The organism is Alcanivorax sp. REN37 (assembly GCF_041102775.1).
In the GTDB taxonomy this organism is placed as follows: Bacteria; Pseudomonadota; Gammaproteobacteria; order Pseudomonadales; family Alcanivoracaceae; genus Isoalcanivorax; species Isoalcanivorax beigongshangi.
In genome coordinates this window covers 1-56411 of the sequence record NZ_JBGCUO010000001.1, presented here as the reverse complement: position 1 = coordinate 56411, position 56411 = coordinate 1, and the positions used below count along the sequence as shown (strand labels likewise).

General features: G+C 62.7%; 51 protein-coding genes (1 of these 51 running past the window's edge). 37 read left to right on the top strand and 14 right to left on the bottom strand.

The window, feature by feature from the left end; all coding sequences use genetic code 11:
• The 17 genes from radC to AB5I84_RS00175 form a co-directional block, all read left to right on the top strand.
• Positions 1–365: the 3' portion of a RadC family protein gene (gene radC / locus AB5I84_RS00255; protein WP_369453821.1), read on the top strand. It extends 325 nt beyond the left edge of the window; the window shows 365 of its 690 coding nt (coding positions 326–690); its start codon lies off the left edge, out of view; it ends in the stop codon at positions 363–365.
• Positions 366–493: 128 nt separating this feature from the next.
• Positions 494–730: a 50S ribosomal protein L28 gene (gene rpmB, locus AB5I84_RS00250; protein ID WP_369453820.1), complete on the top strand. Its 237-nt coding sequence runs from the start codon at positions 494–496 to the stop codon at positions 728–730.
• A gap of 15 nt (positions 731–745) precedes the next feature.
• Positions 746–916, top strand: coding sequence for a 50S ribosomal protein L33 (gene rpmG / locus AB5I84_RS00245; RefSeq protein WP_369453819.1), 171 nt, complete (start codon positions 746–748; stop codon positions 914–916).
• Positions 917–1531: 615 nt separating this feature from the next.
• The gene (locus AB5I84_RS00240) at positions 1532–1774 is read left to right on the top strand and encodes a hypothetical protein (protein WP_369453818.1); all 243 of its coding nucleotides are present in this window, start codon (positions 1532–1534) and stop codon (positions 1772–1774) included.
• 57 nt (positions 1775–1831) lie between these two features.
• Positions 1832–2347 carry a TadE/TadG family type IV pilus assembly protein gene (locus tag AB5I84_RS00235; protein ID WP_369453817.1) on the top strand — a complete coding sequence of 172 codons (516 nt, stop codon included), beginning with the start codon at positions 1832–1834 and terminating at the stop codon, positions 2345–2347.
• A 101-nt stretch (positions 2348–2448) separates the two neighbouring features.
• The gene (gene cpaB, locus AB5I84_RS00230; RefSeq protein ID WP_369453816.1) at positions 2449–3357 is read left to right on the top strand and encodes a Flp pilus assembly protein CpaB; all 909 of its coding nucleotides are present in this window, start codon (positions 2449–2451) and stop codon (positions 3355–3357) included.
• Complete coding sequence (locus AB5I84_RS00225) at positions 3347–4522, top strand: type II and III secretion system protein family protein (protein WP_369453815.1); 1176 nt, start codon at positions 3347–3349, stop codon at positions 4520–4522. The genes cpaB and AB5I84_RS00225 overlap by 11 nt, the downstream gene beginning before the upstream one ends.
• Before the next feature lie 14 nt (positions 4523–4536).
• Complete coding sequence (locus tag AB5I84_RS00220) at positions 4537–5709, top strand: CpaE/TadZ family protein (RefSeq protein WP_369453814.1); 1173 nt, start codon at positions 4537–4539, stop codon at positions 5707–5709.
• A gap of 41 nt (positions 5710–5750) precedes the next feature.
• Positions 5751–6917 (top strand): TadA family conjugal transfer-associated ATPase, encoded by a 1167-nt coding sequence (locus tag AB5I84_RS00215; protein ID WP_369453813.1) that lies wholly within the window; start codon positions 5751–5753, stop codon positions 6915–6917.
• Complete coding sequence (locus AB5I84_RS00210; RefSeq protein ID WP_369453812.1) at positions 6907–7830, top strand: type II secretion system F family protein; 924 nt, start codon at positions 6907–6909, stop codon at positions 7828–7830. Before AB5I84_RS00215 ends, AB5I84_RS00210 begins: the two co-directional genes overlap by 11 nt.
• A 7-nt stretch (positions 7831–7837) precedes the next feature.
• Entirely contained in the window at positions 7838–8686 is an 849-nt protein-coding gene (locus AB5I84_RS00205) for a type II secretion system F family protein (protein WP_369453811.1), read from the top strand.
• Between the two features lie 22 nt (positions 8687–8708).
• A complete protein-coding gene (locus AB5I84_RS00200; RefSeq protein WP_369453810.1) occupies positions 8709–9386 on the top strand; it encodes a tetratricopeptide repeat protein in 678 nt (225 codons plus the stop codon).
• A gap of 2 nt (positions 9387–9388) precedes the next feature.
• Positions 9389–9667, top strand: a complete 279-nt coding sequence (locus AB5I84_RS00195) for a hypothetical protein (protein ID WP_369453809.1) — start codon at positions 9389–9391, stop codon at positions 9665–9667.
• A 27-nt stretch (positions 9668–9694) separates the two neighbouring features.
• The gene (locus AB5I84_RS00190) at positions 9695–11512 is read left to right on the top strand and encodes a pilus assembly protein TadG-related protein (RefSeq protein WP_369453808.1); all 1818 of its coding nucleotides are present in this window, start codon (positions 9695–9697) and stop codon (positions 11510–11512) included.
• 145 nt (positions 11513–11657) lie between these two features.
• Positions 11658–13628, top strand: coding sequence for a pilus assembly protein TadG-related protein (locus AB5I84_RS00185; RefSeq protein ID WP_369453807.1), 1971 nt, complete (start codon positions 11658–11660; stop codon positions 13626–13628).
• Between the two features lie 96 nt (positions 13629–13724).
• The gene (locus AB5I84_RS00180) at positions 13725–14342 is read left to right on the top strand and encodes an outer membrane beta-barrel protein (protein ID WP_369453806.1); all 618 of its coding nucleotides are present in this window, start codon (positions 13725–13727) and stop codon (positions 14340–14342) included.
• Between the two features lie 32 nt (positions 14343–14374).
• Positions 14375–15490 carry a hypothetical protein gene (locus tag AB5I84_RS00175; protein ID WP_369453805.1) on the top strand — a complete coding sequence of 372 codons (1116 nt, stop codon included), beginning with the start codon at positions 14375–14377 and terminating at the stop codon, positions 15488–15490.
• Positions 15491–15528: 38 nt separating this feature from the next.
• Here the strand turns inward: AB5I84_RS00175 and AB5I84_RS00170 are convergent, their stop codons facing one another.
• Positions 15529–17514 (bottom strand): hydantoinase/oxoprolinase family protein, encoded by a 1986-nt coding sequence (locus AB5I84_RS00170; RefSeq protein ID WP_369453804.1) that lies wholly within the window; start codon positions 17512–17514, stop codon positions 15529–15531.
• 96 nt (positions 17515–17610) lie between these two features.
• Here AB5I84_RS00170 and mutM point away from each other — a divergent pair, with 96 nt between their 5' ends.
• The 4 genes from mutM to AB5I84_RS00150 all read left to right on the top strand — a co-directional run bounded on the left by mutM (position 17611) and on the right by AB5I84_RS00150 (position 21864).
• Positions 17611–18420, top strand: coding sequence for a bifunctional DNA-formamidopyrimidine glycosylase/DNA-(apurinic or apyrimidinic site) lyase (gene mutM / locus AB5I84_RS00165; protein ID WP_369453803.1), 810 nt, complete (start codon positions 17611–17613; stop codon positions 18418–18420).
• Positions 18421–18585: 165 nt separating this feature from the next.
• Entirely contained in the window at positions 18586–18936 is a 351-nt protein-coding gene (locus AB5I84_RS00160; RefSeq protein ID WP_369453802.1) for a hypothetical protein, read from the top strand.
• Positions 18937–18963: 27 nt separating this feature from the next.
• Positions 18964–19494, top strand: coding sequence for an outer membrane beta-barrel protein (locus tag AB5I84_RS00155; protein WP_369453801.1), 531 nt, complete (start codon positions 18964–18966; stop codon positions 19492–19494).
• A 33-nt stretch (positions 19495–19527) separates the two neighbouring features.
• Positions 19528–21864, top strand: coding sequence for an Ig-like domain-containing protein (locus AB5I84_RS00150; protein ID WP_369453800.1), 2337 nt, complete (start codon positions 19528–19530; stop codon positions 21862–21864).
• A gap of 55 nt (positions 21865–21919) precedes the next feature.
• Here AB5I84_RS00150 and ggt read toward each other — a convergent pair whose 3' ends face one another.
• Complete coding sequence (gene ggt, locus AB5I84_RS00145; RefSeq protein ID WP_369453799.1) at positions 21920–23620, bottom strand: gamma-glutamyltransferase; 1701 nt, start codon at positions 23618–23620, stop codon at positions 21920–21922.
• A gap of 1284 nt (positions 23621–24904) precedes the next feature.
• Positions 24905–25696: an AraC family transcriptional regulator gene (locus AB5I84_RS00140; protein WP_369453798.1), complete on the bottom strand. Its 792-nt coding sequence runs from the start codon at positions 25694–25696 to the stop codon at positions 24905–24907.
• 82 nt (positions 25697–25778) lie between these two features.
• On the opposite strand from AB5I84_RS00140, the gene AB5I84_RS00135 reads away from it, so the two are divergent.
• A complete protein-coding gene (locus AB5I84_RS00135) occupies positions 25779–26948 on the top strand; it encodes an MFS transporter (RefSeq protein WP_369453797.1) in 1170 nt (389 codons plus the stop codon).
• Positions 26949–26993: 45 nt separating this feature from the next.
• Here AB5I84_RS00135 and coaD read toward each other — a convergent pair whose 3' ends face one another.
• From coaD to AB5I84_RS00115, 4 genes are all read right to left on the bottom strand, one after another.
• A complete protein-coding gene (gene coaD, locus AB5I84_RS00130) occupies positions 26994–27482 on the bottom strand; it encodes a pantetheine-phosphate adenylyltransferase (protein ID WP_369453796.1) in 489 nt (162 codons plus the stop codon).
• 117 nt (positions 27483–27599) lie between these two features.
• The gene (locus AB5I84_RS00125; protein ID WP_369453795.1) at positions 27600–29225 is read right to left on the bottom strand and encodes a GMC family oxidoreductase; all 1626 of its coding nucleotides are present in this window, start codon (positions 29223–29225) and stop codon (positions 27600–27602) included.
• Positions 29222–29773 carry a Tat pathway signal protein gene (locus AB5I84_RS00120; protein WP_369453794.1) on the bottom strand — a complete coding sequence of 184 codons (552 nt, stop codon included), beginning with the start codon at positions 29771–29773 and terminating at the stop codon, positions 29222–29224. Before AB5I84_RS00120 ends, AB5I84_RS00125 begins: the two co-directional genes overlap by 4 nt.
• Positions 29774–29803: 30 nt before the next feature.
• Positions 29804–31246, bottom strand: coding sequence for a coniferyl aldehyde dehydrogenase (locus AB5I84_RS00115; protein ID WP_369453793.1), 1443 nt, complete (start codon positions 31244–31246; stop codon positions 29804–29806).
• A 137-nt stretch (positions 31247–31383) separates the two neighbouring features.
• Between AB5I84_RS00115 and AB5I84_RS00110 the strand changes: the two genes are divergently transcribed.
• On the top strand, positions 31384–32070 hold the full coding sequence (locus AB5I84_RS00110) for a TetR/AcrR family transcriptional regulator (RefSeq protein WP_369453792.1): 687 nt from the start codon (positions 31384–31386) through the stop codon (positions 32068–32070).
• Between the two features lie 12 nt (positions 32071–32082).
• Here AB5I84_RS00110 and AB5I84_RS00105 read toward each other — a convergent pair whose 3' ends face one another.
• A complete protein-coding gene (locus AB5I84_RS00105) occupies positions 32083–32748 on the bottom strand; it encodes a CoA transferase subunit B (RefSeq protein WP_369453791.1) in 666 nt (221 codons plus the stop codon).
• 31 nt (positions 32749–32779) lie between these two features.
• A complete protein-coding gene (locus AB5I84_RS00100) occupies positions 32780–33475 on the bottom strand; it encodes a CoA transferase subunit A (protein ID WP_369453790.1) in 696 nt (231 codons plus the stop codon).
• A gap of 129 nt (positions 33476–33604) precedes the next feature.
• Here AB5I84_RS00100 and AB5I84_RS00095 point away from each other — a divergent pair, with 129 nt between their 5' ends.
• Positions 33605–34498 carry a LysR family transcriptional regulator gene (locus AB5I84_RS00095; protein WP_369453789.1) on the top strand — a complete coding sequence of 298 codons (894 nt, stop codon included), beginning with the start codon at positions 33605–33607 and terminating at the stop codon, positions 34496–34498.
• Here AB5I84_RS00095 and AB5I84_RS00090 read toward each other — a convergent pair.
• Positions 34486–35877, bottom strand: a complete 1392-nt coding sequence (locus tag AB5I84_RS00090) for an aminotransferase-like domain-containing protein (protein WP_369453788.1) — start codon at positions 35875–35877, stop codon at positions 34486–34488. The genes AB5I84_RS00095 and AB5I84_RS00090 overlap by 13 nt on opposite strands.
• Positions 35878–36413: 536 nt before the next feature.
• Between AB5I84_RS00090 and AB5I84_RS00085 the strand changes: the two genes are divergently transcribed.
• From AB5I84_RS00085 to AB5I84_RS00045, 9 genes are all read left to right on the top strand, one after another.
• Positions 36414–37706: a hydroxymethylglutaryl-CoA reductase, degradative gene (locus tag AB5I84_RS00085; protein WP_369453787.1), complete on the top strand. Its 1293-nt coding sequence runs from the start codon at positions 36414–36416 to the stop codon at positions 37704–37706.
• A gap of 17 nt (positions 37707–37723) precedes the next feature.
• Positions 37724–38956 carry a CaiB/BaiF CoA transferase family protein gene (locus tag AB5I84_RS00080; RefSeq protein WP_369453786.1) on the top strand — a complete coding sequence of 411 codons (1233 nt, stop codon included), beginning with the start codon at positions 37724–37726 and terminating at the stop codon, positions 38954–38956.
• The gene (locus AB5I84_RS00075; RefSeq protein WP_369453785.1) at positions 38953–39723 is read left to right on the top strand and encodes an enoyl-CoA hydratase/isomerase family protein; all 771 of its coding nucleotides are present in this window, start codon (positions 38953–38955) and stop codon (positions 39721–39723) included. The genes AB5I84_RS00080 and AB5I84_RS00075 overlap by 4 nt, the downstream gene beginning before the upstream one ends.
• A gap of 40 nt (positions 39724–39763) precedes the next feature.
• The gene (locus AB5I84_RS00070) at positions 39764–40777 is read left to right on the top strand and encodes an ABC transporter permease (protein ID WP_369453784.1); all 1014 of its coding nucleotides are present in this window, start codon (positions 39764–39766) and stop codon (positions 40775–40777) included.
• 41 nt (positions 40778–40818) lie between these two features.
• On the top strand, positions 40819–41805 hold the full coding sequence (locus AB5I84_RS00065; protein ID WP_369453783.1) for a sugar ABC transporter substrate-binding protein: 987 nt from the start codon (positions 40819–40821) through the stop codon (positions 41803–41805).
• Between the two features lie 61 nt (positions 41806–41866).
• Positions 41867–43990 (top strand): ABC transporter permease, encoded by a 2124-nt coding sequence (locus AB5I84_RS00060; RefSeq protein ID WP_369453782.1) that lies wholly within the window; start codon positions 41867–41869, stop codon positions 43988–43990.
• A complete protein-coding gene (locus AB5I84_RS00055; RefSeq protein ID WP_369453781.1) occupies positions 43987–45102 on the top strand; it encodes an SMP-30/gluconolactonase/LRE family protein in 1116 nt (371 codons plus the stop codon). Before AB5I84_RS00060 ends, AB5I84_RS00055 begins: the two co-directional genes overlap by 4 nt.
• Complete coding sequence (locus AB5I84_RS00050) at positions 45099–46598, top strand: sugar ABC transporter ATP-binding protein (RefSeq protein ID WP_369453780.1); 1500 nt, start codon at positions 45099–45101, stop codon at positions 46596–46598. The genes AB5I84_RS00055 and AB5I84_RS00050 overlap by 4 nt, the downstream gene beginning before the upstream one ends.
• Positions 46599–46730: 132 nt before the next feature.
• On the top strand, positions 46731–47519 hold the full coding sequence (locus AB5I84_RS00045; RefSeq protein WP_369453779.1) for a hypothetical protein: 789 nt from the start codon (positions 46731–46733) through the stop codon (positions 47517–47519).
• Positions 47520–47565: 46 nt separating this feature from the next.
• Here the strand turns inward: AB5I84_RS00045 and rsmD are convergent, their stop codons facing one another.
• Genes rsmD through AB5I84_RS00030 form a run of 3 tightly spaced genes read right to left on the bottom strand, consistent with a single transcriptional unit; the run spans position 47566 to position 50899 of the window.
• The gene (gene rsmD, locus AB5I84_RS00040) at positions 47566–48132 is read right to left on the bottom strand and encodes a 16S rRNA (guanine(966)-N(2))-methyltransferase RsmD (protein ID WP_369453778.1); all 567 of its coding nucleotides are present in this window, start codon (positions 48130–48132) and stop codon (positions 47566–47568) included.
• Positions 48129–49565: a M16 family metallopeptidase gene (locus AB5I84_RS00035; protein ID WP_369453777.1), complete on the bottom strand. Its 1437-nt coding sequence runs from the start codon at positions 49563–49565 to the stop codon at positions 48129–48131. The genes rsmD and AB5I84_RS00035 overlap by 4 nt, the downstream gene beginning before the upstream one ends.
• The gene (locus tag AB5I84_RS00030) at positions 49562–50899 is read right to left on the bottom strand and encodes a M16 family metallopeptidase (RefSeq protein ID WP_369453776.1); all 1338 of its coding nucleotides are present in this window, start codon (positions 50897–50899) and stop codon (positions 49562–49564) included. The genes AB5I84_RS00035 and AB5I84_RS00030 overlap by 4 nt, the downstream gene beginning before the upstream one ends.
• 129 nt (positions 50900–51028) lie before the next feature.
• Here AB5I84_RS00030 and ftsY point away from each other — a divergent pair, with 129 nt between their 5' ends.
• From ftsY to ftsX, 3 genes are read left to right on the top strand one after another with little or no spacing between them, the layout of a single operon-like run.
• Positions 51029–52279 (top strand): signal recognition particle-docking protein FtsY, encoded by a 1251-nt coding sequence (gene ftsY, locus AB5I84_RS00025; RefSeq protein WP_369453775.1) that lies wholly within the window; start codon positions 51029–51031, stop codon positions 52277–52279.
• A 9-nt stretch (positions 52280–52288) separates the two neighbouring features.
• A complete protein-coding gene (ftsE, locus tag AB5I84_RS00020) occupies positions 52289–52981 on the top strand; it encodes a cell division ATP-binding protein FtsE (RefSeq protein ID WP_369453774.1) in 693 nt (230 codons plus the stop codon).
• On the top strand, positions 52971–53966 hold the full coding sequence (ftsX, locus tag AB5I84_RS00015) for a permease-like cell division protein FtsX (protein ID WP_369453773.1): 996 nt from the start codon (positions 52971–52973) through the stop codon (positions 53964–53966). Before ftsE ends, ftsX begins: the two co-directional genes overlap by 11 nt.
• Positions 53967–54170: 204 nt before the next feature.
• Here the strand turns inward: ftsX and AB5I84_RS00010 are convergent, their stop codons facing one another.
• A complete protein-coding gene (locus AB5I84_RS00010) occupies positions 54171–55736 on the bottom strand; it encodes a fatty acyl-CoA synthetase (protein ID WP_369453772.1) in 1566 nt (521 codons plus the stop codon).
• Between the two features lie 122 nt (positions 55737–55858).
• Between AB5I84_RS00010 and AB5I84_RS00005 the strand changes: the two genes are divergently transcribed.
• A partial coding sequence (locus AB5I84_RS00005) for an AraC family transcriptional regulator ligand-binding domain-containing protein (protein ID WP_369453771.1) occupies positions 55859–56411 on the top strand: 553 nt, incomplete at its 3' end.

Sequence of the window (56411 nt, the reverse complement as noted above, 5' to 3'; positions counted from 1 at the left end):
CGGCGATGATGTTCAGCATCCATCTGGCGCGCAGTGGCAAGGAAACCCTGGCTGTGCTGTTCCTCGACAGCCACCATGCGGCGTTGGCCCTGGAAGATATTGCCGTCGGCACGCTCGACCGGGTGACGGTGTATCCGCGTGAGCTGCTGCGCCGGGCGTTGATGCTCAACGCCGGCGCGGTGATCTTCGGTCATAACCACCCTTCCGGTGACCCGCAGCCGAGCGCGGCGGATGTGCGGGTGACATTTGTACTGGAGGAAGCGCTGGCGGTGGCGGGCATCAAGCTGGTGGACCATCTGGTGGTCGGCGGCGGCCAGTGGGTGTCGATTGCCGCCACCGGCCAGTGGCGACCGCTGACGGAATGAGCCTTTGCGCGCGATTTACGCTTGCCTCGTTCCCGGCGCTCTGGTATAAATCGCCGCCTTAATCCGGGGTTCCGGCTGTTGCCTCATGCCTCTGGAGCACCCCGAGCCACGATTCTGGAGCAAGAGTAATGTCCAAGGTTTGCCAGGTTACCGGTAAGCGTCCTATTACGGGTAACAACGTATCGCACGCGAACAACAAGACGAAGCGCCGCTTCGAGCCGAACCTGCACTTCCACCGTTTCTGGGTGGCGAGTGAAAACCGTTTCGTGCGTCTGCGTGTGTCCTCCAAAGGTATGCGCGTGATTGACAAGGTTGGCATCGACAAGGTGCTCGCTGATCTCCGCGCCAGCGGTCAGAAAGTTTAACGGGAGGCCTTACCCATGGCAGGTAAAGCAGCACGCGAAAAGATCAAGTTGGTGTCCAGCGCCGGTACCGGCCACTTCTACACCACCACCAAAAACAAGCGCACCACCCCGGAAAAGATCGAAATGAGCAAGTTCGATCCGGTGGTCCGCAAGCACGTGATGTACAAGGAAGGCAAGATCAAGTAATCCTGCCTCCGGTACATACCGCAAAAAGCCCGGCCTTGTTGCCGGGCTTTTTTGTGGCCGCAATTCAGGCTCTGGTTGATTAGTGATCGGCCTTGGGGCTTTTTCCACAATCTTTTACAATCGTTTCGTGATCCCTATCACAGCTCCTTGCCTCTGCTGTGAGATTGCAAAAAAGTGCTGATTAGACTGTGACTTACGTGCGCCCTTCCCTCCCATAAGTTGCACTGCTGCGCCTTGATCCAGATCAGTGTTGAGACATAAAGCTGTCATCTGGTCGCGTAAGGATAGGCCGGCCCGCTTGCCGCTATTAGGTAAATAGGATTAGTTTGCGCTGAATTGATGCGTGAAACGCATTAGCCGTGTGAGCTGGGTCACAGGTCGGGGTGTGGCGGAGGAGCGCGATGCAGAAGTCGGGCGGCGATTGGCACGCCCGGGCAGGGTTCTGACAGGACTGTTGCCAAGCGCTACTTACGCTTACGGATTGCGCACAAACCTCACATTGTTGTGAGCACTGCCGCACGCCTAGGATGGCCACAACTGTCCCCTCCGGATCGGGGGCGTGACAACAAAAATGGTTTGAACACCACTTAAAAAGTCGCTTAGGGAGACTGGATCATGAAAAACAAACTGACTGAAATGATGGCGCGTCGTTTTTCCTCCGCGGCGAACACCGCAGCCGGCCGTCAGCGTGGTGCTACCGCGCTGGAGTACCTGGTATTGGCCGCTGTGATCGTTATCGGGCTGTTCATTGCTGGGGCGGTGTTCTGGGGGGGCGGTGAAGGCGGGAAAGGTGTTATCGGTGATGTGTTCTCTGAAATTGGTGACAACCTGACCGGCAAAGTCGGTCCTGGCGAATAAGAACAGACTGTCATGGCGCCGGCGCAGACCGGCGCCATGTATTTCGGGGGAGTCATCATGGCGATCAAACACCAACACAAAGCAGTGCCGCCCAATGCTGGGCAGCAGCGTGGCGTGGTTGTGCTCGAATTCCTCATTTTGTTTCCCCTGATCATCGGTCTGGTCTACGCCGCGGCGGTCTACGGTGTGCTGTTTTCCTGGCAAGTCAGGATGCAGATCGCCGTAGACCGTGCTTCTGCGGCGGCGCTGTGGGTGGAGCGGTCGACCGATCACTCCACGCCAGTGGATGGCGCCGTGGCGCTGGCCAACTTGGCCATGACCGGCGCTGCGGGTCCCGGCGGTGCGCCGGCAGTGGGGCATCTGCCGGAGTTCCTCGGCGGCATCGCCACTCCAGCTTGCGCGCCACACGGTGAATTGATCCGCTGTGCCCTGAAAGTGGAATTGGAAACCGGCGGTTGCGAGGGGGTGCCCGGGGCCATGGCGGTGCAGGAAGGCCCGCGGCAGCTGGGATTCTTTGGCGGTTTTCCGCCCATGCCGGGGTGCTTGAGCGCTGCGGCAACGGTATCGATCTGACCCCTGCCCGTTTTTACCTGACGCATTGTTAACGCACCGCAGAGCCTCCCCAGGGGGCGGCAGGTGCACAGTACTTTGACTGCCACACCCAAGGAGAAGTCATGGGGGCTCGTTGGCTTTACATGCTTCCGGCGCTGCTGCTCAGCGCCATCGCTGTTGTGCTGGCCATCATGGGCCTGGCACGGGAGCCTGCGCCGGCACCGAACCAAGCCGCGCCGGGCATCGTCATGCAAGTGACCGAACAGCAGATCGAGGACGCCCTCAAGCACTCCTACTGGGTGGCCACCCGCGAGCTGGGTATTGGTGCCCAGATCAGTGAGAACGATTTCCGCAAGGTCGGTGTATCGGTACCGCTGGTAGAAGCGCTGCCGTCCGATCAAAGCGTGGTGGGCACTGTGCTGCGCCGCAACGTCCGCGAAGGCGAGATTCTGGCGCGCTCTCACCTGCAACCGGCTAACAAGCTGGCGCAGGTGGTGCCGGCCGGCTACCGCGCGGTGGCGATCGCCATCGACAACGTCAGTGCCGTCGGCGGCTTCCTGAAAGCCGGCGATCTGGTCGACATCCTTGCCCACTTCCGCAATGGCGGTGACGACGACCGTCAGCCGACCGCCATGGTGGTGCTGTCCAGCATTGAAGTGCTGGCCGTGCACGGCCGCATGGAAGAGCCCTCCACCGAAGATGAGCGCCAGCAGGAGCAGCAGCGTGGCCGTAACGCCACGGCAGTGCTGGCGGTACCCCGTGAAGACCTGTCGCGGTTGATGCTGGCCGAGGCCAACGGCGCACTGCGCTTGGCGCTGGCCGGTCAGGGCCGTGAACACCGCGACGGCGATGAAACGGAAACGGCCACCGCCGATGGCAAGCCGTCGTCCGCTGATGCCGCCGCCGCACTGGCACGATTTGAAGATCTGTTCCCGAAAAAGCAGCGCGCTCCGGCCCGTCCGGCGGCACCGCGCGGTGATCGGGTCGAAGTGTTTGAGGGATCCAGCTCGAGGAGCACGTATGTACATTGATCAACGCATGACGCACGCATGTCGTCATACCGCTGCACCGGCGCGTCGTTGGATGTTGACGATGCTGTTCGCCCTGCTGGCATGGCTGATGCCGTCCGCAGCGCTGGCCCAGAACCCGATGGACAGTGTCACCCGCATGTCGCCCGGCGAGCAGCAGGTGCTGATGTTCCCTGGCAAGATCACTCGAGTCGCCACGTCGGAACCGGGCGTGACCGGGGTGTCGGTGTCCACCAGCTCCGAGCTGCTGCTGACCGCTAAAGCGGAAGGCACCTCGATCCTGTCGGTGTGGATCAACGGCATCAGTGAACCGCAGCGCACCACCGTGGTAGTGGCGGCCACCGCCGGCGAGCGGCTGCCGTTCGGCACTCAGGTGCAGACCGATATCCGCATTTTGGAAGTGTCGCGTACCGAGCTGAACGCACTCGGCTTCGAGTACTCGCACATGTTTAACGGCACCGAAGTTGGCATCAAAGCACCGTCCGGCGGCGCCGAAGGCTTCAACCTGTTCCGCGTTGGCAAGAATTCCAACTTGGTCATCAACGCACTGGAAAGCGGTGGTTTTGCGTACACCCTGGCTGAGCCGTCGCTGACCGCGTTGAGCGGCCAGACTGCGACCTTCCTGTCCGGTGGTGAATTCCCGGTCCCGTCCCGTGGTGGCTCAGGCAGTGATTCCATTCAGATCGAATACAAGAGCTTTGGTATTGGCTTGGCGCTGACCCCGACTGTGGTCAGTGGCGACCAGATCATTCTGCGGGTGGCGCCGGAAGTGTCCGAGCTGGATTACTCCGCCGCCGTCAGCACCGGTGGCGTGTCGGTACCGGGCCTGCGAGTGCGTCGCACCGAAACCACAGTGGCGTTGGCGCCGGGTGAGACCTTCATCATTAGTGGCTTGGTCAGCCGCAATACCGTCAATAACAGCGATCGCCTGCCGGGCCTCGGCAACCTGCCGATTTTGGGCGCGTTCTTCCGCTCCACCCGCATTGAGCGGCAGGACAAAGAGCTGGTGATGGTGGTTACGCCGCACATCGTATCGCCGAAGGCCTCCAGCATGCCCCCGGGCACGCTGCCGGGCGCGGGATACCACGAGACCAGCACCGGCTGGCTGGACATGATGACCGAGACCCGGCGCGGATCGCAGCCGGTGCGCCACGGCCTGAGCTGGTAAGTAGGAGACGCTGCATGGTGGACGAAAACATGCTCGCCGTGATCGACGACGCTGGCACCGAAGCCTGGCTCGACGCGGCGCTGCAAGGGACGGCGCGCTACGAAAAGGTCAGCAGCCAAGATTTGGGGCGGGTGATTCGCCTGCTCGAAGCCACCGGCGCCAAGGTGGCGCTGGTGGAGTTGTCCGATCGCAGTGCCAGCCAAGCGCTGGCAGTGATCACCGCGCTCAGCAATGCACGCCCGTGGGTGACCATCGTGGCGTTGTGCCGAGTGTCCGATCAGGAGCTGACGCTGGCGTGCATGCGCGCCGGTGCCCGCGATTGCGTAGTGGTCGGTGCTGATGGCCAAGAGCTGCGCGATCGTCTGCGCCAGCACCAATTGCTGCGTTCCAGCGCGTGGCGCGACCAGATGGAATCACGGCTGCGCAACCTGACGCTGGTGGCGTCGGTGGGTGCGCGCATGGACACCCAGTTCTTTGCCCAGAACCTGGCGGTGGCGATGGCGGCGCAGAACGCGTCCGCCAAAGTGCTGGCGGTGGATGTGTACAGCACCGGTGACCAAGTGTTCCACCTAGAGACCCACAACAGTTTCGATCTCAGCCAGCTGCTGACCAGCCCGGACACGCTGGATGAAAACCTGATCCAGACCGCGCTCGATGAATACCGTCCGGGCCTGCGGGTGCTGGCCGGCGGCGGCGACCAAGAATTCCTCGGTGACCGGGGTGCGGATCTGTTCATCGCCTTGACCCGCTTGATGTCGATGTTTGATCGCATCGTGCTGAACGTGGGCAACGTGCGCCAAGCGGACTGGATTCAGTCCATCGGCGTGCATGTGGCGGAACTGATCGTGGTAGCCAACCAGGAAGTCGGCCAGCTGCGCGCGGTGCGTGAGGAAGTGGCCAACTGGCGCGCGTTCCTGCCTAGTCAGTGCCAAATCTTGGTGGCGCTGGATGGCTACGAAGCGTCGCTGCCGCCAAGCGTTTCGGAAGTGGCGGAGAACGTCGGGGCCGGGGTCGCCGCCACGCTGCCGCTGGAATGGAAGGGGCGCCTGGAGGCCATCAACATGGGTGTGCCGTTCGCCGAAACCATGCCGCGCAGTGGTTACAACAAAGCCATGAACCAGCTTGCCCAACGGCTGCTGGGGCAGGGGCACAACCTGGAAAAGAAAAAGCGCGCGCTGTTCGGCTGAACAGCGGCGTGGGGACGCGTACAGCGCGATAAGGAGAGGGTGTGGCGGGGCGTATCGACGACGAGTACCAGCTGCTGAAGGCGCAGACGCACCGGCGGGTGGTCGACAAGCTTGATGAAGACGGCATCGAAGTGGCACGCAGCAACCGCCAGCGGGTGGAAGAAGCGGTCAGCCGCGCGGTGCACCAGTACCTGAGCGAGCACCGTATTCCGCTGTCCAGCCAAGACATCACCCAGCTGGTGCGCGACATGGTGGACGAAGTGATGGGCTTCGGACCGCTGGAAGTGCTGCTACGCGATGGCCGCATCAACGACATCCTGGTCAACGGCCCGGACAACGTGTTCGTGGAAGTCAGTGGTGTGCTGCAGAAATCCTCGGTGCGCTTCATCGACAACGATCACGTGCTGCGCATCATCCGCCGCATCTTGGCGCCGCTGGGTCGCCGGCTCGATGAAGCTTCGCCGATGGTGGATGCGCGCTTGCCGGATGGCTCGCGGGTGAACGCTATCATCCCGCCGCTGGCGCTGGACGGCCCGTCCATTTCGATCCGGAAGTTCAACCGCCACCACTTGATGGCGGAAGACCTGATTCGCTCCGGCGCCATGACTGAGGAATGCCTCAGTGTGCTGATCAGCGCGGTGCAATCGCGCAAGAACATGATCGTCAGTGGCGGTACCGGTACCGGTAAAACCACCATGCTGAACCTGATCAGCCAGTACATTCCGAAAACCGACCGCATCCTCACCATTGAGGACTCTGCGGAACTGGTGCTGAACCACCCGCACGTGGTGCGGCTGGAAACGCGGCCGGCCAACACCGAAGGCAAGGGCCGCATCAGCGCCCGCGAGCTGGTGGTGAACGCGCTGCGGATGCGGCCGGACCGCATCATCGTTGGTGAGGTGCGCTCTTCCGAAATCATCGAGCTGCTGCAGGCCATGAACACCGGCCACGAAGGCTCCATGAGTACGCTGCACGCCAACGGCACCCGTGATGCGCTGGTGCGGATTGAGACGCTGCTGGCGGTGAGTGGTTACGAGGCCAGTGAGCAAGCCATCGCGCGCCTGATTACCTCGGCCCTGGACGTGATTATCCAATTGGTGCGGTTGCCCAATGGCAAGCGGATTGTCAGCGAAGTGGTGCAGTTGCAACCCACTGAAGACGATCCGTACCACATGATCTACCTGTACCGGAGCCAGCATGAACGCTGAATTCATGCTCGCCGCGGCCCGCAACCTGGCGATTGCGGCGGTCATCCTGTTGCTGCTGCAGCTGACGTGGTCGGTGTTACGCCGCCGGGCGCAGATGAAGGATGTGGTGAACAACCGGTTGACGGCGAGCCATGAGCAGACCGGGCTGGTGGACAACGGCCAAGGCATTGCCATGGGCCGCTTCGACCGGTTGCTCTACAAAGCCGGTATGAACCTCACCTACACGCGCCTGGCGACGCTGATGATGGTGGTAGCCACCTCAACGCTGTTTGTTGGCGCGCTGTTCGGCTGGGTGATGGCGGTGTTGGTGCCGGTGCTGGCACTGGCACTTGGCGCTCTGCTGTGGAAAGTGCGTTACGAAAAACGTCGCCGCACCATTTTTGAATCTTTGCCGACCATCATCGACGAAACCATCCGCGGTATCGATGCGGGGCGGTCGCTGGAAAATTCGCTGGTGGATGCGTTTCGTGAAGCGCCGCCGGTGTTTGAGCGGGTCACGTTCCGGTTGCGCAGCGCAGTGGATTCTGGCCGCGATTACACCCATTTGATGGACGAATTTGCCGAAATTTATGACGTGCCGCCGCTGGTTTTTGTGGCGGTGGCGCTGCGCACCTCGTCGCGCTTCGGTAGCTCGGTGCGGGCAGTGCTGAAGGAAGTATCGCGCTCGCTGCGCGCCCAGCAGGAGCTGCGCCGCGAGTTTATGGCGGCGACCGCCGAGACGCGTTTCACCGCCGCGGCGTTTGCGATTATGCCGCCGGGTCTGGGGGTAGCGATGGTGGCGCTGAACAAATCGTTTCGTGACGTGCTGCTGCACACCTCCACTGGCCACATGCTGCTGGGTATTTCCCTGGCGCTGATTGCGTTGGCGGTGGTGGTGATCTTCCGCATGGTGCAGGGGGTGGGACGTGGCTAGTGCATGGATGGCAGTACTGTTGGCGCTGGCAGCGGTGTGGCTGGCGCTGGTGCAGAGCCGCCGCTGGGGTAACCGGCGCCAGGTGCTGCGCCGTCTGTCCGGTCTGCAAGCTGGCGATGATCCGCAGCGCAGTCTGGCGCTGGCGGGCGTGTCATCACGGCTGACGTCGCTTGGATTTGTGCAGGACGACTATCGTGAGATGAGCACTGCGCTGAGCGCCACCGGGCGCAGCTCGGAACAGATCCAGAACACCTACTTTATTGTTTGCTGGCTGGTGCCGGTGTTCGCGGTGCTGGCGGCAGCGCTGATCTGGGGCGGCTTGGCGGCGCTGATGGCGGGGGCGCTGTTCTTCATTGGCAGCCGTCGCTATGTCCGCGGGGTCGCCAAACAGTCCTGTTTCCAGCAGAACCTGGAAGCCATCGAGCTGGCGCAGGTGATGAAGATGTTGCTGGAAGCGGGCCTGTCGATTGAGCGTGCGTTTCGCATCGCGGCGCTGCAGGCACGGCCGTTGATTCCGACGCTGGTATTTCGGCTGGAGCGGTTCAACCGTCTGATGGATTCCGGGGCTGACCGAGGGGCGGCGCTGGAGGACATCAACCAGGGGCGTGACATCCCCATGTTGCACAACCTCACCCGACTGCTGAAACAAGCCGGGGCATTGGGCGGCGGCATTACCGAAAGCATCGAGCAAATGATCCAGGAAGCGCACGACATGGAGCGCAGCCGGGTGAAGGAACAAGTGAACAAACTGGGGGCCAAGATGACGGTGGTGATGATGGCGCTGATGATGCCGGCGCTATTCCTGATCATCGGCGGGCCGGCGGGTATCAACATTGTCCAGGCGTTGTCGCGTTAACGTTCGGCGGGAGATCACACACATGAACTGGAAAACCACGGCAGTCCTTGCCCTGACCCTGATGGCGGTGAGCGGTTGCGCACAGCGCCCGGCCGATGACAACAGCTCCCTTGGTCAGCGCGTGCTCGACTCTGTGAACTGTGCAGCCAAGCCAGCACCGGAAGAGCGGGTCGACCTGGAAATGGTCGATACCCTGACCGCCAGCGACCGCTACTACGCTGCTCTGGCACAGCTGCAGCGCACGCCGCAGCGCAACCCAGAATATTGGCATCGCTACGGCCAGTTGCTGGCGCAGACCCGCGATTACAGCGACGCGGTGGACATCTTCGGCGCCTTGATCACCAAGTGCGACAGCCCGGAGGCCTACCACGGTCTTGGCGTGTTGGCGCTCAAGCAAGGCAACGTACGCAGCGCCTTGGCGAATCTGGAAAATGCCAGCAAGCGGCTGCCGGCGTCTGCCAACGTGCGTAACGACTACGGTTACGCGCTGCTGCTGGTGGGTGATTACGGCAATGCCCAGCGCCACCTGCGCACCGCACTGGAACTGCAGAACGGCCGTGGTCCGGCGCGCCAGAACTTGGCAGTGGCCTACATCTTGGCTCATGACGGTGCTGGTCTGACCGACTTCCAGGCCCGCTTTGCGTTCTCTGAGAGTGAGCTGGTCCACGCCCGCGAACTCGCGGCACAAATGAGGAAATGACCATGTTGAAGCTGACCCCGGCCGTTGTCCTGCTCGGCTTTTCCGCCGCCGCCCTCGGCCAGCAATTTGAGTCCGGTCTGTCCGGCAGTGTGATCGCGCCGAAGCGCGAGACCGTCACCGATTGGCTGCTGGAGCAACAGCGCAGCATGCCGGCTCCCACCGAAAGCGAACTGCCGGCCTCGCTGTATGTGGACAGCCAGCGCCGCATCGCCAATACCTTCTCGACGGCGGTACCGGATAGCCTGCAGGAAAAAGCCAACTCCACCCGAAACACCAAATAAGGCGACGCCAGCGGGAGGATCACCGCCATGCCAACACTGCATACACGTACACACCAGCAGGGGTCGGCAGTGGTATGGACGATCATGCTGCTGGTCATCGTCATGTTTGCGGCGTTGGTGGTGGACGGCAGCGGCCTCTACCGCCAGCAACGCATGATGCAATCGATGGCCAACGCCTTGGCCACTGAGCTGGCCAATGACGCCAAGGCCTGCGGTGGCTCGCTCGCCGACGACACCCCGCTGGCGTTGAGCGCCAGTGCTCAGCAGCTGCTGGCGAGCCGCTTCGGTGATCAGGATCTGGCTGGCATGCAAACCACCGCCATGCGCACCTTGGTGAGCTCCACCGGTGGCCAACATCACATCGAGCCGGTGGGCCATTTCGCCCAGAGCAATGCTGTCACCGTCACCCTTAAGCAGCCCTATACCGGGCTGTTGATGTTTGTGTTTCCGGAGCTGTCGGCGGCCGCCACCGCCCGCAAGGAAGTGCTGGCGTCGTTCTCCTCTGATGCACGCACGCTGACGCTGGACACCAGCCAATCACAGCTGTTGTCGCTGGTATGGAGCGACATCCTCGGTGTACCGACGCCGCTGCGGCTGGAGCTGTTGGATCTGGATGCCTTGCAGCGGGTGATCGTTGATGTGGACGCGCTGCTCACCTCGCTGCCCTTGGCGGGTGAGGCACTGGACACCATCCTCGGTTCGGAGATGCTGGCCAGCACGGTGTTGCAGGCGCTGCGGTCGGTGGAGTCGGTGGCGAATTCCGGTCTGGCGCCGCTGATCGATGAAGTGCTCCGTGGCGCGAATATCGATACCAACATCCGTTTGCGCGACCTGATCGATGTGGTGGGCGCCGGCAACCGAGTGCCCGGTGCGCGCATTCCGGCGTTGCAGTTGGTGAGCGGCATCATCATGGATGTCGGTAAATCCCTGAATAAGAAAGTGCACTTGAGCTTGGACGGCCTGAATGCCGTCACCGGTCCGCTCAATAGCCTGCTGGGCGGGCTGGGATTGGTGGAGATCGACCTCAAGGCACTGGAAGTGGAGTTGGACCTCGACCGCCCGTCGACCCAGGTCACCGCACCGGCGCGGCAGGACGCCAACGGCAGCTGGCTAGGGCAGACGCGCGGCGGCGACATCGCCCTCAAAGTCACCACTAACCTGTCGGCCAAGGTGCTCAACTTGGGATTGATCCAAGGGGTGCGGCTGGATATCGCGTTGCCGCTGATGGTGGAAGTGGCCAACGCCAGCGCCAGCTTCACCAGTGCTGAGTGTGCGCGCGGCAATAGCAACGAAGTACGGCTCGGTTTCCAGTCGTCGCGCCGTCTGTTGGATTTGACCGCGATGGTGGATGTCGGGGTGGCGGTGCTGGGCCCACTGCTGGGCGTCGATGTGGACGTCAAGCTGGGCCCGGTGCCGCAGCAACAGGGCAGTGGCCGTGAAATGTGGATCAACGGCTATGACCTGGAAACCGGGCAGGTGAACCACATGCTGCCGCCCGGTTGCAGCACCACCAATGCTGGCATCGTGTGCGATCTGCCTGACCAGCTGGAGCTGGGGGTGGCGGCGTTGCTGGGCAGTCTGGATCTCGACGTGAAAGTGAAAGTGCTTGGGCTCGATCCGCTCGGGCTGCTGTCGGCGTTGCTCTCGCCGGTGAAGCTGCTGCTGGTGCCGCTGCTGAGCAATGTGGTCGGCGGTCTGGTGGAAGGAATTGTGAACAGCGTGGTGCAGCCGTTGCTGCAGGCGTTGGGAGTGAACCTGGTGGCGGCTGGCTTGACCATTGCCGGCGTGTCCCAGCCCCAGGTGGTGTTGTTGGAAGGTTGTGGCGTGGGGATCTGCGCGCTGTAACCGCAGGAATCGGTGGCGTCGGGAGACGTCACCCGCAGGATGCAGGGTGGGTCGGTGAGTACCGCAGTGGGAGCGGTGCCGCCGATGGGGAGGCGTCGCCAGTGTGGCGGCAGGGTTTGATTGATAGCAGTCGGGGCACTGTTCCATGCGCCAGTTTCTAGCCATACGCCAGCAGCGTGGGTCCGCCATTGTGTGGACCATCATGCTGACGACCATGTTTTTGTTCGCCGCGCTGATCATCGATGGCGCCCGTGTGTACCAACTCCAACGCCAATTGCAGTCGATGGCCAATGCGCTGGCCACCGACCTCAGCAATGACTCACAGACCTGCTACGGCATCCACCAAGAGCTGTCCGACAGCGCCGCGTCACTGCCCACTGGGCTGGTGCGCCAGCGCTTGAAGCAGCTGTATCTGGGCAAGCCGGAGCTAGCGTCCATCAATGATGTGGTGGTACGCAGTGCCGACCGAGTGCTGGTGGAAGCGCAGGACAACCGGTACCAGGTGCTGTCTGCCGTCGGTCGCGCGCGCAGCAGCAACGGTACTTCGGTAGTGCTAGAGCGGCCAATCACCGGGCTGTTGGCATTTGCCATGGACTCGGTTACTGCCAGTGCCACAGTGCGCAAGGAAATGTATGCCACGTTCTACCCAGCCGGCTCCACGCTGTCGCTGCCGGGCGGCAAGGACAACCTGCTGGGGCTGATCTTCAACGGCATCCTCGGCACCGATGTGCGGCTGGACTCGGTGTCGTTTGACGACCTGCAGAACACGCTGGTGGATCTTGACGACCTGCTGCGCAGCATCCTGCACTTGGGCGGCCTTGACTTGCCGGGCGGTCTGCTCGGCCTCGGTGCGCTGCTGGAAACCGATATTCCGGCCCACGTGCTGCTCGGTGCCCTCAAGGGCGTGTCGTCTTTGGTGGATGGGCTGCATGTGCTGGATTCGGTGGACAAGGCGCTGCCGTATCTGGGCATCGACACCAGCCTGAAGCTGGGCGATGTGATCAATATTGTGGGGGAGGGGGCGATCCAGTCAGGGGCCAAGTTGCCGGTACTGTCGGTGCTCAGCTCGGTGATCCTCAACCTGGGGGCCAAGCAACTGCAGGACATCAACCTCGGCGTTGATGTGGCCAAGCTGCTGGGTATTCCCAGCGAGTACAACATTCTGTCACTGGGGCTGCAGGTGGCCATCGATGAGGCCCCGGCGGTAGTGGTCGCTCCGGCGCGGATGGCGCTGGACGATGACAGCTGGATCGGTACTGCCACGGCGTCTGACATCAAGGTGAAGGTCAGCCTGAAGCTCGATCTGGTGCCCAATACACCCGTAAAAATTATCTTGGAAGTTCCGCTGGAGCTGTCTACCGGCTATGCCCGCGCGCGCTTCATCGGTGCCTCCTGTGCGCAGGGCAATGACAACTTGGTCGACCTGCAATACGAGGTGCAGCGCGGGGTGCTGGCGCTCAGCACTTTCAACGACGGCATTCTTGCTCGGGTCGGCCTCGACGTACCGGATTTCCGCAAACCCTATTCGCTGTGCGGCATCCGTACCTGCTGGTTTGACTACACCTATAACCACCGCTCCGGCGGCAATAAACCTTGGGGCTGCCTGCTCAACAACTGGGGCTGGTGCGTACCGGACCAGTCTGAAAGCGGCAAGATCGAGCTGAACCTCGTGAAAGTGCAGATCGCCAGTAATCCGGTGGAAACCGAGCAGATGTTCAGCACCAAGCTGACCATCGAAGGGGTTGGCTTAGACGGCGACCTGAGCCAGATGGTCGGCAGCGGCGGCAGCTGTACGGTGCAGGGCAACCAGACCATTGAGTGCCACCTGACGGGCGACTCCGGAAAGATATTGGCCGGTACTTTGAAAGCGCTGTTGGACGGTCTTGATGTGCGCTCGGCTCAGTTGGTGGGGATCGAGCTGAAGGCACTGCTCAATATCCTGGTCGACGGCCTCAACGCGGTGCTGTCACCGATTCTTGAAGTGCTGTCGGTGTATGTGCTCGGACCGGTGCTGGAGTCGCTGGGCATTCAGTTGGGCAATGCCAAGATCAATGTGATTGCCGCCTCGCAGCCGGCCATGCTGCTGATGGAAGGATGCAGTCTGGAAAGTTGCTGAAGTCTTGCCGGCGCCTGTTGGGGGGCCGGCATTTTTTTGCCACGGACGCCGGGAAGGCGGACTGGATGATTTGGAAATAAAAAACAGGAGCGTCCTATGATCAACAAACTGCCGCTGTGTCTTGGCACCGCCGTCCTTGCGGTATCCCTAGCCGGCACTGCCCACGCCCGTGAAGGTGCCTACCTCGGTGCCCAGGTCGGTTGGGCCGACACCGGCATCAAAATTACCGATCGCCAATACGGCAACACCTTTGATGGCCTTCACGGTGAAGGTGTCAACGGCACCTTGTTTGCCGGGATTGGTCGCCGTGGTGCCAATGGTTTCTTGGCATTGGAAATCAATGGCGGCATGGGCAATGCGGAAGCCGAGCTGCGCGGTGTCGGCACCACCGCATACCGTATTCAGGAAAGTTACGGTGTTGGTTTCCTCGCCGGCATGAACTCGGTGGGCGATTCCGCTTTGTTCGTACGCGCCGGCTGGCAACGAGCCAGCTTCAAGGCAGAAGATAAAGGCCCCGGGTACAGCTGGAACGAAGAGCGCGACCACGATGGTCTGCGCGCCGGAGTTGGTGTGCTGCTGCCGATCTCCCACAACGTGGATTTCCGCGCCGAATGGAACAAGACCTTCTATGGCAAGAAGGATTACGACCACGGCGCGATCTCCATCAAGCCCACCGAAACCCAATTTGCTCTGGGCGTCAGCTACCGCTTTTGATTAGGACCGCGTCACGTAAAAGGATGAACGCCATGAAAATCTCTGTTGTGGCCGGCTTGCTGGCTGTGCCGTTGTTGCTGTCGGGTTGCGGCGGCTCCTCCTCGTCCAGTGGCGAGCGCCAGCCGACCGTGGCGCCGCGTATCAGCGTGCAGGGCCTGGATGGCCAGACGTTGATGTTTGCCGACATCGAGGTCGACAGCCAAGTCGACACCTTGTCCATCACCAGCAATGGCACCTATGCATTTCCTGACCCGCTGCGCCACGGCCAGCCGTTCTCGGTAGCGCTGCGGGTCGCCGCGCCGTTCCGCTGCGTGTTTGAAGATGTGGACGCCAGTCAGCGCGGCAGCACCGACCCGTCAGAACTGATGCAGGTGCGCTGCAGCGACCGCGCAGCAGAAGTGCAGCAGGATGGACTGACGGTCTCGCTGGCACCGTTGCAGGATAGCGCGGGCAACCTGATCGGGGTTGCTGGCAGTCCGATATCACCGCTGGTGGACGTCACCGGTCAGGTGAGCTTCCTCGAGAACGGCCAGCCCTGGGCCCATCAATCGGTATCACTGACCGCTAAAAAGGGCGGTCTGCAGCTGGCGGAGTGCACTGTTGACCAGCCGATTGGTGCCGACGGCAGCACCCGCACCGATGCTAATGGCGAAGTATGCTTCCGGGTGCTGACGCGCGAGGATGCCGGCGAGGATGTGCTGCAATTTGCCGCGGCCGGTGTCACGCTCAGCCACCCGGTGCTGTACTGGCATGACCGCGTTGAGCTGGCGTTGGAACTGCGGGACGCCAATGACAACCCCGGTTATGGCAACGCCGACAACGGCATTCCGGTGGGGCAAGATGCGCAGGTTTGGGCACGTCTGACGGTGGGCGGCCAGCCAGTGGTGGATCGCATGGTGCGTTATGCGGTGCTGTTTGATATCGCCGCCCTATCGCCGCCGGTGCCCACCGGCAAAGACAAGGCTGATGAAGACGATCGCACCGAAACCATTGGTGAGAACCGCGCTGCGGGTCGGCTCAGCAGTGATCTCACCGATAACCTTGGCGTGAGTGCACGAGTAGTGTTGAGCTGCTTGGATCCTGGTGCTGATACGCTGACGGTGTCGTTCGGCGGCACCGAACAGGCGCTCGATTACCTCTGTAAATGATGCTGCGGCGGGCAGCATTTAGTTGCCCGCCAAGGTTGTCATCCGCCGGCACTGACCGCCTGCAGCAGCAGGTGGTCGGCCTGATCCCGCGTCACCTGCCAACCTGCCGCTACCCATACGGTGGCGACCGCATCGGTCACCACCATGGGGCCCTGATAACAGCGCCCCGGCTCCAGCGCTGCTCGGGTCCAGACCGGCACCGGACCGAGACCGGCTACCTCGCTGGTGCTGGGCGCCTCGTTGCTGTGCTCCAGCGGCACGGTGGTGGTGCGGAGCAGCGCCGGGGCCGCTGCCCGTGCACGCAGATTGACGCGGCGCACGGCGCCGTCGAGGCGGTGGCCATAGCGCGCTTGGTGGGCGTTGTGAAAGGCCAGCTCCAAGGCGTCGGGATGGTCATGCCAGGGGATGGTCAGCGGGAACGATTGCCCCTGGTAGCAGAGGTCCACCGACAGCTCGCTGGTGAGCGCATCCACGGCCAGCTGCTCTTCCTGAGCCAGTGCCTGTAGCACTTGCTGTTGCAGTCGCTGCGCTTGCTGCGTGAGTTCGGCATCGGACACCTGGTTTGGGAGCGACTGCACCTGTTCGCGCTGTTGGCGTGCCCAGGTCAGTCCTTGAGCGGACAGCACGCCACTCTGGCGTGGGACCAGCGCCTCGCGGATACCGAGCGCATCGGCCAAGTCGCACACATGCAGTCCGCCGGCGCCGCCGAAGCTGACCAGCGTAAAGTCAGAGGGATCGACGCCGCGCTGGATCGAGATCACCCGTAGCGCCTGAGCCATGTGGGCGTTGGCCACCGCCAGCACACCGCGTGCGGCCTGCTCGGCGCTCTGGCCCATGGCCTCCCCGAGCCGTGCCAAGGCTGCCTGTGCGGCGTCCACATCCAATGGCAGTTCACCGCCGAGGCGGGTGCTGGCTGGCAGCCGCCCGAGCACGGCATGGGCATCGGTGACGGTGGCCTCGTGGCCGCCGCGACCGTAGCAGGCCGGGCCGGGATTGGCGCCGGCGGATTGCGGCCCGACATGGAGCATGCCGGCGTCATCGACCCGGGCCAACGAGCCGCCGCCGGCGCCGAGGGTTTGCATGTCTACCATCGGCACGGCTACCGGGTAGGGGCCGACGCGGCCTTCCAAGGTGATCCGCAGACCCTGATCGAGCAGTGCCACGTCGGTGGAGGTGCCGCCCATGTCGAAGGTCAGCAGGCGCGGACGGCCGAGATCTTCGCCCAACTGCCGGGCTGCGCTGAGACCGCCGGCGGGGCCGGACAGCAACAGACTCACCGCCCGGCGGGCGGCGCTGGCCAGTGACACGGTGCCGCCGTGGGATTGCATCAGGCTCACTGGCGTGCGGCCGACGGCCTGCCGCAGCCGCTCCAGATAGCGTGCCACCTCCGGGCCCAGCCAGGCGTTCAGCCAAGTGGCGAGGGTGCGCTCGTATTCACCGCTCAGTGGCAGCACTTCTGCGGAGTGGCAGACGAAGGCTCCGCTAGCGGCCAGATGTGCGGCAATGCGCTGTTCGTGGCTAGGGTTCAGATAACTGAACAGCAGCGACACCGCCACCGCCTCCGGTTGCACGGCGCTGATGGCGGCGTCTAGATCGGCCAGATCCTGATCGGTCAGTGCGGCGACTTCAGCGCCTGTGGCATCCAATCGTGCGCTAACGCCGACGATATGCTCCGGCGGTAGCGGCCGGGGCTCTGCCGGCGGCGTCAGGTCATACAGGTGTTGGCGTGCCTGACGACCGATGGCCAGCACGTCCTGCAATCCATCATTGGTGATCAGCAGGGTACGCGCGCCGCGGCCTTGCAACGCCGCATTGGTGGCCACGGTGGTGCCGTGCACCAGCAGCAAGTGGCCGTTCGCCAAGGCGTCGTCCAGTCCCAGCTCATGGATGCCTTGCAGGATGGCTTGCTCCGGCGCTTGTGGCGTGGACAGCACCTTGTGAATGCGCTCGCCATCGCGGGTGCGCAACACAAAGTCAGTAAAGGTGCCGCCGGTATCGACGCCAAGCACAGGGAAATCGGCCATGGAGCTTCCTGCTGAACAAGAGTGGGCGCTTCATGGTACGTGGCGCTGCTGGCAATGGAAGGCGTTATCATGCCGGCTCTGATGCAGGAGGCCGTGATGCCGGAGTTGCCCGAAGTAGAAACCACCCGCCAGGGTATCCGCCCGTTCCTTGAAGGCCAGCGGCTGCGCCGCATCGTGGTACGTGAGCCGCGCTTGCGCTGGCCGGTGTCACCGGAGCTGCTGACGTTGGCCGACGTGCCGGTGCTGGCGGTGCGCCGGCGCGCCAAATACCTGCTGTTAGATGTGCCGGACGGACAACTGCTGATGCACCTCGGCATGTCCGGCTCGGTGCGCCATGTGGCGGAGCCGGCCACGCCCGGCAAGCACGACCATCTGGATCTGGAGCTGATGCAGGGCGGGCTGCTGCGCTATACCGATCCGCGCCGTTTCGGTGCGTTGCTGTGGAACCCGACGCCGGACCGCCATCCGCTGCTGGACGTACTTGGTCCCGAGCCACTTGATGCCGCGTTCGACGCTGATTACTTGGCCGCCAAGGCTCGAGGTCGCAAGCAAGCGATCAAAACGCTGATTATGGATAATCATGTGGTGGTCGGCGTCGGCAATATCTACGCACAAGAAAGCCTGTTCCTGGCCGGCATTCATCCGTCGCGGCCGGCCGGGCGCATCAGTGCAGCGCGGTTGGCGGTGTTGGTAGCTGCCATCCGTAAGGTATTGGCCGACGCTATCGCCGCTGGCGGCACTACGTTGCGTGACTTCAGCCGCGCCGATGGCAAGCCCGGTTACTTCCAGCAGGAACTGAATGTCTACGGTCGCGGCGGTGAGCCCTGCGTGCAGTGCGGCGCGCCGTTGACGGTCACCCGCCATGGCCAACGCAGCACCGTTTACTGCGGCCGCTGTCAGCGTTGAGTATCAAAGTGTGAATCAGTAGAACGTATGAGAAAGGGAGGTTGCCGGGGTCATACTCACGGTGTAGATTTACCCCCAATTGCCTAAAATAAGCGCGCTTAGCACACCCATCGGGGGGTGGAGCGGTGCCCAAAGTACGCGCACTTCAAGTCGAGAGGGGAAGCCATGTCACGTTTCAAACGCTCCGTTGCGGCGGGTCTGGTGGCGGCGTGTCTGCTGGGCAGCATGCCGGTGGCACAGGCCAGCAGCCTGTATGTCGATGATCGGCCCGGGGAGTTTGCAGTGGCAGGCGATATTCTTATTGCCCGGCCGGTGCTGCTGGCGGTTACGGCGCTGGGCGTCGCGGCATTTGCAGTCTCGCTGCCATTCAGCGCTTTGGGCGGCAACGTCGCCGAAGCCGGTGACACCCTAGTGCGGGCGCCTGCCCGTGCCACCTTCCTGCGCTGCCTCGGTTGCACCCCGGAGCAGCACCAGCAGCGCCAGGCCGCCAAGCGTTCGTTGGCCTCGGAACAATAACTACTCGTCCGGATCGGGGATCAATCCATGAAAAAAATATGTCTGGCGGCTGCGGTGGCCGGCGTTTCGTTGCTGTGCTCCTCGGCGGCTGTTGCGGCAGAGCCGGAAGGCTACGTGGCTGTCCGTTACGGCAACTTCGAGCAATACGACCGCTTCTTCGGCAAGGACCGCTTCGAGACCGGAGAGGTGTCGTTGGCTGTGGTGGGCGGGCTGGGCGAGTACTTCGAAGGCGAGTTGCGGCTTGGGCGCACGCTGGATGCTGAAGAGCGTGGCAAAGATCGTTTCCAGCACGACCTGATCGCGTCCTACTTCCTGCGCGCCGGCTATTCAGTGGGCCCGGTTCGTCCTTATCTTTCAGTGGGCTACACCTATGTGCGGGAGCAATACCGCACTAATGGTCACACCTACCGTGATTCGGTGAACGACTTTTCCTACGGCGCCGGCATCGATGTCAGCCTCGGGGCGAGGCTCGGTGTCAGCCTCGAATACATGCATCTCTATCACAAGGGCAACCTGAGGCTGGATGGTACATCCGCCGGGGTGTTCTGGCGGTTCTGACGCCCGCATCAAACCGGGTTGGGGGAAGGGAATATGAAGCGCATCGCTGGAGTGGTGGCGCTGGCCACACTGTTGGTGGCCTGTGGCAGCGGTAGCAACTCCGCTGATGGGGGTATCCAGCTGGGTAGCTTCAAGGTCGATGTGGCGGGCTTGGAACCCGGTGATGAAGTCACCGTCTACCAGCACAGCCCGGCTGAACAGCTGGTGTTCACAACGGACGGGCGGCGTGCTTTTGCAAGCCAGGTGCAGGACGGTAAGCGGGTCTCGCTGAGTCTGACCGTCGCTGCGGGTTCCAAGCCATGCCTGTTTGCCGCCAATTTCGCGCCGCAGGTGGCGGTGAAGCGGGTTGGTGAGCCGGTCCGAGTGGTGTGCGGCGATCGCATCGCCGAAGAAGACATTTCCACCAACCCCGATGATCCGGATTCCGGCGCCGGCATGTCGCTGACCCTGGAGCTGCTCGACGCGCAGGGCAATCTTATCAGTGCGACCGAGCCGCCGGCGGCGGCCGAAGCGACTGCGGTGGCGACGCTAAGCCGCGCCGGGCAGCCGGTGGTGAGTGAAGTGGTCATGTTCCAGTCGGACGCTGCGGACTTCCTGCCCAGCGATGCCAGCAGCGTGACCGACGATGACGGCCGTGCAGTGGTGGAAATGGCGCTGCGCAGCGCCGGCAGCGTCGTCGCCACCTTCGTGTACGGCAATGAAAGCCATCAGAAGCAAGTCGCCGAAGCCCACTTCTTAGCGCCACTGTCGGCGGGCACCACGTCCCTGCGGATGGCACCAGCCTCCAGCCCAATGGGCTACGACGCAGCGTCTGCCGCCGCGCTGGTGCTGACAACGCCGGAGTTGGACGATTCGGCGTTGCAGATTGGCCGCCCGGTAACCGTCACCACACGCCTACTGGATAGCGCGACCGGGACACCCTGGAGCGGTAATGCCACCCTGCGGTTCAATTCCCTTTGCCAGCGTGCCGGCGCTGCGACCTTGTCAGCGCGCGTTAACGCCGCTGCCGGCGTTGCTGTGGCCGAGTACCGGCCGGCGGCGGGCTGTCTGGAAGATGCGATCACTGTCACCACCCAAGTGGGCCGTCAGCGGTTGTCGGCCAGCAGTGACCTGATGGCGATCCGCCAGAACGAAGTGACTGCGCTGACGTTCGTTGGTGCTCAGCCGCGTCATATCGGTGTGCGCGGCGCAGCCCAAACCCGTGACGCGTCTACGCTGGTTTTCCGGGCGTTGGATGCTGACGGTATGGCGGTGACGGGTGTGCCGGTGCAGTTTTCGTTGCCGGAGATTTCCGCAGCAGGCACTGCCCTGGTCAGCGCTGCGCGGGTGATTACAGACCAGCAGGGCGACGCGCGAGTCACCCTGAGCAGCGGCAGCATGCCTGGCGTGGGTGTTGTTGCTGCGCAGGTGGCCGACACCGACGTGGTCGGCGTGGGGCAGGTCCGCATTGGCACCGGCGTGGCCAGCCAGGCCGGCTTCCATCTGCGCCTGGATACCCTCAACCCTGCCGCCGGCGACCATGCTGGGGTGCCGGTCGGTGTGTCGGTGCGGGTGGCAGACCGCAACCAGCATCCGGTGCCGGATGGCACTTTGGTGAACTTCAGCACTGACTTGGGCGACATCGCCGAACAATGCGTGACCCAAGGTGGGCTATGCGCTGTCGAGTGGATCAGTGATGGTAGCAGTGCGGTGCTGGCGGGCGGCAACAGCGCGGATACCAGCGGCCGTCATCAGCGTTACGGACGCAGCAGCGTGCACGCTTGGACGGTGGGCGAAGACAGTTTCCGCGATGCCGACAACAATGGTCTTTACGATCTTGGTGAGGCCTTCTTCCCGCTGGCGGACGCAGCCGCTGGCTCCGCATCCGGTGAGCGAATGTTCCGGGGCGTAGCGTGCTCCGCCGCTGCTGAGCAGGCCGGCCACTGCGCTGAGCTGACGCCCGTGCAGCAACGCCAGACGCTGGTGTTGTCCACCGATGCCAGCCAGCTGCATGTGCTGCCGGCTGACGAAACCCTTGATGAACTGCGCTGGCACAGCCGCTCCGGCGGCGCACCGCGCGGGTGGGGGGATGCGGTGCTGACCGGATTCCGGCCGCTGACGCAGATTGGGGCGGACTACAGCGGTCGCATCCGCGTGCTGGTGGCGGATTTGAATGGCAATGCGCCGGTGGCGGGCAGCAAGGTGGAGCTGGAACTGCCGGCAACCCATGTCGCGTCGCCGGCCGTCTGCATTGTGCCCCGTACTACGGAACCGCATGTGTGTGACTTCACCCTGACCGCCACCGGTCGCGGCGATAGCGGGGTGCTGGTGGCCCGCATTGCCAGTGCCGGCCGAGTGACGCAGGGCGTGGTCAACGTCGTCTCGCCTTGAGCACTACCGGCTCGACGTTTGGGCCCCCCTTCCCGGAGTGGAAGGGGGGCTTTTTTTATGGGGCATAGGCCGCTGCCGGATGCTCCATCGGCAGAGGCGCATCGACGGCGGCTTTGCCTTCACCACGCGGGTCGGCGGCGGCAGTGGTGCCGTGCTCACGGTCCCACAGGATCACATGCATGTCGCCGTAGGCGCGGCCGGTGGAGACCAGCTCATGGCCGCGGCTCTGCAGTTGGCGCGCCTCTAGGGAGCCGAGGAAAGCCGGCTCCACTTCCACTTGGTCGGGCAGGTATTGGTGGTGATAGCGCTGGCGAGCGACCCACTGCTCCACCGGTTTGCCGGCGCGAGCTTCCTGCACCGCCAGAATCACCATAGAAATGATGCGGCTGCCGCCAGGAGTGCCGAGCAGCGCCACACGATCCGGCCATTCGACGAAGGTGGGCGTCATGGATGACAGCGGCCGCTTGCCGCCGGCAATGGCATTGGCCTCCGTGCCGATCAGGCCATAGGCGTTGGGGCTACCGGGTTTGGCGGAAAAATCATCCATCTCGTTATTCAGCAGCACCCCGGTGCCGGCAGGAGTGAAGGCGGCCCCGAACGGCAGGTTGATGCTGAGCGTGGCGGCTACTCGGTTGCCGTCACCGTCGAGCACCGAAAAATGGGTGGTGTGGGTGCCTTTAGGTTGCTCCAGCGGCGTTCCCAGCGACAGGCTCGGAGTGGGGCGATCGAGGGCGATGGAACTGGCCTGCTGGGCAATATGCCGGGGGCTTAGTAGCTCGGCCATGGGAATGTTCACGTAATCGGGGTCGCCGAGAAATTCGGCGCGGTCACGGTAAGCGCGGCGCATGGCTTCCACGGTCAAGTGCGGGCGCAGGGCGCTGTCGATATCACCATTGTTGAACTGCTTCAGCATCAGCAATGTCTGCGCCAGTGCCAGCCCCCCGGATGACGGCGGCGGGCTGGTGACCAGCCGTGCATCGCCGAGCTCGACTACGACTGGCTCGCGTTCGATGACGCGGTAGTTGGCCAGGTCGTCCAGGGTCCAGATGCCGCCGGCCGCACGCACGCCGTTCACCAGTTGCGTGGCCACAGGGCCGCGGTAGAAGCCGTCGCGGCCGTCGCGGGCCAAGCGCTCCAGCGTGGCCGCCAGCTCTGGTTGGCGGATCAACGTGCCGGCCGCTGGGATCTCGCCGTTGCGCAGGAACAGTGCGGCGCTGGTGGCGTCGCGGCGCAACACCTCGGCGCGCATGCCAACCAGCGTGCGGTAGCGCTCACTTACCGGGAAACCCTTGCGAGCAATGTCGATGGCCGGGGCAAGGCTGCGGCGGAGAGGCAGCGCGCCGTATTCCCGGGCGAGATGGTCAAAGGCGGCGGCCTGCCCCGGAATAGCGGCGGCCAGCGGACCATTGATGGCGCGGTCGCGCACCACGTTGCCGTCCGCGTCCTGATACAGGGTGGCGGTAGCCGCTGCTGGCGCGGTTTCGCGCGCATCGATCATGGTCTGGTAACCATCGGCGGCGCGGTGCAGCAGCCAGAAACCGCCGCCGCCCATGCCGGAACCCGCTGGCTCCACCACCGCCAACACCGCCGCCACCGCGATGGCAGCGTCGAAGGCGTTGCCCCCGGCCGCGAGTATCGCCATGCCGGCATCGGTAGCCAGCGGGTGGGCACTGGCCACCGCCGGGCTCGGCGGCACCGCAGCACGGGCTGCCACACTCAGCAGGCACAGCAGGATCAGGAAGGCGCGCAAAGCCATGGGGTTCTCCAGCAGCGATGGGACAGTGGGCGGTTACTGTAACAGCGAGGTTCACCGGGAAACAAAAACGCCCGCAATCGGTTGCGGCGCAACATTGCCGGATCAGACTTTTGCTGAGCATCTGAGCATCTGAGCATCTGAGCATCTGAGCATCTGAGCATCTGAGCATCTGAGCATCTGAGCATCTGAGCATCTGAGCATCTGAGCATCAGAGCATCAGAGCATCAGAGCATCAGAGCATCAGAGCATCAGAGCATCAGAGCATCAGAGCATCAGAGCATCAGAGCATCAGAGCATCAGAGCATCAGAGCATCAGAGCATCAGAGCATCAGAGCATCAGAGCATCAGAGCATCAGAGCATCAGAGCATCAGAGCATCAGAGCATCAGAGCATCAGAGCATCAGAGCATCAGAGCATCAGAGCATCAGAGCATCAGAGCATCAGAGCATCAGAGCATCAGAGCATCAGAGCATCAGAGCATCAGAGCATCAGAGCATCAGAGCATCAGAGCATCAGAGCATCAGAGCATCAGAGCATCAGAGCATCAGAGCATCAGAGCATCAGAGCATCAGAGCATCAGAGCATCAGAGCATCAGAGCATCAGAGCATCAGAGCATCAGAGCATCAGAGCATCAGAGCATCAGAGCATCAGAGCATCAGAGCATCAGAGCATCAGAGCATCAGAGCATCAGAGCATCAGAGCATCAGAGCATCAGAGCATCAGAGCATCAGAGCATCAGAGCATCAGAGCATCAGAGCATCAGAGCATCAGAGCATCAGAGCATCAGAGCATCAGAGCATCAGAGCATCAGAGCATCAGAGCATCAGAGCATCAGAGCATCAGAGCATCAGAGCATCAGAGCATCAGAGCATCAGAGCATCAGAGCATCAGAGCATCAGAGCATCAGAGCATCAGAGCATCAGAGCATCAGAGCATCAGAGCATCAGAGCATCAGAGCATCAGAGCATCAGAGCATCAGAGCATCAGAGCATCAGAGCATCAGAGCATCAGAGCATCAGAGCATCAGAGCATCAGAGCATCAGAGCATCAGAGCAGGAAGGCAGAAATTGAGCAGAACAGCACCGAAACGTTGAGTCGGCGCGCTCAAAAGGTTGCGCTCGCCAGGGTTGCCTCCAACATCGACCCGCCGACCCGCCGACCCGCCGACCCGCCGACCCGCCGACCCGCCGACCCGCCGACCCGCCGACCCGCCGACCCGCCGACCCGATCTCTGATGGAATAAAACAGCTGACCCTGCCCTTTAGTCACAAGGGCTTGGGTGATCAGACGGCGTCGGGGGCCAGCGCGAAGTAGCGCGCCGGGGTGGTACCGAAGGTGGTGCGGAATGCGGCGATGAAACTGGAGGGGGAGCCGTAGCCAACGGCATGGGCGACGTTGCCAACGCTTTCCCCGAGTCCGAGCAGTTCCAGCCCGCTGGTCATGCGCAGCCGCAGGCGCCAGGCGCCGAAGGTCATGCCGGTTTCGTTGAGGAACAGTCGCTCAATGGTCTTGATGCTGGCGCCGGCGTCGGCGGCAAGCGCCGCCAGCGGGGTATTTTCCGCCGGGTTGGCCTTAAGGCGTTCGCTGATGGTGCGGGCGCGGGTGTCGAGTGGGTCCGGCAGCGACAGCGGCGCTTGCGGCAGAGCTTCCAACTGCTCCAGCAGCACTTGGGCCAAGCGCCCGGGCTTGGACTGGAGCGGGTAATCCTCCGGCAGCGCGCCGCTGGCGATGATCAGCTCACGCACCAGTGGCGACACATTGACCACCATGCAGCCCTGCCAATCTGGCGCCTGTTCGGCGGCGGGATCGACGTAGAGCGTGATCACATCCACCGGTCGGCGGGCTTCGAAACCATGGGCGGTGCCGCCGCAAATCCAGATCGCACGGGTGGGTGGCAGAATCCAGCGGCCGGCGGGGGTGACCACGTGCATGACGCCACGGGTGGAGTACATCAATTGGTGACGCACATGCACGTGCATCTCCACATGGTCCGGCTGCGGCCAGTGTTCGCTGAGGCCGACGATCAGCGAAGAGGCTGAATCGGGGCTGAAGGGGGTTTGACAGTTTAGCGACATAAGTTGGATTTATAACGATATTTGATCGTTTCCGCCACTCCCTATACTGCCGCTCCCCCTGCTGTTGCCGGAGATGTCAGGCATGAACCACCCTGCTTCGATTGATGCTGTGTCCGCCTACGCGTTGCCGCGGGCGTCGCTGGCCACCCGGCTGGCGTTCTTCATTGCCGGCTTCGGCCTTGCTTGCTGGGCACCGTTGGTGCCGTACGCCAAGGTGCGTCTTGATGCCGGCCACGCAGAGCTGGGTACGGTGCTGCTCTGCCTTGGTCTGGGTAGCATCGTCGGCATGCCGCTGGCCGGCTCCATGGTCAGCCGCTTGGGCAGCCGGGCGGTGATCCTCGCGGGCGGTATCGGCCTGATGCTGGCATTGCCGCTGCTGGCGCTGACGGCCCACATGTGGACGCTCGGCGCCGCGCTGTGCCTGTTCGGGCTGTCGCTGGGCGCCATCGATGTGGCCGCCAACGTGCACGGCACCGAAGTCCAGCAGCGCGTGGGGCGACCGATGATGTCCGGCTTCCATGGGCTTTACAGCTTCGGTGGCTTGGTCGGTGTCAGCGGCATGACGCTGGTGCTGGCGTCCGGCTTCGGTGTGCTGGAAAGTGCGTTGGTGGCGGTGGGCGTGGTGCTGGTGTGCCTAGTGCTGGCGTTGCCGCGCTTTCTTGGCCATGTGGCGGCGCCGTCGGCCGCGTTCTTCGTGCGGCCGCAAGGTATCGTGATCCTGCTCGGTTTGCTGGCGATGGCGACCTTCCTGGTGGAAGGCGCAGTGCTGGATTGGGGAGCGGTGTTGCTTACCGAGATCAAGGGTATGGCACTCAGCAGTGCCGGTGCCGGTTACGCCGCGTTCGCGCTGGCCATGACGTTGGCCCGGTTGGTGGGCGACCGCTTTGTCGCCCGACTCGGCATCCGCCGGGCGCTGGTGATCGGCGCGCTGGTGACGGCGGCGGGCATGGGCATGGCCGCCTGGGGCCACAGCTTGGCGCTGGTGATTGCTGGTTTTGCCATCGCCGGGGTGGGTGCGGCCAACATTGTGCCGATTCTGTTCACCTTGGCTGGCCGCCAGAAAGTGATGCCGACCAGCCACGCGATGGCCGCCACTAGTGCGCTCGGCTACTTGGGTGTGTTCGTCGGCCCGGCGTTGGTGGGCTATGTGGCGGCTTGGACTGGCCTGGTATTGGCGTTCGGGGTGCTGGTGCTGCTGATGGGGGTGGTGGCGCTGGTGGCCGGCCTCAAGGTGGCGCCGCCGCCGGGCTGAGTGCGGTGGTAAAGGGCAGGGCCGCTGCGGCCCTGCCCTGGTTGTTCAGCTGCGCGCTGCGCGCACCGCTTCCAACGCTTCGACCACCACCGGCGGTACGAACTTGGACACGTCACCACCCAGCAGGGCGATTTCGCGCACCAAGCTGCTGGAGATGAACGACAGGTGCTCGGCCGGGGTCAGGAACACGGTTTCCAGATCCGGCGCCAACTTGCGGTTCATGTTGGCCAGCTGAAACTCATATTCGAAGTCCGAAACCGCGCGCAGTCCGCGCAGCAGGATGTTGGCTTCCTGCTCTTGGCAGAAAAATGCCAACAGCGAGGAAAAGCCCACCACTTTGACGTTCGGCAGGTGCGATACACAGGCCTCCGCCAGCGCCACCCGTTGTTCGATCGGGAACAGCGGGCCCTTCTTTTCACTGCTCGCCACGGCCACGATCACTTCATCGAACATGGCGGCAGCGCGCTCAATCAAATCCTTGTGACCGTTGGTGATGGGGTCAAACGTCCCCGGGTACACAACACGGTTGGTCATGGTGTTCTACTCATTCGCCTGACAAGTGCGCGGGAGAATACCGTAATGGCCCGCCGGTCTGAACCGTTGGCGCCATCGGACTGCCCTCCCGGCAAAGGGAGGGCAGGGTGGGGCGGGTCAGCTGGAGCGGGTCAGCCGCTCGGCCAGCAGGCTGGCATTGCGGGCGGTGACGCCGTAGATGCTCAGCTGCGGGTTGACGCCGACGCTGGTGGGAAATACCGACGCATCGAAGATGTAAAGATTGTCCAGATGGCGGTAGCGGCCGTCGTGGTCGGTGACGCACAGACGTTCATCGGTGCCCATGGCGCAGCCGCCCATGACGTGGGCGCAGCCCACCGGCATCAGGGCATCCTGGTAGCGATAGCCCTCGATGGCGGCTTTCGCCTCCTGCCAGCGGCTGTGGTAGCGCGCTTCAGTGTGGCGCGCGCGCACCTGCTTGGCGCCGGCGGCAAAATGCATTTCCGCTTGGCTGAGCAAACTGTGGCGCATGCCTTCCCAGAGGTAGTCGGTCATCGGGTAATCGACCACCGGGGTGCCGTCGTTGCGCAGCTCCACCGCGCCGCCGACGCTGTCGTCGTGGAAGCCGTCGCGCAGCAGTGACAGCAGTACCGCCGTGTGCGGGATTTGGCGCATTTCTTCGCTGGAGCGCTGGCCGAAGTTGTCGAGCAGCACCGAGGTCACGCCCGGGTGGACCGGCAGTGCCTCGATCTTGTAGCCGACCTTACCGTCGACCCCGTCACGCCAGACGAACTCATCGGAATAGAGTGATTGCGGCGCGCCGTAGTAGCCGGCCACTTCTTGCTCGTACTGGGCGAACACGATCGACACCGGGTGCAGCATGGTGCGCTTGCCCACTCGCTGATGCGGGTCTGGCACCTTGGAGCGCAGCAGCAGCGCCGGGGTGTTGATGCCGCCGCCGGCGACGATGATGGTGGGCGCTTTGAAGGTGACACTGCGGCCGGTAGGGCGGCGATCGGCGCCCAGTGCCCGGCCGTGCACCGCGGTGACGCGGGTACCGTCGTGGGCCAGAGTGGCCGCTTCCACGCTGTGTACCAGCGTGGCCCCGCCTTTCATGGCCTCTGGCAGCGTCGTTACCAGCATCGACTGCTTGGCGTTGGTGGGACAGCCGGTGCCGCAGTAGCCGATATTCCAGCAGCCGTCGACGTTGCGCGGGATGGTGTCCCAATGCCAGCCAAGCTTCTCGGCGCCGGTGCGGATTACGGCGTTGTTAGCGTTGGGGGGCATTTCCCAGCTTTTAATGTTGAGCCGCTGCTCCATGCGTTGGAACCAGGGCTGCATCTGCTCGCCGCTGAGGCCATCGACACCGAACTGCTGCTGCCAATAGGCCAGCGTCTGGTCCGGGGTGCGGAAGCTGGAGGTCCAGTTGACTACGGTGGTGCCGCCCACCGCGCGCCCTTGCAGGATGGAAATATTGCCGTCCTTACTGGTGCGGGTGGCGCCCTCTTGGTACAGGTCGCGGTAGGCCTCGCCCTCATCCATGTTGAAGCCGTCGGTGCTTTTCAGTCGCGCGGCTTCCACCATCACCACTTTGAGGCCGGCTTGGGTGAGGATTTCCGCGCTGACGCCGCCGCCGGCGCCGGTGCCGACGATCACCACATCCGCTTCGATGGTGGTGTCCTGTTCCAGCGTGGCGCCGTCTACCAGCTTCCAGCCGGCCGCAGCGCCTTGCTTCCAGGGATCGGGGATATCACGGATCTGGAGTGTGGAAAGATTCTGTTTCATGCGCTGACCACCTTCTGTGGCGGGCCGGGGTAGCCCGTGGAACGACTGCCTTCCGGCGTGAGATACCAAGCCCAGATCAGCGGCTGGGTGAGCCCGCGCAGGGCCGGGCGGGCGAGCGCGGTGTCGCGCTGGTCCCACGTTGCCAGCGTGGCGTCGAGTTGCTCGGCGGTCTGGCTTTCAAACGACTTCCAGCTGCCGCTGATGTACCAGCGCATCGGCGCTAGTTGCAGCGCATCGAGCAGTTTGTAGAGCTCGGTGATGGCGCCGTCGGCGGCGCTTACTAGCAGCTGATCGAGCCCGCGCACGGCGTTCTCGATATTGGTCGGCGTCATCTCGAAGGCGCCCTTCAGCAGTGGTGGCACCAGCGCTGAAATCAGCGGGATGTCGCCGTCACGCAGACGTTGATAACCGTCGGCCGGATGGTCAGGACTGGCGCAGCCAGACAGCGATGCCAGCGAGGCACCGCCCGCCAGCAGCGCGCCGCCGAACAGGCCAAGGCGCAGGAAGTCCCGCCGGTGCAAACCGGCGGGTGCATCGGAATGGTTCATCTTGTTGTTGTCTCCCCGAGGGTGTTGTTCTTATTTCAACAGGAACTTGTACAGCAGGTTGTGGATGCCACGGCCGAACGGCGGCAGGATCATGCGCGTGCCGTTGAACTTGCCCTTGGTGTACACCGCCTTGGCCTTGCTGAAGGTGAGGAAGCCTTCGTAGCCGTGATAGTGGCCCATGCCGGCATCGCCGACGCCGCCGAACGGCAGGTCGTCCACCGCCACATGGCTCATGGTGTCGTTGATGCAGACGCCGCCGGCGTGGGTGCGGTGCAGGATGTCTTCAGCGCGGCGCTTGTCCCAGTCGAAGTAGTAGAGCGCCAGCGGCCGCGGACGGTCATTGATGTACTCGATGGCGTCATCAAGGCTGTTGTAACCCTGCACGATCATCAGCGGGCCGAAGATCTCCTCTTGGGCGATCTTCATGTCCGGAGTGACGTTGCGGACCAAGGTGAATGGCATTTTGTGAGTGCCGGACAGGTCTTCGTTGGCCGGGTTGATCTCCACCACGGTGGCGCCCTTGTCGCGGGCGTCCTGCAGGTAGCCTTGCAGGCGTTGGTATTGGCGTGCGTTGACCACGCTGGTGACATCCGGGTTGTCGCGCAGGGTCGGGTACATCTGCGACACCTGGTCGCGGAAGGCGTTGATGAACTCGTCCTCGCGGCCAGCTGGACACATCACATAGTCCGGCGACACGCAGGTCTGACCGGCATTGAAGCACTTGCCGAACGCGATGCGTTCGGCGGCGTCCTTCATCGGGAAGTCCTGGCTGATCACCGCCGGGCTCTTGCCGCCCAGCTCCAGCGTGACCGGCGTCAGGTTGGCGGCGGCGGCGCGCATCACATGGCGGCCTACCGAGGTGGAGCCGGTGAACAGCAGGTGGTCGAACGGCAGCTCGGAGAAGGCGGCGCCGACTTCCATTTCACCGTTGATCACCAGCACGTGATCGGCAGGGAAGGTGTCGGCGATCATTTCGGCGAACACGCGGCCGGTGTTGGGCGTGTATTCGCTCATCTTGATCATCACCCGGTTGCCGGCGGCGAGTGCGCCCAGCAGCGGCCCCATGGCGAGGAAGATCGGGTAGTTCCACGGCACAATCACGCCTACTACGCCCACCGGCTGGTACACCACCTGAGCGGAGCCGGGGAAGCCCAGTAGGCCCGGAGAGCGGCGCTGCGGTTTCATCCACTTGGTCAGCCGCTTGCTGTAGTAGCGCAGTCCTTCGAGGCTGGTGAGGATCTCGGCGATCTTGGTTTCGTCTTCCGAGCGGTGACCGAAGTCAGCTTTAACTGCCTCGATCAGGCGGTCCATGTATTTGAGCAGCGCCGGCTTCAGGCGCTGCAAATGCTCAATGCGCTGTTCGGCGGTGGGGTAAGGTGTGCGACGGAAGGCCGCACGCTGCGCGTCCAGATGCGGACGCAAATCCGCCACTGCGCCCTGTTGGTCCAAGATCGCTTTAAGCTCCGCCGCCATTGCCGTTCTCCTGCAGGGTTTGTTGTTATGGTGTGCCGCCGTCGGGCGGACACCACGACGCTCAGCATTGAGGTGATGTTCTAGAGTAATTACTCTAGATGTCAACGTGCATCCTGTAACCGAGCGATTGACCCGCAATGACAACCACACGCCAGCGCATCCTGCGCACCAGTCTTGACCTGTTCAATCGCCATGGCGAACGCAACGTGTCCACCAATCACATTGCGGACGCACTCGGCATCAGCCCCGGCAACCTCTATTACCACTTCCGCAACAAGGGCGAGATCATCGCCGAGCTGTTTGATGGCTACGCGGCACAGGTGATTGGCTTCCTGACCCTGCCGGAAGACCGCACCATGACGTGGGCCGACAAGACCGGCTACTTCGAGTCGATTCTCGACAGCATGTGGGCGGCACGCTTTCTGCACCGCGACCTTGGCCACTTGCTCAACCAGGATGACCGCTTGCGCGACCGTTACGTATCGTTTGTCGACCACAGTCTGCAACGCGGCTTCGATGTCTATTGCGGCATGCGCGCGGCAGGATTGGTGGAAGGCGACGACGCCACCTTGCGCGGCTTGCTGATGAACACCTGGGTGCTGGCTACATCTTGGGCCAGCTTTGTGCACAGCCTAGTGCCGCCGGCACGACAGAGCGAAGCGCTGGATCGTGACCTGCTCAGCCAGGGCGTGTACCAGATCCTGTGTCTGGAAACGCCCTACCTGCGCGGTGAGTCATTGGAGCGGTTAGGGGAAGTGATTGCGCGCTACCAAGTGGATGGGCAAGACAGCATGAGCCTGCTGTTTGGGTTGATTCGGCAGTAGCGCGCGGGCAGATCAAACGGCAGCAAACTCCATTTCCGGCACTTGCTCCGGCACCACCAATGGGCCCGCGGTGCGTGCCACGATATCCTGCACCGACACCCCCGGCGCGCGCTCGCGCAGATGGAAGGCGCCGTCCGTGATTTCCAAATAGGCCAAGTCGGTGAGGACCCGGCGGATACATCCGGCGCCGGTCAGCGGCAGGCTGCAGTGCGGCAGCAGTTTGGAATGCCCGTCTTTATCGCAGTGGGTCATAGTGACGATGATGTTGTCGGCGCCAGCCACCAAGTCCATGGAGCCGCCCATGCCCTTGATCAGTTTGCCCGGCACCATCCATGACGCGATGTTGCCGTGCGCGTCCACTTCGAAAGCGCCGAGCACGGTCAAATCCACATGGCCGCCACGGATCATCGCAAACGATTCCGCTGAGGAAAAAATCGAGGCGCCGGGCAACGCCGTGACGGTCTGCTTACCGGCATTAATCATGTCCGCATCCAGTTCTGCCGCGTGCGGGAAAGGGCCCATGCCAAGCAAGCCGTTCTCTGACTGCAACATCACCGCGATGTCGGCCGGCACATAGTTAGCGACCAGAGTCGGGATACCGATGCCAAGGTTCACATAAAAACCATCTTGCAGTTCACGCGCCACTCGGCGCGCCATTTGTTCACGAGTCAACGCCATGATGACGGCCTCTATTGTGGTGGAGGAGTGATCAGGACAGCGTGCGCTGCTCGATCCGTTTCTCGAATTGGCCTTGGATCAGTCGATCCACATAGATGCCGGGGGTGTGGATCTGGTCTGGCGGCAAGGTGCCGGGCGGCACGATTTCTTCCACCTCCACCACTGTGATGCGGCCGGCAGTGGCGGCCAGCGGGTTGAAGTTCTGTGCGGTGTGGCGGTAGATCACATTGCCGTACCAGTCCGCCTTCCAACCTTTGACAATGGCGAAGTCGCCGTGGATAGCGGTTTCGAGCACGTAGTGACGGCCGTCGAACTGCCGTGTCTCCTTGCCTTCGGCCACCGGCGTGCCGTAACCGGTGGCGGTGTAGAACGCCGGAATGCCGGCGCCACCGGCGCGCATTTTTTCTGCCAGGGTGCCCTGCGGGGTGAGTTGTACATCCAGCGTGCCGTCCAGCATTTGGCGCTCAAACAGCGCGTTTTCGCCGACATAGGAAGCAATTACGCGCCGGACTTGGCGCTGTTCCAGCAGCAGTCCCAGGCCGAAGCCGTCCACGCCACAGTTGTTGGAAACCAGCGTCAGGTCGCGGGTGCCGCGCCGCTGGATTTCAGCAATCAGGTTTTCCGGGATGCCACACAGGCCGAAGCCGCCGGCAATCACCGTCATACCGTCTTCCAGCCCGGCCAAGGCCTGCTGGTAGTCGGCCACTCGTTTGTCGAATCCCGCCACAGTGGTGCTCTCTTTATTGGAATGGAGGTGCGCGGGGCACCGGTCACAGCAGTGTTGGCAGCGGCAATTGATTTGTTAAGTTTGTTTTTATGGATGACTATCCATAAAACCATATCAATGTGAGCTGTCATGACGGTCCAACAATTGCGCGCGTTTCTGGCTGTTGCCGACACGCTGAGTTTTGCTCAGGCCAGTGAATGCCTGCATCGCTCGCAGTCGGCGCTGAGTTTGACCATCAAAACGCTGGAGCAAAATTTGGGCGGCGCCTTGTTCTTACGCACCACTCGGCAGGTGGTGTTGACCCGTGAAGGCGAACAGTTGCTAGCTGCGGCACGCCATTTGGTGGCCGACTGGGACCGCACCGAGCAGATGATCAAAGGGCGTTTTTCGTTGCAGCAGGGTGATGTCACGCTGGCCGCGATGCCGGCGTTTGCTGCCAATGTGCTGCCGCCAATTCTGCGTCGTTTCCGTGAGAGCCATCCGCATGTGCAGATTCGGGTGCACGACGTCATCAATGAACAGGTGATGGAGATGGTGCAGGCGCACCGAGTGGAGCTGGGGATTGTGTTCCAACCACCGGACGCGTCACCGCTATCGTTTGAGCCGCTGTATCAGGATCGGTTTGTCGCAGTGGTGCCGGCTGACGATGAGTTGGCGGGCAGTGCCGCGGTCAGCTGGCCGCAGCTGTTGCAGCGCCCCTTCATTGCCTTACAGTCGCCGTCGGTGGTGCGTTCGCTGGTGGATGCAGCGTTGGCAGCCCACCCGCATGCGTTGCCTGTAGCGATTGAAAGCCATCAGCTGACCACGGTAGGGCGAATGGTGGCCTGTGGTCTGGGCGTCAGCGCGGTGCCGGCCATGTGTCGCGACCAGATGGAAGCGTTGGGCGCCCGCTGCGTAGCGCTGCATGACCCCCAAGTCAGCCGTGCGGTAGGACTGTTGACGCGCGGGCCGGATCAACTGTCAGCGGCCGCGCAAGCGTTTTGTCAGCTGCTGCGTGATGCGCGGTTGGATCAACTGTTCTGATCGAGTGCGGCAAGGTAGGCCCTCAGGGTGCTGGCAAACGATGGCTGAGCCACTTCGGCCACGTTGTAGCGGCACCACGGGGTTTTATGGCGCGCATCAAGATAGAAGAACGCACCGGGCGCCAGCATCATGTCGTAGGACAGCAGTTCACGCGCCAACCGCAGGCTGTCCGGCATCTGCGGGAAGCGTGCCCACAGATACAGGCTCTCATTGGGCACCACGAACAGCTCGGCTCCGAGCTGCTTAAGAATCGCCACCGCAGCGGCAGTCGCGGCCCGCGCCTGGCTTTGCAAGCGCTGGGTGTGACGCAAGAAGTTGCCCTCGCGCAAGATCACCTCCACCGCGCGCTCGCTGTATTCCGAGTTGCTCACATGCAGCAGCATCTTCAGATCAGCAAGGCCATCTGCCAGTGGCGGATCGCAGGCAATGAAGCCGATCCGTAGCGATGCCGAAATCGACTTCGAGAAGCTGCCGATGTAGAGCGTGCGCCGCAGCTGATCCAGCGCCGACAGCTTTACCGCCGAGCTGTGCTTGAAGTCAGCCAGGGCGTCGTTCTCGATGATCAGCACATCGTGTTGGCGGGCCAGTTGCAGGATGCGTTCCGCTTTTTCCAGCGAGAGGTCAGTGCCAGTAGGGTTGTGGCCCGCTGACTGAGTGAAAAAGAAGCGCGCGCGGCGGGTGCGCAGCGCCTGCTCCAGCGCAGCGATGTCGGGGCCGTCAGCCTCACGGGGAATGCCGATCACTTCGGCGCCATGCAGCCGCAACTTGCCGAACAGCGGATAGTAGCCCGGCTCATCCACCAGTACCGGCTCACCGGGAATTACTTGGTGGCGGATCACCAAGTCCAGGGCTTCGTTGGCGCCGTGGGTGGTGACGATCTGCTTTAGCATGGAGTACACGCCGAGCCCCGCCAGCCGCCGCACCAGCTGCTCCCGCAGCGCGGCATAACCGTAGCGTTCGCCATAACGGAACAGGGTAGTGACGCCGGTGCGCACCACTTGGCGGTGGAACTTGTCCAGCCGCATGTCCATCAGCCAATCCTTGGGGGGGAAACCGTCGCCGGGGTGCTGGTGCTTGGGATCTTTGATCAGCTGCTGGCGCATTAGCCAAATGGTGTCCATGGCGCGGTTGATAGAGCCGATCTCATCCCCGTTGCGGCGCGGCGAGACATCAGTGACAAAGAAGCCGCGCCCATGCTGTGGCTCCACATGGCCACTGGCGGTAAGGATGTCGTACGCCGTGATCACCGTATTCTTCGAATAGCCGTACAGCTTGGCGTAACTACGGATCGACGGCAGTTTTTCGCCGTGGGTAAGGATGCCCGCGGTGATCTGCTGGCGAATGTGCTGGGCGATTTGTTCCGGTTTCGACTCTGCCACGTTGGCATCCTAACGCTGATGGCCGAAGCGCAAATGCTGCGAGGAATACTGTATCTATAACTGTACCCAGCAGGTTCCGGCACTTCGGTTCGTTGTTGTTGTGGGTGTTGCTGTGGCGCCGCCGCCTGCTGCGCTCTCACCATGGCATTGCAGCGATCAGGCGCGGCGGCCGGCAGCCACTTTACGTTATGTTCTGATAGCCGGGCAGGTGGCAGCAAGTAGTACCCGCGCACTTTAAATAAAGGGCGCTTAGCGGTGCTGCACAAACTGTTACGTTGTCATAGCGGTTGTTACTTTCCACCCCAAATGACGGCTTCTGTTCCCTCCACCTGTGCTGATCAACGTTTGAGGGGGTGGCGTGGAAAGCATCAAAAATCGTTGCTTATCAATCAGATGGACGTCATTTCGTGAGTTCGTCTGTTGACCCAAACTGTACCCAAGGACTGTTCGTCTGACGTTTACCGTATTGATAACGCGTTGGCACTGCCGGGTTGCGCAGTGCCCAGATCAAAACAGTGATGTCGACGGAGGGGCCTGTGGCCACAACTGATTCCCGCATTCCAAATTTCCGTTCCGTGCCGCCGGCCGAGCGTTTGGTCAAGCTGGGCGAACGTGCAGCATTGAGCCTAGAGCAGATGGCGCTGTTGCAAACGCCGGGTGCGCTGCCGCTGGCTCTGGCAGACGGCATGATCGAAAACGTGGTGGGTACCTTTGAGCTTCCGTTTGGCGTTGCCGCCAACTTTGTCGTCAATGGGCGTGACGTGCTGGTGCCGATGGTGGTGGAAGAGCCATCGGTCGTGGCTGCCGCCTCCTACATGGCCAAATTGGCACGTGCTACTGGTGGCTTCCGCACCTCTAGCACGCCGCCGATGATGCGCGCCCAAGTGCAAGTGCTGGGCGTGGCTGACCCGGATAATGCCCGCCTGACACTGCTGCGTCATCGCGATGACATCATTGAACTGGCTAACCGCAAGGACCAAGTGTTGAACCGCCTGGGCGGCGGTTGCCGTGACATTGAGATCCACCGGTTCAACGATCCAGTGCGGGGCGGGATGCTGGTATTGCACCTGCTGGTGGATGTGCGTGACGCGATGGGTGCCAACACTGTCAACACCATGGCGGAGTCGGTGGCGCCGTTGGTTGAGCAGCTGACCGGCGGCCGCGTGCGGTTGCGGATTCTGTCCAACCTTGCCGACCTGCGTCTGGCGCGGGCGCAAGTAACCATCCGTGCGGGCGACCTGACCTCTGCTGACTACGACGGTGCCGAAGTAGTGGAGCGCATTATCGAAGCCTACACCTTGGCGGTGATCGATCCTTACCGAGCCGCCACCCACAACAAAGGCATCATGAACGGCATCGACCCGGTAGTGGTTGCCACCGGCAACGACTGGCGTGCGGTAGAAGCCGGCGCCCATGTTTATGCCTGCCGTCACGGCCAGTACACCTCACTGACGACCTGGGAAAAGAACGCCGATGGCGATCTGGTTGGCACCTTGGAGATGCCGTTGGCAATGGGACTGGTGGGCGGTGCCACCAAGACCCACCCGCTCGCGCGCTTGGCGCTGGCGATCCTCAACGTCGGTAGCGCCCAAGAGCTGGCGGAGGTAGCGGTTGCGGTGGGCTTGGCGCAAAACTTGGGTGCGCTGCGGGCATTGGCCACTGAAGGTATCCAGCGCGGGCATATGTCATTGCACGCGCGCAATATCGCTCTGCTGGCCGGTGCCCAGGGTGATGAAGTGGACTGGGTGGTTGGCGTCATGGTGGCGGAGAAGGACGTGCGTACCGACCGCGCCGAAGCGCTGCTGGAACAGAAACGCTTGCAAGAATAACGCTGGAGGTTTGGGTGATGCAGAACGCAGCCGAAACGATGTCGCCATCTACGCGCCGACCGCTGGAAGGGTTGGTGGTGCTGGATGTCACACGGGTGGTGGCAGGGCCTTACTGCACCATGATGCTGGCCGACATGGGCGCGCGGGTGATCAAGATTGAGAACCCGTCTGATCCTGACTATGTGCGTGACTTTCCGCCGTTTGCGGACGGCAATGGGCAGCGCCAGAGTGGTTTCTTTGCCCAGTACAACCGCCACAAAGAAGGCATGACGCTGGACTTGAAACGGCCTGAGGCACGCGAACTGTTTCTGCAAATGGTGCGCCAAGCGGATGTGGTGGTGGAAAACTTCCGCCCCGGTGTCATGGCACGGCTGGGGCTCGGTTATGAGGTTCTGCGACAGGCCAATCCGCGCATCATCTATACCGCTATCAGCGGTTTCGGCCAGACCGGGCCTAACAGCTCACTGCCGGCCTATGACAACAGTGCGCAAGCCAGCGGCGGCTTGTGGTCGATGAATGGTGCACCGGGTGAACCGACCCGCGTCGGCACCATCATTGGTGACTTGGCCGCCTCGCTGTACGCGGTGATCGGCACGCTGGCGGCGCTGCGTGAAGTGGAACGCGGCGGCGACGGCCAGATGGTTGATGTGTCGCAGCAGGATGCGGTGTTTTCACTGACTGAAAATGCTGTGGTGAATTACACCAGTACCGGCGAGGTGCCGGTGCCGCTCGGTAACGATCATCCATTCGTGCGTCCCTACGGACGCTTCCCCTGCCAAGACGGCCATGTGTTTTTCGGCGGCTATACCGACAAGTTCTGGCGTGAAGCCTGCCTTGCGTTTGAAGCCGCTGAGCTGTTGGACGATCCCGAGCTGGCCACCATGGAGCGGCGCTTTGATGACGACATCTATCAACGTCGGGTGCTGCCGATTGTGGAGGGTTGGTTTGCTCACCGCAGCAAGGCAGAGCTGGAGCAAATTGCCGGTGACAGGTTCCCGTTGTCGCCAATCAAGAGCATTGCTGAGGCGGTGCAGGACCCGCACATTTTGGCGCGTGAAATGATGAGCGTGGCAACGCTGGGCGGCGTGCCGTTTCAAGTGTTTGGCTCACCGATAAAGCTGTCTGCCACGCCGACGCAAAGCAGCGGAGCAGTGCCCGATCTCGGCCAGCACACCGAGGCACTGCTGACCGAATGGCTGGGCATGGACGCCGCCGCAGTGGCCGCGCTGCGTGCGCAGGGGGTGGTATGAGCGAGCCCCTGATCAGCCAGCAACGTGATGGCGCGGTGGCGATTATTCGCTTCAACCGTCCTGACAAACTCAATGCACTGACACTGTCGATGTACGACGCGCTGGGTGCGGCGTTTGCCGCCGCCCAAGCAGATCCTGAGGTGCGGGTGATGGTGCTGACCGGCACCGGCGAGCGCGCTTTCTGTGTCGGCGCCGACCTGACCGAGTCTATTCCAGAGTTGGCCAGCGGTCGGATCGATATTTCTGCTTGGGATGGCGCGCATATGAAAGGTGCCGGTATCACCAAGCCGGTGATTGCCGCGGTCAATGGCCTATGTCTTGGCGGTGGTTTCGAAATCATGTTGGCCACCGATCTGCGCATTGCTGCCGAAAGCGCTGAATTCGCGCTGCCGGAACCGGGCATTGGTGTGGTGCCAGCGGGTGGCACTTTGGTGCGGTTGGTGCGTCAGGTTGCCTATGCCCACGCCATGGAACTGATGTTGACGGCGGAGCGGTTCGATGCGGCCAGCCTGCTGCGCATGGGGGTGCTGAACCAGGTCGTGCCGGCGGAGCAGGTACTGCCAGAAGCGTTAGCGTTGGCCCACCGTATCGCGGCGCTCAGCCCGGTGGCGATACAGCTGATCAAACGCGCCACCCGTGAACTTTACGATTTGCCTTGGCCGCAGGCATTTGCCGCCGAAGCCAGCTTGGGGCAACAGGCGTTCACCAGTGCCGACGCTCAGCGCGGATTAAGCGCTTTTGCCGAACGTCGCAAGGCGGATTTCTAACGCCGCCGCGAGTCGCCACACAGCAATAATGAGGATAACAATGACTGATAAAACGCCCTCGTCCTGGATCGCCCGCTTGCCACTGGCAGGCCTGTCCATGACCCAGGAAAAAATCGTCTTCGCACTGGCGGTGGCGCTGTTCGCGGTATTCAGCTTCACCCTGAAGGACTTTGCTTCCATCGATAACTTGATGGGGCTGCTTTACAACGTGTCGGTGCTCGGTGTGTTGGGGCTGGCCATGGCACTGGTGGTGATTGGGCGCGGCATCGACCTGTCGCTGATTGCCACCATGGCAATCTCGGTTGCTTGGTCTCTGACGCTGATCCGCACCGGCACCAGTATTGAAATGGCATTGCTGTATGGCGGTTTGATGGCGCTGGCCATCGGCGTCATCAATGGCTGGTTGATTGCCTATGCGGAAATTCCGGCGCTGTTCTGTACCTTGGCGATGGGCACGCTGGTGTACGGCTTCGGCCGCATCGCGCTGATCCCGGCGGATGTGGTGTACATGCCCGCCGATGCCGGTTGGTTCGGTGCCCTCGGCCAGGCCGAAGTGCTGGGGATTCCGGCACCGGTGATCGTCTTCCTGCTGTTCGCGCTGCTGGCAACCGGCGTGCTCAAGTACACCCGCTTTGGCCGCTACACCTACCTGATGGGTGACAACTACGCCGCCGCCCGCATCACTGGCGTGCCGACCCGGCCGATGCTGGTGATGCAGTACGCCATCACCTCGCTAATCGGCTTTGTGGCTGGCTTGGTTACCGCCGCCTCGGTGGACTCGATGAACACCCGCATCGTCAACTCGACCATGATCTATGACGTGATCTTGGTGGTGGTGCTAGGCGGTATCGGTCTCAGCGGCGGCAAGGGCGGCGTCCGCAACGTCATCGTTGGCACTTTGCTGATCGGCATTTTGCTGAACGGCATGACCATCATGAACATCGAGTACACCGTCCAGAACTTCATCAAAGGCGCGATCCTACTGGCCGCGCTGATCTTTGACAGCTTCATCAACCCACGTGACGAGCAGACCGCCCAGCAAGGCGATATCTGATCCGGGCCCATGCTCCCGGTTGTCCATGACGGAGAGAGAAAATGAAAAACAATAACGTGCTCAAAGTAATGGTGACGTCGTTGGCACTGGTGTCTGCGGCGGGCATTGCCGAAGCGGAGCAGCAGTCGCCGCTGGCTGGCAAGACACTGGCCTTCGTGCCGACGTCGCTTGGCTACGATCTCACCGACGGCTGGTACAACATGCTGCGCAAGGAGCTGGGTGCAGAAGGGCTCAATATCACCGTGCGCGACCCGAACTGGAGCACTGCTACCGGCGCCCAAGCCTTGGTGTCTCTGATTGCCCAGAAGCCGGATGTGCTGATGGTGCAAAACCCGGACGTGCAGTCCTATTCCCGCTTGCTCAAGCGGGCCGAAGATGCCGGTATTCCGGTGCTGCAAATCAACATGCGCTCCAGCGTCCAGACCACCGCGTTTGTTGGCGCAGATTGGGTCGGCATTGGTCGTGCCATGGCCAATGCGGCGGTGGAATATTGCGGCGAGGACAGTGGCCGATCCGGCAAAGTCAGCTTGGTACAAGGCCCGCTGACCTCTGCTTCCAGCGTGTTCCAAATGGAAGGCATCAACGCAGTGCTCAAGGGTCGCAAGGATATCCAAGTGGTCTCCAGCCAGGCCGCTAACTGGGACCCGTCCCAAGCGCGTGCGATTACCGACACCGTCGCCAAACAACATGGCGATCTGTGTGCGGTGATTGATTTCTGGGATGGCCAGGCGGTGGGTTCTGCCGCCGCCATCCGCCGTCATCGCGGCGACCAGAAAGTGCATCTGATTACCAACGGTGGCGCCGAAAAAACGGCAGCCTGCGACAACATTGCTAATGGCACCTTCGACCAATACATGACCTACAGCGTGCGTGAGCAGTCCACCGCCATCGCCGAGGTGGTGCGCAAGATCATCACTGAAGGCATCAAGCCCGGTGGCGAGCAACTCGATCGCACCACCGCCGTGCGTGTGATCACCGCCGACAACTTGGCGGATGACTCCTGCTGGGCGCTCAGCGACTACAAATAACAATGACGCAATCCGCCGCCCGCCAGGTGCGGAGCGGCGGCTCTGAACGGAGAAGAGCAGGATGTCGGTGCAAGACACATTGACCCGGTGGCGCAATCGCTACATTCCGGATCACGTGGTGGGGGAGATCCTGTCGAAGAACTGGATCGACAACACCGTGCCGTTCCTGGCCCTGATCGCCACGCTGGCGGTATTTGGCCAGCTGATCCCGGATTTCTTTTCGCTGGTGAACGTCAGCGACACCACCCGCCAGTTGGGTGAGTTTTTGTTCATTGTGCTGGCCATGGTGATTGTCATGGTGGGCGGCGGTATCGACCTGAGCGTCGGTTCCAACTATGCGCTGGGCAACTTCACGGCACTGTACTTGATGAACCTAGTCGGCATGCCGGTGTGGATGGCGGTGCCATTGGTGATTCTGGTGTGCGCCAGTGTCGGCCTGCTCAATGGTGTGCTGATCGGTTATCTGCGTCTGCGCGCGTTCATCACCACGCTGGTAACGCTGATTATCGTGCGTGCCTTGGTGGACATGCTGCTGCTGCGCTATGCCGTGGATATTTCCATGGCGATGCCGGACTCGATGGTATGGGATTACATCGGCATTGGCGCGCCATTTTCGATTCCGTTCAGTTTCTTGCTAGCGCTGGTGCTGGTGGTGGTGGTGCATTTGTTCCTCAGCCGCACCCGGCCGGGCTGGCACATCATGGCGATCGGCGGCTCGCGTAAGTCGGCTTACAACGTCGGTATTCCAGTGCGACGCATGGTGTGCATCAGCTATGTGATCTCTGGTGCCTTGTGCGGTATTGCTGGCGCGCTATTTGCTGCGCGACTGAACAGCGCGGGCTCTGATACCGGCATCGGCCTGGAAATCATGGCGCTGACGGCGGCCGTGGTCGGCGGTAACAGCCTTGGTGGCGGCCGGGGGTCAGCCGCCAAAGCGTTCATGGGGGCGGTGATCGTGTTGCTGATCACCAATGGTTTGGTGCGACTCGGCTTCCAGAGTGGCGCTGCGCCCTTGGCGCTCGGCCTGATCTTGCTGCTGGCCATTGCCATTGACGTGCGCTGGCTGAAGAACCGCTACAAGCTGCTGGCCAAGGTGTATGTGTCACCGGCGTACCTGGCGCTGCCGCCGTGCCCGGATACCGATGCTGGCTCCGCTTCTCCCTATGCCCAGAACGACAAACTGCGCCAAGTGGAGTTGATCGGACTTGGCGAAGTGGAAGGCCCTGAAGATGTGATTTTCGATCGGGATGGCCATCTTTATACCGGCACCCGTTTTGGCGACATTGTCCGCTTCCGGGCGCCGGATTATCAGCAATCGGAGTTGTTTGCTCACACCGGTGGCCATCCGCTCGGGCTGGCGTTCGACCGTGACGGCAACTTGCTGGTGTGTGTGGCGGGCATGGGCCTGTACCACGTCACGCCGGCTGGCGACGTGGTGAAAATGACCGACGAAACCAACCGGACGCCGTGGTCGGTGATTGATGACTCGCGCCTGAAGTTGGCCGATGACCTTGATGTGGCGCCGGATGGTCGCGTGTTCTTCAGCGAAGCCACCATCCGCTACGGCATGTCCAACTGGGCTTATGACGCACTGGAAAGTCGCGGCAACGGGCGCATCATCTGCTATGACCCGGCCAGCGGCCGTACCCGCACAGTATTGCGCAATCTGATCTTCCCCAACGGCATCTGCATGGCCCACGACGGCGAGTCGTTCTTCTTCGCAGAAACCTGGGCCTGCCGCATTAGCCGTTACTGGTTTGCCGGGCCGAAGGCGGGTAGCACCGAGGTGGTCATCAGTGATCTGCCGGGTTACCCGGACAACATCAACCGCGCCTCCGATGGCAGTTACTGGTTGGCGCTGGTGGGTATGCGCACGCCGTCGATGGACTTGGCGCTGCGGATGCCGAGCTTCCGCCGCCGCATGGCGCGTCGTATTTCCCCGCAGGAACTGATCTTCCCGAACATCAACACCGGCTGTGTCATCAAGTTCACCGAGCGCGGTGATGTGGTGGACACGCTGTGGGATCTGGGCGGCGAAAATCATCCGATGATCACCTCGATGCGCGAACACAAAGGCTTCCTTTACCTCGGCGGCTTGCTCAATAACCGCATTGGTAAGTTCAAAGTGGAAGGCGCCGATCCGAACTGGACCGGGATGGACAGCTACTGGGGAGCAGGCCAATGAAAGCGGTCATCGATTTCTGGCGCCGCAACAGCGACCGATTGCTGGGACGTGGCGAGGCGGCGGTAACACTGCCTCCAATGGACGGCGCCTTGTTGCCCAATAACGTGCTGGAGCAGGCACGCAAGGTGGCGGAGCTGCCACAGATCGACAACTTGGTCATGCATGAGGGCAGACTGCTGTGCTCGGCGGGCCACCGGTTGTGGGCCTGGCAGGCGGACACCGGACTGCAGCCGCAAGTGGAGTTTGATGCTGCCGTGGCTGCGCTGGTCAGTTTGCCGGATGGCCCGTTGCTGGCGGCACTGGTGGACGGCAGTTTGCACCGCGTCACCGGCGCCGGAGCTGAACGACTGCAGGGGCTGGCTGGCTTTGACGGCTTCTGCCCCACGGCCATGGTGGCGGTGGACAGCCACACACTGGTACTCACCGAAGGATCCAGCCATCACCTTGCCCATGAATGGAAACGCGACCTGATGTCGCGTGAGCGCTCAGGTCGGGTCTGGCGGCTAGACCTGGCAGCCGGGCGGGCGCAGTTGCTGGCGTCCGGGTTGGGCTGGGCTGGTGGTGCGGCACTGACCGCAGACGGTCAGGTGGTGGTTTCCGAAAGCTGGTCGCATCGGCTGTGCACCATCCCGCTGGATGGCGCGGCACGCCGCGCGCCGCAGCCGGTGTTGTCCGAATTGCCGGCATATCCCGGACGGCTAGTGCCTGCTGCTGGCGGTGGTTACTGGTTGCCATTGTTCGCACCGCGCAGCCAGTTGGTGGAATTTGTGCTGCGCGAGGCCGGTTACCGGGCACGCATGATGGCTGAAATCGCGGAACCGTTTTGGGTGGCGCCGGCACTGGAGAGCGGCTCTGACTTCCGTGAGCCGTTGCAGGGTGGCGCCATCAAATCAATGGGCGTGCTCAAACCGTGGGCGCCGACCCGCTCTTATGGATTGGTGGTGCGACTGGATGCGCAGTTCAACCCGCTGTTCAGTCTTCACAGCCGTGCAGACGGACGCCGCCATGGCGTCACCAGCGTGCTCGAACACCAACAACAATTGTGGGTGGCCAGTCAGGGCGGGCGTTGTTTGCTGTCCCTGACGGCCGGTGACGGAGGGGAGTGGGCATGAAACCCTTGATCGAACTGCGCAACATCACCAAGGAGTATCGCGGCGTGCCGGCCATCCGCGATGTCAGCCTGAGTATCTACCCCGGCGAAACATTGTCTTTGTTGGGTGAAAACGGCGCTGGAAAATCGACGCTGACCAAAATGATGGCCGGGGCGGTGGTACCGAGCGCTGGCAGCATTTTGGTGGAGGGCAAGGAAACGCGTTTCCAAACCCCGAACGAAGCGCTGCGCAATGGCTTTGCCATGGTGTTTCAGGAAACCAGCCTAGTGCCATCGCTGACGGTGGCGCAAAACCTGTACCTCGGTCGCGAGCCGTTCTTTAACCGGTTGCGTGGGTTGTACATCTCGGCGCAGCAATTCCTGCAGAGCCTCAACTTCAACGTTGAACCGACCAAATTGGTGTCCCAGCTCGGGGCGGCCGAGCGGCAAATGGTGGAAATCGCTCGGGCACTGCAACACCGCGCCAAGCTGATCATCTTTGATGAGCCGACGGCAACGCTGACCCCGGAAGAAAAGCACCACTTCTTCGGTTTGGTGGAGCGGCTGAAGAAGCAAGGCGTGGCGATCGTGTTCATTTCCCATGCACTGGAAGAAGCACTGGCGATTTCCGATCGCATTACAGTGCTGCGCGACGGACAGCATGTGCTGACCGCCCCGGTGTCCGAGCTGGATCAGGATGCGGTGATCAAAGCGATGGTCGGACGTGATCTATCCGGCGAGCTGTACAACGGCATCGGTGGTCACCGCACCGCGCGCCCGGCAGGTCGCAAGGCGCTCAGTATCCAAAACCTGTCGATGGGCAGCATGGTGAAAAATACCGCCTTCTCGCTGTACGAGGGCCAAATCACCGGCATGTTCGGGCTGGTCGGCTCGGGGCGCACCGAGACTGCAAAGGTGATCGCTGGGGTGCTCAAACGCGACTTCTTGCATGGCGGTGAAGTATTCCTCGATGGTCGGCCGGTGCGCTACCGCACACCGCAACCGGCGGTGCAGGACGGCATCATGTATGTCACCGAAGATCGCAAGCTGGAAGGCTTTTTTGAAACCCTGTCGATCTCGGAAAATATCTTTGCCGGCAAGCTGGCATCGCGCCAGCCGACGCCAAAGGTGATTACCTATCGCGAAATCACTGCGGTGGCAGAGCACTGGCGTAAAGCGCTGAATGTGCGTGCCATCAGCGGTGATGCACGGGTGATCGAGTTGTCTGGCGGCAACCAGCAGAAAGTGGTGATTGCCAAATCACTGGTGCAAAAACCACGCGTAATCATTTTCGATGAGCCGACCCGAGGTGTGGACGTGGGCGCCATCGCTGAAATCCATCAACTGATTAACCAACTGGCCGATGACGGTCTGGTGGTGTGGGTGATTTCTTCCAACTTGCCGGAAATTATGTCGTTGTCAGACCGCATTTTGGTCACCCGGCAAGGGCGGGTGGTGGAAGAGTTCCGACCCGCCGACGCCACCGAAGAAAAGATCATGTACGCCGCCGTGCACTGATTTCCTACTGCTGAAACACCACTGCGGGGCGCGGCTGCACCCCGCAACGGGCCTCGCTGTGCCTAAAAAAGGTGCACGCCGGCCGGGTTCCAGGTTCCACAACAATCACTAACAACAAAAAGGACCTTTCACATGATCAACTACAAACGGTTCGGCTATGCGTTCACGGCGCTGGCAGGCAGCTTGGCACTGATGTGGGGCGGTATCGCTCATGCCGAAACGTTCTCCAGTACCAACATCCAATTGTTCGCTACCAACAAGGCAAAAGCCGATGCCCTCAATGGTACCGGTACGGTAGACGAAGACCTGACAGTATTCCGTGCCGAGCATTTCGGTGGTTGGGAATACGGCGACAACTATTTCAGCATGGATATCTACCACGGCGCTGATGTGGGCGGCGCTGGAGCAGGCTCCTTCGGTGGCGGCGCCAAACAGCAGAGTTTCTTTGTTTACCAGCCGCGGTTGTTCCTGCCGGGGTTGAAGAACATTGCTGATGGCACCGGCTTCATGCGCAACGCTTATTTCACCTACCGCCGTGAGCAGGCCAGCTACGGCAGCTTCTATGCCGACAACGCCGGGGTGTCATTGGACTTGGCCATTCCAGGTGTGGAGTTCTTCGAAATTGATTTCATGGCGCGCAAAACCAACGTCGATGACGGTACTGAATGGATGACCCGTATTGTCTGGCTGGCACCGTTCAAGCTGGGCCAAGTAGGCGCTCATTTCGATGGTTTGGTGTTGGTGAAGTCGACCGACAATTTCGGTACCAGCGTGATGGCGCAAGCCGATCTGTTGTTTGATGTATGGCGGCAGGGGCGGTTGCAGGCGGGGGTGCGACTGGAACACGCCCAGTATGACGATCCGCAGGGTGGCGACTACCGCCGTACGTCACCCTATCTGATGGCTAAACTGTACTTCTGACGCGCTTGGGGCCACCGCCGTGTGGCCCCTTTTTTGTTGGGGCTGCTCAGCGCTCAAACAACTGCGCCCGCACATCCCCCGTCAGTTTTTCTTTCAGCAATCGCCACCCGGCCGGTACCTGCGGTGCCGGATCGTGGCGGCGGCTTTCCACGTAGATGCGGGCATCCGCCGTTAGCAGGCCGTGCTCTTCCAGCAAGGCGCAGGCCGGTTCGGTGAGGCCGAGGTCGTAGGGCGGATCGACAAACGCCAGATCAAAAGGCCCGTGCTGGCTGGCACTGTGCAGCCAGCGCAGCGCGTCGTCGGCCTGGATGAACACCCGCTCGCCGAACAGCGGTTTGAGTTGCCGTGACAGATCGGCGGCACGTTCGCGTTTTTTTTCCACCAACACTGCATGGGCGGCGCCGCGCGACAGCGCTTCGGCACCCAGTGCGCCGGAGCCGGCGAACAGATCCAGCACGCGCTGATCGGCCAGTGAAAACTGCAGCCAGTTGAACAGCGTTTCGCGCAGCCGGTCGCTGCTTGGGCGCAGGTCGCCGCGCTGGTCGACAAACTGCAGTCGGCGGCCGCGGAATTCGCCGCCGATGATGCGCACGGTGCCACGCTGGGTGCTCATGGGGCGCTGTCCTCGGCGGCCGCTTGATTAGGATCGTGCGGGCCGATGCTGACGGTGAGCAGCGTGTCTGGGTGCAGATGTCGGCGAAACGCCCCGCGCACTTGCTCCGCTGTGACCTGCTGCAGTGCTTGCTGGAAGTCGTCCATATAGCTCAGTGGCAGGTCGTAAAAACCGATCACGCCCAGCTGCGCCACGATATCGCTGTTGGAGGCGGTGGACAGCGCGTAGCTGCCAACCAGGTCGTCTTGCGCTAGCTTCAGTTGTTCTTCGCTGGGGCCGTTAGCGACGAAGTCGGCGATCAGCTGACGGGTCAGCACTAGGGCGTCGTGGGCATTGGCGTTGGCGGTTTGCAGCGACACCGTGAACGGGCCGGCAGCGGCCATCGGGCTGATGCTGGAGTAAATGCCGTATACCAGCCCACGTTTCTGGCGTACCTCGTCCATCAGGATGGCGCTGAAGTCACCGCCGCCGAGGATCTTATTGCCCACGTACAGCGCCGGGTAATCCGGATGGTGACGGTCAATCATCTGGTTGCCGAGCAGGATATGAGTCTGGGTGGACGGAAACTCGATGTGCTGCTGGCGGGCTTCGGTCAGCGCGGCGGCCGGCGGCAGTTCCGGAGCCCGCTCGCCGGTTGGCAGGGCGCTGCTAAGTTGCTCGGCAATGCGTTTGGCGTCGGTCTTGCTCAGATCGCCCACCAGCGCGATCACGGCATTGCCGGCGGTGTAGTACTGGCGATAGAACACGGCCAGTTGTGCAGGCTCGATGCCCGGTAGGCTTTGCTCGGTGCCGTTGGACGGAATGCCGTAGGGATGATCGCCGAACAGGGCGCGGTTGTAGGCATCGCTCAACTGCGGACCGGGCACCTGTTTCTGGCGCTGCAGCGCCTGCAGCTGCTGGGTTTTCATGCGCGCTAACTCACCAGCGGGGAAATCCGGCCGGGCGAGGATGCGGGTCAGCAAGGCCAGCGCCGGATCGCGAAACTCCGGCGCGCTGAGGGTGGCCAGCGTCAGCAGCGCCATGTCGCGGTGGCTGCTGTTGCCGAGGCGCGCGCCGAGATCCTCGAAGCCGCGCGCCAGCGCCGCGACATCGAGCCCATCGGCGCCCTGGTCGAGCATGGCGTTGGTGAGCATGGCGAGGCCGGCATGATCGCCGTCGCGGGCGCTGCCAGCGTTGAACACCAGCCGTGCGTAAAGCATCGGGATTTGCTCGGTTTGCACGAACAACACGCGGCTGCCGGCGGCCGTGGTCCAACTCTGGATATCCAACTGGCGACGGCCGAGCGGTGCCTCCTCCACTTCCGGCAGTGACTGCGGGAATGGCGCTACGGCGGCGCTCGGCGCCAGCTGTTCCGGGCGGCTGATAATCAGCCACACCAAGCCAGCGGCCACCGCGGCGATGATTACTAGGCGCAGGATTTTATTGAGGCTCATGGCTGGGTGCCCTCCTGATTGAGCGGGCGCACTTCTGCCACCGCACGGCGGTCACGGGTGAGGAAGCGTTTAGCGGCATCGCTGACCTGCTGCGGCGTGACATCGGCCAAGCGCTGATCAAGTTGGTCGGCCAAACGCCAGTCTTGGCCAATGATGGTCAGGTAGCCGAGTTCCATGGCTTGGCCAAACACCGAGTCTTGCTCGAACACTGATGACGACAGCATCTGTGCCCGCACCCGTTTCAGCTCCTCGGCGCTGGGCGGGGTGGTGCGCAGGGTATCGAGCTCCTGCTCCAGTGCTGCTTCCAGTGCTGCCAGCGATACGCCGGGGGCCGGCGAGGCGGTCATGATGAACACGCCGTCCTCCCGTGCCAGTCCGCCGTATTGGGCGCCGGCGCCGGTGGCCAGCTGGCGGCCGCGCACCAGGTTGCTTTCGATGCGCGCGCTGTAGCCGCCGTCGAGCACGCCGGCCAGCATCATCAGTGCATAGTAGTCGGCGGCGTTGTCGGCGGTGGCCAGTGACGGTACGTTCCAGCCCATGTACAGCGATGGCACTTGTACCGGCAGCGACAGCGACAGGCGGCGTTCGCCGGCAGCCGGTGCTTGGCGCGGTGTGGGGCGGTCCGGCACCGGATCCGCCGGCAACGCGGCGAAGAAGCGTTCGGTTTGAGCGCGGGCCTGTTCCAACGTTACATCGCCGGCAATCACCAGCACCGCGTTGGCCGGGCTGTACCACTCTTGGTACCACGCCATGGCCTGCTGCGGGGTGTATTGCTCGATGTCGCGCTGCCAGCCGATCACTGGATGGGCGTAGCCGGTGCCCGGACGCAAGATGGCAGCGAAGCGCTCCCAGGCCAGCGCCGAGGGATTGTCATCGGTGCGCTGGCGGCGTTCTTCGAGCACCACCTGCACCTCGCGGGAAAACTCCTCGGCATCGATTTCCAAGTTCGCCAAGCGCTCGGCTTCCAGCTCCAGTGCCAGCGGCAGCCGCGAGGCGTCGTACTGCTGGTAGTAGCCGGTGTACTCGTAGGAGGTGAAGGCGTTGGTCTGGCCGCCGAAGCGTGACACCAATGCCGAGTAGTCGCCCGGCGTCAGATGACGCGTGTTCTTGAACATCATGTGCTCAAGCATGTGGCTGAGGCCGGTGCGCCCCGCCGGCTCGTCAATGCTGCCGACTTTGTACCACAGCATCACCGTCACCACCGGCGCCCGGTGGTCTTCGCGCACCAGCACGCGCAGGCCGTTGTCGAGCGTAAAATCGTGGGTCGGAGGTGGCGCCGTCGCCGCCTGTGCAGCAGTGGCACACAGCAGTGAAAGCATCAGAAACAGGCGCATGGCGTCCCCTTTTGGTCGCAGCGGGCGCGGTCGGCAGAGCCGCCGCTGCCGCGTTTCTATGGGTGGAGCGGGATGATAGGATAGCCCGGCGTCGGAAGCACTCCGCCGTGGCTAACGGAAAGACCTGCAATGACTGATGAAGTTTCCCGGCCTGAGCCGGATGATCAAGCCCCTGCCGCCGAGCAGGGCAAGGGCGGGTTCTTCTCCCGCATGTTCAAGCGCCGCGGCGACGCGCCGGCGGAGACGGACGCTGATGGCACCGTGGCACCGACCGAAACCGGGTCCAATGCGCCTGCGGACGATGCTGCGGCGGCCAATAGTGCCGCTGCACCGATCGCAGCAGAACCGGTAGCCCCGGCAGTGATGCCCGCGCCGGTGGTTGCCGCCGAGCCAGCGATCGAACCAGCTGCTGAGGCGGACGCTGTCGCTGCGGACGATGAGCCGGCCCGCGAAGGTTTCTGGTCGCGCATGAAGCAGGGCCTCGGCAAAACCCGCCAATCGTTCGGCAAGGGCCTCGCCGACCTGCTGGTGGGCGCCAAAGAAATCGACGACGAAATTTTCGAAGACATCGAAACCCAACTGCTGGTGGCGGACGTCGGGGTGGAAGCCACCGACACCATCATCAATGCGCTCACCGAGCGGGTCGGCCGTAAAGAACTGGTGGACGCCGATGCGCTGTATGAAGCGCTGCAAGACGAGCTGCGCAAGCTGATCGCGCCGGTGAGCCAGCCGCTGGAAATCAATCCCGACAACCGCCCCCACGTGATTCTGATGGTGGGCGTCAACGGTGTCGGCAAGACCACCACCATCGGCAAGCTGGCCAAGCGTTTCCGCATGGAAGGCAAGTCAGTGATGCTGGCCGCCGGTGACACTTTCCGCGCGGCGGCGGTAGAACAGCTGCAGGTGTGGGGCGAGCGTAACCAGATCCCGGTGATTGCCCAGCACACCGGTGCCGACTCCGCGTCAGTGGTCTACGACGGCGTGCAGGCGGCGCAGAGCCGTGGCGTCGACATCCTGTTGGCGGACACCGCGGGCCGACTGCATACCCGCACCGGGTTGATGGACGAGCTGACCAAAGTCACCCGGGTGATGAAAAAGCTGGTGCCGGATGCGCCCCACGAAGTGCTGCTGGTGTTGGACGCCTGCACCGGTCAGAACGCCGTCAACCAGGCGCTGGAATTCCGCCAGGCGGTGGGCGTCACTGGGCTGGTGTTGACCAAGCTTGATGGCACCGCCAAAGGCGGCATCCTGTTCGCGTTGGCCAAGCGCACTGGGCTGCCGATCCGCTTCATCGGTGTCGGTGAGCAATTGGAAGACCTGCGGCCGTTCGACGCCGAAGAGTTCGTCAAAGCACTGTTCGAGGACGTCACCCGGGGCTAAGGGGGCCGCATGATCCAACTGGATCGAGTCAGCAAGCGCTATCCGATTCCCGGTGGCGGTGGTCGCGATGCGCTGCGGCAGGTGTCGTTGACGCTGCCGGCGGGTGAGCTGACCTTCCTCACCGGCCACTCCGGGGCCGGCAAGAGCACATTGCTGAAACTGATCATGATGATCGAGCGCCCCACCGCCGGTGAGGTGCTGGTGGACGGCGTGCCGCTGTCCACCGTCGGCACCTCTGGCATTCCTTACATTCGCCGCAAGATCGGCATGGTGCACCAGAACCACCAGCTGCTGTTCGACCGTAGCGTGTTCGACAATGTGGCGTTGCCGCTGGTGATCGCCGGCTTCCCGCGCGCCGACATCGGCAAGCGGGTACGGGCGGCGCTGGACAAGGTGGGCCTGCTGAGCAAGGAGAAGCTCAACCCGGTGATGCTGTCTGGCGGTGAGCAGCAGCGTATCGGCATCGCCCGCGCGGTGGTCAACAAGCCGCCGCTGCTGCTGGCGGATGAACCCACCGGTAACCTCGATCCGGCGCTGTCGGCAGAGATCATGGATCTGTTCCAAGATTTCGCCAATGTCGGCGTGGCAGTGCTGATCGCCACCCACGATCTGTCATTGATCGACCGCTATGACCATCGCCTGCTGTCGCTGCGCGATGGCCGGCTGGTGGCCGACCGCGAGGAGCCTGCCCATGGCGCGTAACAGCCGTTCGGCGCCGGCAGCGAAGCCGCGCGTGGGCGCCAGTGTGGCGCGCAGTGCCTGGCGTGATCGCTTGTTGGCGTGGCGCCTGCACCATCGCGACTCGGCGCTGGACGCGGTCAACCGCATGCGCAACCAGCCGATCTCCACGTTGATGACGGTGCTGGTGATCGCCATTGCGCTGGCGCTGCCCACTGGCATCAGCGTGCTGCTGGAAAACGCCCGCGCCGCCACCGCCGGCTGGGATGGGCAAGCGCACCTGTCGGTATTCCTCAAGAAAGCCACCAACGAAACCGCCCAGCGCCAGTTGGCGACCAAAGTCGGTCAGCGGGCTGACGTTGAGCGGGTGCAAGTGATTACGCCGCAGCAAGCGCTGGACGAGTACAAAACCCTATCCGGCTTCGGTGACGTGCTGGAGGCACTGCCGGACAACCCCTTGCCGCCGGTGCTGTTGGTGTTCCCCAAAGACACCCGGCCGGAAGCGCTGGCCACCTTGCAGACGCAGATCAAGGCGCTGCCAGAAGTGGATCTGGTGCAGCTGGATGTGGAGTGGGTGAAGCGGTTGCACGCCATGATCGAGCTGGCTGCCCGCATTGTTACGGTGCTCACGCTGGCGCTGGCGCTGGCGGTGATGCTGGTGGTGGTGAACACCATCCGGCTGGCGATCGAGAATCGCCGCGAGGAGATCGTGGTGGTGAAGATTGTTGGTGGCACGGATGGATTCGTGCGCCGGCCGTTCCTCTATTCCGGCTTTTGCTTCGGCTTTGCTGGCGGTGTGCTGGCGGTGGTGCTGGTGCAGGCCGCGTTGCTGTGGATCGGCTCGCCGGCAGAGCAGTTGATCGAGCTGTACGACAGTGAATACAACCTGCTTGGCGTGGGCTGGGCCAACCTATTCATGCTGCCGCTGTTCGCCGGCATGCTCGGCCTGCTCGGCGCCTGGCTAGCGGTGTCGCGCCACATCCAGGATGTTGATCCGCATTTGCTGTAAGACATGCCGGCGCTGCGGGCAACGGTGCCGGCCGCGGCGTGTTAAAGGTGCCGGCCTATCATTTTTGCTCTCCGCTGTGCTGAAAACGGCAGCCGCCGCTCCCGGTGCGCGGCCAAGCGGCCACCCAGTGCCGCATCATTAAACCCGCCCCTCCCTAAGTGGAGGGCGCGGGTAGATGGGGCTCCGGCTAAGGCCGCCACGCCGTCACTGATACTGCTGGCGCAGCGCCCGCTTCAGTACTTTGCCGGCGGTGTTCTTCGGCAGCGCTTCGGCGAAGAACCAGCGCTTGGGCACTTTGAAGTGAGCCAGCGCCGCGCGCGCGTGGTCGGCCAACTCGGTTTCTGACAGTTGCTGCCCGGCTTTCACCACGATCACGGCGCACACCGCCTCCACCCAGCGCTCATCTGGCAGTCCGATCACCGCCACTTCGGCCACTTGCGGGTGGCTGTAGAGCACCTCTTCCACATCCCGACTGGCCACCAACACGCCGCCGGTATTGATGACGTCATTGATGCGGTCAACGATGAACAGGAAGCCCTGTTCGTCGCGGTAACCGAGGTCACCGGAGTGGAACCAGCCGTCTTTAAATGCCTTGGCGGTGGCGTCCGGATTCTGCCAGTAACCCACCATCAGTTGCGGTGAGCGGTGCACGATCTCGCCGTGTTCGCCGGGCGCGCAGTCGGCGCCGGTGTCCGGGTGCAGGATGCGGGTCACCACCGATTGGATCGGGCGTCCGGCGGAAGCCGGCCGAGTGGTGTGATCTTCGGGGCGCAACACCGTGGCCAGCGGCGCGATCTCGCTTTGGCCGTAGCAGTTGTAGAGGCCCGCAGCCGGCAGTTTGGCGGCCAGTTCATGCACAATCGGCTCCGGCATGATGGACGCGCCGTAATACAGCTTGGTCAGCGCGGACAGGCCTGCCGGGTCGAAGTCGGCGTGGCGCAGCAGGGCAATCCACACCGTTGGTGGTGCGAAGAACGCATTCAGACGGTGGTCACGCAGCAGCGCGATCAGGTTGGCCGGGCTGGGATCGTCCACCAACCAAGTGGTGCCGCCGGCCAGCAGTGTCGGCAGCGTAAACACATGCATCTGTGCCGAGTGGTACAGCGGCAATGCTGCCAGCGCCCGATCGCTGCTGCGGATATCGAGGTGGATCTGGCAGCTGGCATATTCGGTGAGCAGCGAGCGGTGAGTGTGCATCGCGCCCTTGGGGTCGGAGGTGGTGCCGGAGGTGTAGAGGATCTGCACCACATCGGTGTCGGCCTGCTCCAGCGCCGGTGGCTGCACATCGGCCGGCGCGGCTTTCACCACCGTGAGCAAGTCATCGCTACGACCCGGCATTGGCTGCAGTGGTGCGCTGTGCGCCACCGGTGTCTGCGCGATCACTGCCGTGACCGCGTCGGCCAGCGCCGGATCGAACAGCAGCGCGCGGGCGCCGGATTGGTTCAGTGCATACACCAACTCGCGCTCAACCAGCGAGAAGTTAAGTGGGACATGGATCAGCCCGGCGCGGGTGCAGGCCAGCCACAGCATCAGATAAACATCGGAGTTCTTGCCGTAGGCGGCGACGCGGTCGCCCGGTTGCAGGCCCAATCCAAGCAGGTGGTGGGCCAAATGACTGGCGGCACGGTCCAGATCAACGAACGACCAATGCCGGTCACGGAATAGCAGCGCATCGCGGGTGCCGTGGTGGGCGGCGGCGCGCGCTAGGGCATCGCCGAGGGTGTTGCGGGTGGCACGGGCCACCTGGTCATCCAGCATCGGTGCGGTCATGGGGCGTCCTGTCTGTTGTTGTAATGGCGCCGTCGGGTGGCGCTTTGTCGGTGACGTGACCCCATTTAAGGCCGCGTTGACTTTGATCGGAATGACTGGGAAGGTCGAAAGCCTTGATCCAAATGGCCATTTCGAATCTGCCGATGACCACCCAGAAGCGCTACGTCGCCCACTATTACCTCGCCGTTTGCCTTGCTGCCGCCCAGCGCGCCGGCCACAGTGCGGCGGCGCTGCTGGCTGCTGCCGGGTTGCCGCAGTCTTGGGCACTGGAGGGTGCTGCGCCGGCGCGATTGACACCGATGGAGCTGACACAGCTGATCCAGGGTTTGTGGGCGCTTACCGATGATGAGTTCATGGGGCTGGGCACGGCGCCCTGCCGGCGCGGCACCTTCGCGCTGATGATCGAGTTTGCCGCTCGGGCCGACACCTTGGGCGGCTTCCTGCGCCGCTGCGCGCGGTTCTACAGCGTGCTGCAACCGCAGCTAACGGTGGCGCTGGTGCCCACCGGCAGTGACGACGAAGACTGGATGTTCCGTCTGCACCTGGATCACCGTGGCCGCGACCGTGAGCATTTGCTGCAGGAGTTCCTGTTGTTGCTGGTGCAACGCAGCGCCAGCTGGCTGGTGGGGCAGCCGCTGCCTTACAGCCGTACCAGCTTCGATTACCCACAGCCGG

What these genes read in the sequence shown, in the direction of transcription:
- rpmB (WP_369453820.1), top strand. Translation starts at nt 494, where the DNA reads ATGTCCAAGGTTTGCCAGGTTACCGGTAAGCGTCCTATTACGGGTAAC.
- rpmG (WP_369453819.1), top strand. Translation starts at nt 746, where the DNA reads ATGGCAGGTAAAGCAGCACGCGAAAAGATCAAGTTGGTGTCCAGCGCC.
- AB5I84_RS00240 (WP_369453818.1), top strand. Translation starts at nt 1,532, where the DNA reads ATGAAAAACAAACTGACTGAAATGATGGCGCGTCGTTTTTCCTCCGCG.
- AB5I84_RS00235 (WP_369453817.1), top strand. Translation starts at nt 1,832, where the DNA reads ATGGCGATCAAACACCAACACAAAGCAGTGCCGCCCAATGCTGGGCAG.
- cpaB (WP_369453816.1), top strand. Translation starts at nt 2,449, where the DNA reads ATGGGGGCTCGTTGGCTTTACATGCTTCCGGCGCTGCTGCTCAGCGCC.
- AB5I84_RS00225 (WP_369453815.1), top strand. Translation starts at nt 3,347, where the DNA reads ATGTACATTGATCAACGCATGACGCACGCATGTCGTCATACCGCTGCA.
- AB5I84_RS00220 (WP_369453814.1), top strand. Translation starts at nt 4,537, where the DNA reads ATGGTGGACGAAAACATGCTCGCCGTGATCGACGACGCTGGCACCGAA.
- AB5I84_RS00210 (WP_369453812.1), top strand. Translation starts at nt 6,907, where the DNA reads ATGAACGCTGAATTCATGCTCGCCGCGGCCCGCAACCTGGCGATTGCG.
- AB5I84_RS00205 (WP_369453811.1), top strand. Translation starts at nt 7,838, where the DNA reads ATGGCAGTACTGTTGGCGCTGGCAGCGGTGTGGCTGGCGCTGGTGCAG.
- AB5I84_RS00200 (WP_369453810.1), top strand. Translation starts at nt 8,709, where the DNA reads ATGAACTGGAAAACCACGGCAGTCCTTGCCCTGACCCTGATGGCGGTG.
- AB5I84_RS00195 (WP_369453809.1), top strand. Translation starts at nt 9,389, where the DNA reads ATGTTGAAGCTGACCCCGGCCGTTGTCCTGCTCGGCTTTTCCGCCGCC.
- AB5I84_RS00190 (WP_369453808.1), top strand. Translation starts at nt 9,695, where the DNA reads ATGCCAACACTGCATACACGTACACACCAGCAGGGGTCGGCAGTGGTA.
- AB5I84_RS00185 (WP_369453807.1), top strand. Translation starts at nt 11,658, where the DNA reads ATGCGCCAGTTTCTAGCCATACGCCAGCAGCGTGGGTCCGCCATTGTG.
- AB5I84_RS00180 (WP_369453806.1), top strand. Translation starts at nt 13,725, where the DNA reads ATGATCAACAAACTGCCGCTGTGTCTTGGCACCGCCGTCCTTGCGGTA.
- AB5I84_RS00175 (WP_369453805.1), top strand. Translation starts at nt 14,375, where the DNA reads ATGAAAATCTCTGTTGTGGCCGGCTTGCTGGCTGTGCCGTTGTTGCTG.
- AB5I84_RS00170 (WP_369453804.1), bottom strand. Translation starts at nt 17,514, where the DNA reads ATGGCCGATTTCCCTGTGCTTGGCGTCGATACCGGCGGCACCTTTACT.
- mutM (WP_369453803.1), top strand. Translation starts at nt 17,611, where the DNA reads ATGCCGGAGTTGCCCGAAGTAGAAACCACCCGCCAGGGTATCCGCCCG.
- AB5I84_RS00160 (WP_369453802.1), top strand. Translation starts at nt 18,586, where the DNA reads ATGTCACGTTTCAAACGCTCCGTTGCGGCGGGTCTGGTGGCGGCGTGT.
- AB5I84_RS00155 (WP_369453801.1), top strand. Translation starts at nt 18,964, where the DNA reads ATGAAAAAAATATGTCTGGCGGCTGCGGTGGCCGGCGTTTCGTTGCTG.
- AB5I84_RS00150 (WP_369453800.1), top strand. Translation starts at nt 19,528, where the DNA reads ATGAAGCGCATCGCTGGAGTGGTGGCGCTGGCCACACTGTTGGTGGCC.
- ggt (WP_369453799.1), bottom strand. Translation starts at nt 23,620, where the DNA reads ATGGCTTTGCGCGCCTTCCTGATCCTGCTGTGCCTGCTGAGTGTGGCA.
- AB5I84_RS00140 (WP_369453798.1), bottom strand. Translation starts at nt 25,696, where the DNA reads ATGTCGCTAAACTGTCAAACCCCCTTCAGCCCCGATTCAGCCTCTTCG.
- AB5I84_RS00135 (WP_369453797.1), top strand. Translation starts at nt 25,779, where the DNA reads ATGAACCACCCTGCTTCGATTGATGCTGTGTCCGCCTACGCGTTGCCG.
- coaD (WP_369453796.1), bottom strand. Translation starts at nt 27,482, where the DNA reads ATGACCAACCGTGTTGTGTACCCGGGGACGTTTGACCCCATCACCAAC.
- AB5I84_RS00125 (WP_369453795.1), bottom strand. Translation starts at nt 29,225, where the DNA reads ATGAAACAGAATCTTTCCACACTCCAGATCCGTGATATCCCCGATCCC.
- AB5I84_RS00120 (WP_369453794.1), bottom strand. Translation starts at nt 29,773, where the DNA reads ATGAACCATTCCGATGCACCCGCCGGTTTGCACCGGCGGGACTTCCTG.
- AB5I84_RS00115 (WP_369453793.1), bottom strand. Translation starts at nt 31,246, where the DNA reads ATGGCGGCGGAGCTTAAAGCGATCTTGGACCAACAGGGCGCAGTGGCG.
- AB5I84_RS00110 (WP_369453792.1), top strand. Translation starts at nt 31,384, where the DNA reads ATGACAACCACACGCCAGCGCATCCTGCGCACCAGTCTTGACCTGTTC.
- AB5I84_RS00105 (WP_369453791.1), bottom strand. Translation starts at nt 32,748, where the DNA reads ATGGCGTTGACTCGTGAACAAATGGCGCGCCGAGTGGCGCGTGAACTG.
- AB5I84_RS00095 (WP_369453789.1), top strand. Translation starts at nt 33,605, where the DNA reads ATGACGGTCCAACAATTGCGCGCGTTTCTGGCTGTTGCCGACACGCTG.
- AB5I84_RS00080 (WP_369453786.1), top strand. Translation starts at nt 37,724, where the DNA reads ATGCAGAACGCAGCCGAAACGATGTCGCCATCTACGCGCCGACCGCTG.
- AB5I84_RS00075 (WP_369453785.1), top strand. Translation starts at nt 38,953, where the DNA reads ATGAGCGAGCCCCTGATCAGCCAGCAACGTGATGGCGCGGTGGCGATT.
- AB5I84_RS00070 (WP_369453784.1), top strand. Translation starts at nt 39,764, where the DNA reads ATGACTGATAAAACGCCCTCGTCCTGGATCGCCCGCTTGCCACTGGCA.
- AB5I84_RS00065 (WP_369453783.1), top strand. Translation starts at nt 40,819, where the DNA reads ATGAAAAACAATAACGTGCTCAAAGTAATGGTGACGTCGTTGGCACTG.
- AB5I84_RS00060 (WP_369453782.1), top strand. Translation starts at nt 41,867, where the DNA reads ATGTCGGTGCAAGACACATTGACCCGGTGGCGCAATCGCTACATTCCG.
- AB5I84_RS00055 (WP_369453781.1), top strand. Translation starts at nt 43,987, where the DNA reads ATGAAAGCGGTCATCGATTTCTGGCGCCGCAACAGCGACCGATTGCTG.
- AB5I84_RS00050 (WP_369453780.1), top strand. Translation starts at nt 45,099, where the DNA reads ATGAAACCCTTGATCGAACTGCGCAACATCACCAAGGAGTATCGCGGC.
- AB5I84_RS00045 (WP_369453779.1), top strand. Translation starts at nt 46,731, where the DNA reads ATGATCAACTACAAACGGTTCGGCTATGCGTTCACGGCGCTGGCAGGC.
- rsmD (WP_369453778.1), bottom strand. Translation starts at nt 48,132, where the DNA reads ATGAGCACCCAGCGTGGCACCGTGCGCATCATCGGCGGCGAATTCCGC.
- AB5I84_RS00035 (WP_369453777.1), bottom strand. Translation starts at nt 49,565, where the DNA reads ATGAGCCTCAATAAAATCCTGCGCCTAGTAATCATCGCCGCGGTGGCC.
- AB5I84_RS00030 (WP_369453776.1), bottom strand. Translation starts at nt 50,899, where the DNA reads ATGCGCCTGTTTCTGATGCTTTCACTGCTGTGTGCCACTGCTGCACAG.
- ftsY (WP_369453775.1), top strand. Translation starts at nt 51,029, where the DNA reads ATGACTGATGAAGTTTCCCGGCCTGAGCCGGATGATCAAGCCCCTGCC.
- ftsE (WP_369453774.1), top strand. Translation starts at nt 52,289, where the DNA reads ATGATCCAACTGGATCGAGTCAGCAAGCGCTATCCGATTCCCGGTGGC.
- ftsX (WP_369453773.1), top strand. Translation starts at nt 52,971, where the DNA reads ATGGCGCGTAACAGCCGTTCGGCGCCGGCAGCGAAGCCGCGCGTGGGC.
- AB5I84_RS00010 (WP_369453772.1), bottom strand. Translation starts at nt 55,736, where the DNA reads ATGACCGCACCGATGCTGGATGACCAGGTGGCCCGTGCCACCCGCAAC.